This window comes from Pantoea sp. RCC30.1, from assembly GCF_058148845.1.
On sequence record NZ_JBXUHX010000015.1, the window covers coordinates 21,858 to 70,620 of the forward strand.

Genomic DNA, 48,763 nt, shown 5'->3' on the forward strand with positions numbered 1-48,763 from the left:
GGTGGCTACGACGGGAATCGAACCTGTGACCCCAGCATTATGAGTGCTGTGCTCTAACCAGCTGAGCTACGTAGCCAAATTGTACTGCATTTCAATGATGGCTGGGATACCTGGATTCGAACCAGGGAATGCCGGTATCAAAAACCGGTGCCTTACCGCTTGGCGATATCCCATTCGTCCGTTCTCAGCATCAAGAATCATCGAAATTGGCTGGGATACCTGGATTCGAACCAGGGAATGCCGGTATCAAAAACCGGTGCCTTACCGCTTGGCGATATCCCATCCACGCTGCCGAATAATGAAATGGTGCGGGAGGCGAGACTTGAACTCGCACACCTTGCGGCGCCAGAACCTAAATCTGGTGCGTCTACCAATTTCGCCACTCCCGCAAAAAAGATGGTGGCTACGACGGGAATCGAACCTGTGACCCCAGCATTATGAGTGCTGTGCTCTAACCAGCTGAGCTACGTAGCCATCTTTTTTTCGCGTTACCTTCATCGGCGTTGCGGGGCGCATTATGCGGAGTTGACCAGACAGCGTCAACTAGTTTTTTACCGTTTTTTGCCAGATAATTGCTGTTTGACTGGCTTATAACCAGCCTGGCGGTTTATTCGGCAATTTTTCAGTGAATACAACGCTAATCGTAAAAAAATGGGCCACAGCGGGCCCATTCTGGCGGCTCTCTGTCTGCTTATTTGTAAGCTGACTGATGCACACCCACGGCACGTCCTGATGGATCGTCCATATTTTTAAACGCTTCATCCCACTCAATTGCTTTGGCAGAAGAACAGGCGACCGATGGACCACCAGGGACACACTCTGCCGCGCTCGCTAACGGGAACAGCTCTTCGAAGATCTCACGATAGAGATAAGCTTCTTTTGAACCCGGCGTGTTGAACGGGAAGCGGAAGTGGGCGGTTGCCAGTTGCTGATCGCTGATTTGCTTCGCAGCGACTTCTTTCAGTGAGTCGATCCAGCTGTAACCCACGCCATCCGAGAACTGCTCTTTCTGACGCCATGCCACGCTCTCCGGCAGGTAAGAGGAGAAACATTCACGCAGAATGTGCTTCTCCATTTTACCGTTGCTGCCACACATTTTGTCGGCCGGGTTGATACGCATCGCTACATCCAGGAATTTTTTGTCCAGGAAGGGTACGCGGGCTTCAACGCCCCAGGCAGACATCGCTTTGTTGGCACGGGCGCAGTCGAACATATGCAGCGCCTGAAGTTTACGCACGTTTTCTTCGTGGAACTCTTTGGCGTTTGGCGCTTTATGGAAATAGAGGTAGCCGCCAAACACTTCGTCTGCGCCTTCGCCCGACAGCACCATCTTAATGCCCATCGCTTTGATTTTACGCGACATTAAGTACATCGGCGTAGAGGCGCGAATGGTAGTGACGTCATAGGTTTCAATGTGATAAATCACATCGCGAATCGCATCCAGTCCTTCCTGCACGGTGAAATGAATTTCGTGGTGCACGGTGCCCAAATGTTCTGCCACGGTTTTCGCCGCTTTTAAATCGGGTGAACCTTCCAGTCCTACCGCGAAGGAGTGCAGTTGCGGCCACCAGGCATCACTTTTATCCTGATCTTCAACCCGCTTCGCCGCGAAACGCTTGGTCACGGCGGAAATGATGGAGGAGTCCAGGCCGCCTGAGAGCAGCACTCCGTAAGGCACATCTGACATCAGATGGCTTTTCACGGACTCTTCCAGCGCATGTTTCAGGCCAGCGGCGTCAGTGGTGTTGTGCTCAACGTTTTTATATTCCATCCAGTCACGCTGCCAGTAACGACGGATCTCGCCATCGGTGCTGGAGAGGTAGCTTCCCGGCGGGAACTCTTTGATCGAACGGCAGGCTGGCACCAGCGCTTTCATTTCTGATGCAACAAACAGGTTGCCGTGCTCATCGTTACCCATATAGAGCGGGATGATGCCGATGTGGTCGCGACCAATCAGCCAGGTTTTTTTAACGGTGTCATAGAGGATAAAGGCGAACATGCCTTCCAGCTCGTCGAGGAAATCGACACCTTTCTCCTGATAGAGCGCCAGAATGACTTCACAGTCAGAACCGGTCTGAAATTCGTAGCGATCGCTGAGTTCAGCGCGCAGTGCCTGATGGTTGTAAATCTCGCCGTTAACCGCCAGTACGTGGGTGTGATCGGCGTTGTACAGCGGCTGTGCGCCATTGTTGACGTCGACAATTGAGAGGCGTTCATGCGCCAGAATAGCATGATCATCCGCGTAGACGCCTGACCAGTCCGGGCCGCGATGACGCATTAAGCGTGAACATTCCAGCGCTTTTTTGCGCAGCTCAACAGGATCGGTTTTCAGATCCAGCACACCAAAAATTGAACACATAACTGACTCCTGAGCTCACCTTACGGCGATGTTATCTTTTACGTTTGTCCGGCAGCCTGACGCTGCGTGATACATAAGAAAATGCGCTATTTAGTGCATTCAATGCAAGAGGAATCGTGATTTACTGATAAAAATATTGCTCACATGGCAATAAAATTGAATAAACGATAATTTAAATGTTGTTTTGTTGTTGGATCAGCAATGGAATGTGTTTTTTGAGCAAGAAATAGACAGAAAAAGCACAGGGGGATAGGCATAAAAGGGGTGACGCATCACAGATTAGCCGGATGCGTCATAAGAGAAATGAATCAGAACAGGTCAATGTCGGCCACAGAAGGGTAGATCCAGTCCGGACGGAACGGCATGGCATCGATATCAGTCAGCGTCGAGACGCCGGACAGCACCAGCACCGTCTCCAGACCCGCCTGAAATCCAGCCAGAATATCGGTGCGCAGGTTGTCACCGACAATCACCGTCTCTTCCGAGTGGGCCTGCATCTTGTTCAGCGCGGCGCGCATGATGTAGGGGCTGGGTTTGCCAACCACAAACGGGCGACGGCCAGAGATCTTCTCAATACCCGCACAGAGCGCGCCACAGGCGGGAATAAAACCGCGCGCATGCGTATCCGGATTAGTGGCAATAAAGCGGGCGCCGTTAGCCACGAAGAAGGCCGCTTTATGCATCATGTCCCAGTTAAACGAGCGCGTCTCTCCGACGATGACAAAATCGGGATTCACATCGGTAATGGTAAAGCCCGCTTTGTAGAGTTCATGAATCAGTGCACCTTCGCCAATCACATAGGCCTTTTTGCCTTCCTGACGGCGCAGGAAGTCGGCTGTGGCCATCGCGGAGGTATAGAAAACGGATTCAGGAACTTCTACGCCAGCCGAAGCAAAACGGTTAGCCAGATCCTGCTCGGTCTGCGAGGGATAGTTCGTCAGCACCACCAGCGGCATCTCTTTGGCCAGAATGCGCTGTAAAAACTCCTGCGCGCCGGGAACGGCCGTATTGTCGTGCATCAGCACGCCATCGATATCACAAATTACGCTTTTAATGGTCATAGTCAGATCCGATATGGCCCGCCACAGCAGCGGGTTAGCTTAGAGCCTATCCCATTAGGCTATTTTATTTGTCATTCTGAACCTGGGCAGTGCTCACAATCCTCACGTACTACGTGTACGCTCCGGTTGTTCCGCGCTGTCCGTGTCCAGACTGCCTGCACCAATTACGCCTACTGGGATAGGCTCTTAGTCTTCCAGAAGATGTTGCAGCAGAATGCCGTTAAGCATGGCACGTTTAGCGAGCGCAAACGCGCCAATCGCAGAACGATGATCCAGGGTGGAACGCACCACCGGCAGATTTTTACGGAAGGCCTCTAAGGCCTGGGTATTGATGCAGCCCTCAATCGCGGGCAGCAGCACTTTTTCTGCCTCTGTGATCTCACCCGCCAGCACCACTTTTTGTGGATTAAACAGGTTGATCGCAATCGCGATAGCTTTGCCGAGATAACGGCCCACGTGCTCGACCACTTCACAGGCCAGTGCATCACCGTGATTGGCCGCCTTGCAGATGTGAGAGATCTGGCAGGCCTCCAGCGTCAGCGTGCTGGGATGGCCCTGACTCAGCAGATGTCGCACGCGATTCTCAATGGCGCCGTTGGCGGCAATGGTTTCCAGGCAGCCAAAGTTGCCGCAGTGACAGCGCTCGCCAAGCGGGTCGACCTGAATATGGCCGATTTCACCAACGTTGCCGTTGCTGCCGAGAAAAATATGGCCGTTGGCAATAATGCCGGCGCCGGTGCCACGGTGTAAACGCACCAGAATCGAATCAGCACAGTCGCGGCTTGCACCGAAGTAGTGCTCGGCCAGCGCCAGGCTGCGAATATCGTGGCCGACAAAACTGGTGACGTTGAAACGTTTTTTCAGGCTGGCGACCAGCGGCCAGTGGCTGACAGAGATGTGCGGCATATACCGGATCACGCCGTTAATCGGATCGACCAGCCCTGGCAGAATCACGGAAATCGCGATCAGCTCACGTATCTTGCGCTGGTGCTGCTCAATGAAGCCGCTGATGGCGTTAAACAGCGCATGTTCCAGCGTCTCCTGAGTGCGTTCCGGCAGCGCATAATCTTCCTGCGCCAGCGATTTACCGCTGAGGTCGAACAGGGTCAGGGTGGCATCGTTGCGGCCGAGGCGAACCCCGATGGTATGGAAATGGCGGGTTTCAGTGATAATCGAGATAGCGCGGCGACCACCGGTAGACGCCTGCTGGTCTACCTCTTTGATCAGGCCGCGCTCAATCAACTGGCGGGTAATTTTGGTGACGCTGGCGGGGGCGAGCTGGCTAAGTTCGGCAATCTGAATGCGCGATATCGGCCCCTGTTGATCAATCAGCCGGTAAACCGCTGCGCTATTGAGTTGCTTAACAAGATCGACATTTCCTATTTGTGACTGGCCGCCAGTGGTCATTCAGTGCTTACTCGCTCAGGACGTCGTCTCCGTTGACAAACGTCTTAATGATTTTAAAGTCGCGCGTAAACACAGTCAGGTTCGCGATTTTTCCTGCTTCGATCGAGCCCAACTGTTTTTCCACGCCCATCGCCCGTGCCGGGTAGAGTGATGCCATGCGTAACGCTTCATCCAGTGCGATACCCACATGCTCGACGCTGTTTTGTACCGCTTCGATCATCGTCAGGGCAGAACCACTTAATGTGCCGTTTTCATCGACACAGAGCCCATCGCGATAATAGATTGTTTTCCCTGCAAAAATAAACTCGCTGATGTCAGCGCCAGCCGGTGCGGTGGCATCCGTTACCAGTATCAGTTTGTCGCCTTTGATGCGTTTTGCATTCCGTACGTTAGCGTAATGTACATGTAAACCATCCGCAATAATGCCGCAGTATACATCAGGCGAATCAAACAGCGCACCGATAAGGCCCGGTTCACGTCCGGCAAACACCGGCATGGCGTTATAGAGGTGGGTCGCGAAACTCACGCCCGCAGAAAAGCCCGCTTTCGCCTCTTCATAGGTCGCATTCGAGTGTCCAGCTGAGACAATGATTCCGGCGTCAGTCAACTGACGAATCACCTCACTGCCGGCGTTTTCGGGTGCCAGGGTGACTTTGGTGATGACGTCTGCGTGATCACAAAGATACTGCACCATTGCGGCATCCGGCAGGCGAATCAGCGCCGGATCGTGGGTGCCTTTTTTCGCCTTGCTCAGCCAGGGGCCTTCCAGATGCAGACCCAGCGCCTGATGCTGATGCTTCTGCAGATAAGCGCGCATGGTTTCAATCGCCCGCTTCATCAGGACGTCGCTGCTGGTGATCAGCGTCGGTAAAAAGCTGGTGCAGCCAGACTTTTCATTGGCGCACTGCATCGTTTCCAGTGTCTCAATGCTGAGTGCATCCAGGCTGTCATTGAACTGCACACCACCGCAGCCATTGAGCTGGAGATCAATAAAGCCTGGCGCAATAATCGCACCTGCCATATCCCGCTGCTCAATATCGGTCGGCAGCGATTCACGTGGGCAGACGCGCGCAATGTGCCCGTCAGCCACCACGACGGCGTGATTGTCCAGAATCTCATGGCCGCTGTAGATTCGACCGTTTACTAATGCGTACATCTCTCTTCTCCCATCCTGGCCTGCTGTCACTTAGCGTAACAGCAGGGCAGGACAATGTTCTGTTACACGCCTTTCATATTTTCCGCTTCCATTTCGCGGAAATATTTCACGGTTTTCACTTTCAGTTCCATGGTGGCTGGCTCATCACAGACCACGACCGATTTCGCATGCAGCTGCAGGCAGCTGATGGTCCACATATGATTCACGTTGCCTTCAACCGCCGCCTGCAATGCCTGCGCTTTGACATGGCCGGTAACCAGAATCATCACTTCCTCTGCATCCAGCAGCGTGCCGACGCCGACCGTCAGCGCATATTTAGGTACCTGATCAACGTCACCGTTAAAGAAGCGAGAGTTCGCAACACGGGTGTCATGGGTCAGGGTTTTAATACGGGTACGCGAAGCCAGTGAAGAAGCCGGTTCGTTAAATGCAATATGACCGTCGTTGCCAACACCGCCCATGAACAGGTGAATTTTACCCAGTGCGCGAATTTTCTCTTCGTACTGACGACATTCTGCGTCAATATCGGGCGCATTACCATTCAGCAGGTTGATATTTTCCGGTTGAATATCAACGTGATCGAAGAAGTTGCGATACATGAAACTGTGATAGCTTTCCGGATGCTCTTTTGGCAGGCCAACATATTCGTCCATATTGAAGGTCACAACATGTCTGAAACTGACCTGGCCCGCTTTGTGCATATCAATCAGGTGTTTGTACGCCTCCAGTGGCGTGCCGCCGGTAGGCAGACCCAGAACAAAAGGTCTGTCCGCCGTCGGGTTAAACGCATTGATGCGGTTAACAATATGCCGGGCGGCCCATTTACCTACCTGGGTTGGCGTCGCTAAAGGAATCAGTCTCATGTTTCACCTCATTTGAAAATGGAAAGGGGATCGCTAAACCGTTGCGTTAGTCATCAGCCTGAGCAGATAACCTATTCTCGCTACGGGCGGAGCGTAATTCAATATTTCGGATCATAAAATAAGTTTAGGGTCATAGCCAGATGTTGCCGTATGAAACGATGTTTTTTAGTGATAAAAATCACAGTTACACTGGTTTTAATTTGCGAGGCGAATTAATTTATCATTACACTTCGCTGCGTGATATGAAGTGTATTAACGATCTTTGCAGCTGACATAACAACATTAAGCGGCGCAAAGCGACAAGTCAGGCTCATAGGGGGAAGGGGATATGTTAGGTTACTTACAAAAGGTGGGGCGCGCACTGATGGTGCCGGTAGCAACCCTGCCAGCAGCAGCAATATTGATGGGGGTAGGCTACTGGATCGATCCAGACAGCTGGGGTGCCGGTAATGCGCTGGCTGCGTTACTGATCAAGTCCGGTTCTGCCATCATCGAAAACATGTCGGTGCTGTTTGCGATTGGTGTCGCGTATGGCATGTCGAAAGATAAAGATGGTGCCGCAGCCCTGACCGGCTTTGTCGGATTCCTGGTGGTTACCACGCTCTGTTCACCGGCCGCGGTGGCGATGATTCAGAAAATTCCATTGGCTCAGGTGCCTGTGGCGTTTGGCAAAATTAATAACCAGTTTGTCGGTATTCTGGTCGGTATCCTGTCGGCGGAGGTCTATAACCGCTTCAGTCATGTCGAACTGCCGAAAGCCCTCTCCTTCTTCAGCGGACGGCGGCTGGTACCAATTCTCGTTTCGTTCCTGATGATCCTGGTCGCCTTTATCCTGATGTATATCTGGCCGGTTATCTTTAACGGGCTGGTCAATTTCGGTGAACATATCCAGAAACTCGGCTCTGCCGGTGCCGGTATCTACGCCTTCTTCAACCGTCTGCTGATTCCGGTCGGTCTGCATCACGCCCTGAACTCGGTGTTCTGGTTTGACGTTGCGGGCATTAATGACATTCCTAAATTCCTGGGCGGTGCGCAGTCACTGGCTGATGGAACCGCAACTGTGGGCATTACCGGCCGTTACCAGGCGGGCTTCTTCCCGATTATGATGTTTGGTCTGCCGGGTGCGGCGCTGGCCATTTACCACTGTGCGCGTCCTGAGAACCGCGTCAAAGTCGGTAGTATTATGCTGGCTGCTGCGTTTGCTGCCTTCTTTACGGGTATCACCGAACCACTGGAGTTCTCCTTCATGTTCGTTGCGCCAGTACTCTATCTGATCCACGCCGTGCTGACTGGACTCTCTGTCTTCATCGCGGCCAGCATGCACTGGATTGCCGGATTTGGTTTCAGCGCCGGGCTGGTGGATATGGTGCTGTCGACCCGTAACCCGCTGGCAACACACTGGTACATGCTGATTCCGCAGGGTCTGGTCTTCTTCGTTATCTACTACGTGGTGTTCCGCTTCACTATCAATAAATTCAATCTGATGACGCCGGGCCGCGAGCTGGCGGTTGCCGGTGATGAAAGTGATGGCTATGACGTCAACGTGGATAAAACGGATAATAGTGAAACAGCCACTGAATCGCTGGCGCGCCGTTACATTGGTGCAGTGGGAGGTTCAGCGAACTTAACCAGTATCGATGCCTGTATCACCCGTCTGCGTCTTAATGTGAATGATTCCGCTCAGGTTAATGAAGGTGTGGCGAAGCGTCTTGGTGCGTCCGGCGTGATTCGTCTTAACAAACAGAGCGTGCAGATCATCGTGGGCACCCAGGCAGAAAGCATCGCCTCGGCCATGAAAAAAGTGCTGACCAAAGGTCCGGTTGCTGCAGCGGCTACCAGCAGCGCACCGGCTGAGCCGGATGTAAAACCGCAGGCAGTACTGAACAGTGAGAAGCGTGTCATAGCAACCCTGCTGGCACCGGTAACGGGCGAAGTGGTTGCGCTGGAAGATGTGCCGGATGAAGCCTTCGCCAGCAAAGCGGTGGGTGACGGTCTGGCGATCAAACCCAGCGACAAATGGGTAGTGGCACCGATAGCGGGTACGCTGGTTAAAATCTTCAACACCAATCACGCCTTCTGTCTGGAAACGGACAATGGTGTAGAGATTGTGGTGCATATGGGACTGGATACCGTGGCGCTGGAAGGTAAAGGCTTTACCCGTCTGGTTGAAGAGGGGGCCACCGTGGTCGCCGGTCAGCCTGTGCTGGAGATGGACCTTGAATTCCTGAACGCGAACGCCCGCTCAATGGTGAGTCCGGTCGTGGTCAGTAACAGCGATGATTTCGCAGGGCTGACGTTGCTGGCGCGCGGCCAGGTGGTAGCAGGTGAAACCCCGCTGTACGAAGTGAAAGGCTAATCCCCGCAACAGAACCCCAAAGGCAGGAAGCGATTCCTGCCTTTTTTGTTTTAAAGGCTTAACAAACGGTTGTTTCCCTCAGACGCTTTGTGGATCATACTCCGTTACTTCGTGGTACAAATCACCCGTTATTCGTATTGAGGATTTTTGAGATGAGTGAGGCTGAAGCCCGCCCAACTAACTTTATTCGTCAGATCATTGACGAAGATTTGGCGAGCGGTAAGCACAGCAGCGTGCATACCCGTTTCCCGCCAGAGCCCAATGGCTATCTGCATATTGGTCATGCGAAATCGATCTGTCTGAATTTTGGCATTGCCCAGGATTATCAGGGGCAATGCAACCTGCGTTTCGACGATACCAACCCGGTTAAAGAGGATGTGGAATTCGTTGAATCCATCAAGCGTGATGTCCAGTGGCTGGGTTTTGAGTGGAGCGGTGAGGTCTGTTACTCATCAAACTATTTTGATCAGCTTTATAACTATGCCATCGAGCTGATTTCCAAAGGGCTGGCTTACGTTGATGAGCTGAGTCCGGATCAGATTCGCGAATATCGCGGCACCCTGAAAGAGCCGGGCAAGAACAGCCCTTATCGCGATCGCAGCGTGGAAGAGAACCTGGCGCTGTTTGAGAAGATGCGTAACGGTGAGTTTGCTGAAGGCACTGCCTGTCTGCGTGCTAAAATCGACATGGCCTCTAATTTCATCGTGATGCGCGATCCGGTGCTTTACCGCATCAAGTTCGCGGAACACCATCAGACGGGCAACAAGTGGTGCATCTATCCGATGTATGACTTCACCCACTGCATCTCCGATGCGCTGGAAGGCATTACGCACTCGCTGTGTACGCTGGAGTTCCAGGACAACCGCCGTCTTTATGACTGGGTGCTGGATAACATCACTATTCCGGTTCATCCGCGCCAGTATGAGTTCTCGCGCCTGAATCTTGAGTATGCGGTGATGTCGAAACGCAAACTCACTCAGCTGGTGACCGAGAAGCACGTAGAAGGTTGGGACGATCCGCGCATGCTGACCGTTTCAGGTCTGCGTCGTCGTGGATACACCGCAGCTTCAATCCGTGAGTTTTGCCGTCGTATTGGCGTGACCAGGCAGGACAACATTGTGGAGATGGCCTCGCTGGAATCCTGTATCCGTGATGACCTGAATGAGAATGCGCCACGCGCCATGGCAGTGCTGGATCCGCTTAAAGTAGTGATCGAAAACCTGCCAGCCGGTCATAGCGAAATCGTCACCATGCCAAATCATCCTGGCAAGCCAGAGATGGGCACGCGTGAAGTGCCGTTCAGCCGTGAGATCTGGATCGATCGTGCAGATTTCCGCGAAGAGGCGAACAAGCAATATAAGCGTCTGGTGCTGGGCAAAGAAGTTCGCCTGCGCAACGCCTATGTGATTCGTGCTGAGCGTGTCGCTAAAGATGAAGAGGGCAACATTACCTGCATCTATTGCACCAGCGATGTTGATACGCTGAGCAAAGATCCAGCGGATGGCCGCAAGGTGAAAGGGGTAATTCACTGGGTGTCTGCCGATCACGCGCAGCCTGCTGAGTTCCGTCTGTATGATCGTCTGTTCAGCGTGCCAAATCCGGGCGCGGCAGAGGACTTCCTGGCGGTGATCAACCCTGAGTCACTGGCGATCAAACAGGGCTTTGTTGAACCGGGGCTGCGTGATGCAGAACCGACCACACCGTTCCAGTTCGAACGTGAAGGTTATTTCTGTGCCGACAGCGTCTACTCTAAGCCGTCGCAACTGGTGTTTAACCGCACTGTGGGTCTTCGTGATACCTGGACGAAAACTGGCGAATAATTCTTTTGCTGCTGACCTCATAAAATGACAAAAGGGCGATTTATCGCCCTTTTTTATTGCCCTGATTTTTATCATTACCGACATTTGTTCTGCACTAACTGCAACCTGTTAAATCCCGCATTGTGAGAGTAATCTGAGTTTAAAAAAATTAATCAATTTACAGATGTGAATTATGAGCTTTCAGGTAGGCTATGCGCTCTCAGAGGTTGCACAGCGGGTTACAGAAGGAAAAAAAATGACAGTTCTCGCCCAGGAAGCCAGAAACAGTGTTGTCGTTTTACATCAGCTCATTGAACGTATTTTTAATCAGCCTGCCGGATCTGATGACAGTTTTGAGCTGCTGATGTCCTATTTTCATCCTGACTTCCGCATGGTGACCCCGAAGGGCAAAGAGTACAATCTGAACGAAGTTGAAGATCTTTTCCGACAGTTGCAGGGGCAACGGGAAGGGATGCGCATTGCCACCTGCGAACATGTGATCCTCTCTCATCATGATAAAGAGATCACCGTGCAGTATCGTGAAATGCAGATGATGAATGGCAACAACCATAGCCGTATCTCGCTGGCGATACTGGATTGCAGCAGTTCCATTCCGCGCTGGCGTTATCTGCAGGAGACGCTGGTTGCCTGACGCGTAACAGCAGAAAACAGACGAAAAAAAACCGGTGAATTCACCGGTTTTTTCATTTCAGGGCACGTTACTGGTCGTGCAGGGTTTCGTTTTCCCGGCAATCGCCCAATGTGCAATGTCCATAAAGATAGAGGCTGTGGTTGGTCAGCTTGATACCATGGCGGGTCGCGATTTCACGCTGACGCGTTTCGATCGACTCATCGCTGAACTCAATAACCTTGCCGCAATCCAGGCAGATTAGGTGATCGTGGTGATGCTGCTGCGTCAGTTCGAAGACAGATTTGCCACCTTCAAAGTTGTGACGTGTGACAATACCGGCATCATCGAACTGGTTCAGAACACGGTAAACGGTAGCCAGGCCAATCTCTTCGCCGATATCAATCAGGCGTTTGTACAAATCTTCCGCACTGACGTGATGGCACTCAGGTTCCTGAAGCACTTCCAGAATTTTCAGTCTGGGCAGTGTCACTTTCAGGCCAGCCTTCTTTAATGCGGTATTGTTGTCAGTCATGCGGATTTTGTCCTGTTACTAATATTCACTTTTGTGGCTTGTCGCCTTGAATGTCGATCTTCACTCATTCTCATTTGCGTCTCATTATAGAACCAGAGCGATGAAATGAAAACCAGAGGGCGTACCTGAATCATCATGGGCTATTGGGGATAGGTCACCGGGCCGGGGAGGATTCTGGCAGATGTCTGTTTGTACATCGCTTAGTCTTGCCGCTGAGAAAATAAGCGGAAGATCGATGCGGGTATTCTACAGATTAAACGGAGAAAGTTAAAAAAATGTGGCTATTATTTCTATAGGAATTTCCATTGCCTCAATGTGAGCTGGCGCTCACATTGAGTCGGACAGGATCAGGCTTCGATGATCTCTTTCAGCTGCAGTTCATCAAAGATCTGCTTAACCCACTGTTCTACACGCTGGTTAGTCAGTTCAGGCTGACGATCTTCGTCAATGGCCAGACCCAGGAAGTGGGTATCATCGGCCAGGCCTTTTGACGCTTCGAAGTGGTAACCTTCAGTCGGCCAGTGTCCGACAATCACAGCGCCGTGCGGTTCAATGATGTCGCGGATCGTGCCCATCGCATCACAGAAGTACTCTGCGTAATCTTCCTGATCGCCACAGCCAAAAAGCGCAACCAGCTTGCCGTTAAAATCGATCTCTTCCAGCGTCGGGAAAAAGTCATCCCAGTCGCACTGCGCTTCGCCGTAGTACCAGGTCGGAATACCCAGCAGCAGGATATCGAACGCTTCCAGATCTTCTTTTGTGCTTTTCGCGATGTCATGCACTTCTGCAACGTCAGTACCCAGCTGTTTCTGGATCATTTTTGCAATGTTTTCGGTATTGCCGGTATCGCTGCCAAAGAAGATGCCTACGAGTGCCATGAGTAAAATAACCTCTTAAATCCTGATGATGAGATGTGTGCCGCAGCACATTTCAGCGAATAATAGCAGACGGGGGAAAACCGGTGAACGGTTAAAGCCCCGACATTTGCTCCTGCGTGCGATTTGCCCGCATCAATCCAGTTTGAGCTGTGCCAGCAGCATCTGTTCTATCAGTTCGCTGCGGCTGAGATTACGCTGTTCTGCCAGCGTATTGAGTGCATCGACTGCTTCACTGTTCATTTTCAGTTCGACACGACGAAGTCCGCGTCCTTTGTCACGTTTAAGCTGATTGCGCTTGTTGATGCGCAGCTGTTCATCACGCGAAAGCGGACTGGTTTTGGGTCGACCAGGGCGGCGCTCATCAGCAAAGAGATCGAGCGTCGTGCGGTCAGTCTGTTCTTTTGCCATGGCTTAATAAAACTGAATGAGGGCGGGCGCCAGACTCTCACCGCGCAGATTATAAATTATTCGCTATTGCCGCAGCAAAACTGACCCGCGGCAAAATTTTAGCGCGCCATCATACTTCACGCGTACTTCCGACGCCAATCCTAAACCTTTGCTGCCATCTGATTGCTTTTAAAGCGCAAAAAAGCGGCGAACACTGCGCAAAACGGCATCGGGTTTCTCTGCATGAACCCAGTGTCCCGCGCCGCCGATCACATGGGCCTGAGCGGCCGGAAACTGCAGCAGGAGTGCATCGCGGTAGCGGTTATCCAGATAGCTGGAGTCGCCGCCGCGAATAAACAGCGCCGGATGATCCCAGGCAGGCACTGGCTGCCAGCCAGAAATCGTGGTGTAGTTATCCCACAGCACCGGCACGTTGAAGCGCCACTCGCCCTCCTGAAACGACTTCAGCAGAAACTGGATTACCCCATCTTCATCAATCACCGTGCGCATAATGCGGGCTGCCTCGCTGCGGGATGAAACGCCCGCATCGGTGACGGCACGAATACCGGCAAAAATCTCGTCGTGGCGGCGGGTCTGGTAGTCCACCGGCGCGATATCGATCATCACCAGCCTTTCAATGCGATCCGGCACCAGCGCGCTCATGGTCATGGCGATCTTACCGCCCATCGAGTGCCCGATGACCGCGACGCGATCGATGCCGTGTGCATCCAGCGTATCGACCATATCCTGCGCCATTACAGCGTAGTTCATCTCGTCAGATCGTGGAGAGAGTCCGTGGTTGCGAACATCAACCTGCAGCAGGGGACCGGCATCTTTCAGGCCGCGAGCCAGCACGCCAAGGTTATCCAGGCTGCCAAACAGGCCGTGGATTAACAGGATAGGCAGGGAACCAGCGGGGGATTGTTCAGTTTGCAGACGGGCATTCAAAATCATGGCAAAGTTCTTAAGTTTGAGACCTGTGCTTAGGTTATCATGGTTTCACCTTTTCAGGCGCGCCGGTTCCGGCGGCATTAGGACATATTCTGACTTTTGCCCGTAAACCGTTTGATTGCTAACAACCCGCCTGAATTTAACTTTATAATCCTGATGTTAGAACCCACACACCCTTTGAATTGCCTGACTATACTCAAAGCTTTTCAGGAAACAGGTGGTTCTGTCATGAGAAAGAACCGTACGGAATAAGATGAAAACGATCGAAGTTGACGAAGAGCTCTACCGTTATATTGCCAGCCACACGCAACACATTGGTGAAAGCGCATCCGACATTCTGCGTCGTATGCTGAAGTTCACGGCCGGTCAGACTGCACCCGCTTCGCCTGCACAGCCAGCGTCAAAAGAGGCAGCGAAAGAGTCCCAGGCCTCTGTGGGTTCGCGCCCGCAGGATCGTGTCCGCGCGGTGCGTGAGCTGCTGCTCTCCGATGAATATGCGGAGCAGAAGCGGGCGGTGAATCGCTTTATGCTTATCTTGTCAACGCTCTATCGTCTTGATACCGCAGCCTTTGCTGAGGCTACTGCATCGCTGCAGGGCCGCACCCGCGTCTATTTTGCAGGTGATGAGCATACGCTGTTGCAGAATGGCACCCATACTAAGCCGAAGCATGTGCCCGGCACGCCGTACTGGGTGATCACCAACACCAATACTGGCCGTAAATGCAGCATGGTCGAACACATCATGCTCTCGATGCAGTTCCCTGCGGAACTGACCGAGAAAGTTTGCGGCACCATTTAAAACTTAAGCGTCAGGGAGCAGCGCCAATGGCCAATCACCCACGTGCCGGGCAACCCGCCCAGCAGAGCGATTTGATTAACGTTGCACAATTAACGTCACAATATTATGTCCTGCAGCCCGATGTGGCGAACCCGGAACATGCGGTGAAATTTGGCACCTCTGGTCATCGCGGCAGTGCAGGGCGTCAGAGCTTCAACGAGATGCACATTCTGGCGATCGCTCAGGCGATTGCCGAAGAGCGTAAAAAGAACGGCATCACCGGGCCTTGCTACGTCGGTAAAGACACCCATGCGCTGTCAGAGCCGGCTATCCTGTCGGTACTGGAAGTGCTGGCGGCGAACGGCGTTGATGTGATTGTGCAGCAGGACAATGGCTATACGCCGACGCCTGCAATCTCGAACGCTATTCTTGAGCACAACAAAGCGGGTGGCCCGCTGGCTGACGGCATCGTTATCACGCCATCGCACAACCCACCAGAAGATGGCGGCATCAAGTACAACCCACCTAACGGCGGACCGGCTGATACCAATGTCACCAAAGTGGTGGAAGATCGCGCCAACCAGCTGATCAAAGATGGGCTGAAAGAAGTTAAGCGTTTGCCACTGGAACAGGCGATGGCCAGCGGTCACGTGGTCGAGAAAGATTTGATCCAGCCCTATGTTGAAGGTCTGGCCGAGATTATTGACTTCCCGGCGATTCAGAAAGCGGGTCTGAAGCTGGGTGTTGATCCACTGGGCGGTTCTGGTATTGCTTACTGGCAGCGTATTGCTGAGCATTACAAGCTGGATCTGACGCTGGTCAATGACGCGGTTGATCAGACCTTCCGCTTTATGCATCTGGATAAAGATGGCGTCGTGCGCATGGACTGCTCGTCTGAAAGCGCAATGGCAGGCCTGCTGGCCTACCGTGACAAGTTCGATCTGGCGTTCGGCAACGATCCCGATTATGACCGTCACGGCATTGTGACTCCGGCAGGTCTGATGAATCCGAACCACTATCTGGCAGTCGCGATCAACTATCTGTTCCAGCATCGTCCACAGTGGGGCCAGGATGTTGCCGTGGGTAAAACCCTGGTGTCCAGCGCCATGATTGACCGTGTGGTCAACGACATTGGTCGCAAGCTGGTGGAAGTGCCGGTTGGTTTCAAATGGTTTGTTGATGGTCTGTATGACGGCAGCTTCGGTTTCGGCGGCGAAGAGAGCGCGGGCGCTTCATTCCTGCGTTTCGACGGCACGCCGTGGTCAACGGACAAAGATGGCATCATCATGTGTCTGCTGGCAGCTGAAATTACAGCTGTGACCGGTAAAAACCCGCAGCAGCACTATGATGAGCTGGCTGCACGTTTTGGCGCACCAAGCTACAACCGTCTGCAGGCATCAGCCACTTCAGCGCAGAAAGCCGCGCTGTCGAAACTGTCACCAGAGATGGTGAGCGCGGATACGCTGGCGGGTGATCCAATCACCGCTCGTCTGACTGCGGCACCAGGTAACGGCGCTTCGATTGGCGGTCTGAAAGTGATGACGGAGAATGGCTGGTTTGCTGCCCGTCCTTCAGGCACCGAAGACGCCTACAAAATCTACTGTGAAAGCTTCCTGGGCGCAGAACATCGCGAGCAGATTGAGAAAGAAGCCGTAGAGATTGTCAGCGAAGTGCTGAAAAACGCCTGATAAGTCAGGATTATAAAGAGGCGCATCGCGCGCCTCATAATGCTGATAAAGCGCGGCCTTCATCGCTGTGAGGCCGTGCAGCTCAGGAAACGCGGCCAGATCGGAAAGACGCAAAAGCCGTCATCCATGACACGCTCGGCCCACGCCATCCCTGGCGTGGGACGCTTTCCTCTTCTGGCCGTGTTCCCTGCGCTTTGAATTTATTCATTGCGGTGAAATCCATAGGATTTGGCTTTATCAACACTCTGAAGGCGCCTCTGGCGCCTTTTTCTATGGCATAAAGCGATAGCCGATCCCGGTTTCGGTCAGCAGGTGGGTCGGCTGGGTCGGATTCGCTTCCAGCTTCTGGCGCAGATGACCCATATAGATGCGCAGATAGTGGCTGTGCTCTACCGCATTGGGTCCCCAGACCTGGCTCAGCAACTGTCGCTGCGTCAGTACCTTTCCGGCATTGTTAAGCAAAATACTCAACAGACGAAACTCAATTGGGGTGAGGTGAATCTCGCTACCGCCGCGCTGCACCCGCCGTGCGGCGAAATCGACGCTGACATCGGCAAAATTAATTCTGGCGTCAGGCTGCTGACCACTATGACGGCGCAGCGCCACGCGCACGCGCGCCAGCAGTTCGCCAATACCAAAGGGTTTAGTCAGATAGTCATCGGCCCCTGCATCCAGTGCGGCGATCTTATCCTGCTCATCGCTGCGCGCCGACAGCACAATCACCGGGATGGCGCTCCACTGGCGCAGGTCACGGATAAAATCGGTGCCATCCCCATCAGGCAGGCCAAGATCGAGGATCACTAAGTCGGGCTTGCGGGTCGCCGCTTCAATGAGTCCGCGCTGTAGCGTATCGGCATCAAACACCTTCAACTCTTCATTTTCCAGCGCCAGCCGGACAAAGCGGCGGATCTCTTTTTCATCTTCAACGATCAAAACCGTGGTCACGCAATACCTGCCTTGAGAGGGGGCCGAAATGCCATTTTATCAATATTACAGGCTGCCGTCCGTGGGCTTCACCTTTTGAGTGTTTAAACCCTTGCGTAACCAGACGATAACTTATCTGTAACTTAATTACAGACGAATTCTTAAACAGTGTAAATAGCGGCAAATAAGTGGTCAGATGAGTAGTAAAGTTACATAACCTGGCGTAAAGTCAGACACAGATCACATTCGCACACTTTAACTTACCGGGAGGAGAAACCATGTATCAGGCTTATCCACGTTACAAAATTATCGCACGCCGTACGCTGGTGGTTCTTCTCGGCGTTCTGGCACTGCCTGTCATGTTGTTCCGACAGGATCGGGCTCGTTTCTATAGTTATCTGCACCGTGTCTGGTGTAAGACCAGCGCGAAGCCCGTCTGGCTGGCGCAGTCTGAAGCCGGTGGCGGTGCGTTCTGGTAATTTGCCCTGCTGCAAAACAAGCCTGGTCAACCGATCGGGCTTTTTTTTGCGGTTTTTCTGATAATAAGCGGATCGGAACCACGTTTTAACTCTTTCTTCCTGACCATTTTGCGCTACACTTAAACCTCTACAAGATTTCGGAGGTTGTACAAGTATGAGCAAAAAAATCCCCGTTGGAATCAGTGCATGCCTGCTCGGCGACCGCGTCAGATTTGATGGTGGGCATAAGCGTCTTACTTTTGCGACCGACGATCTCACCCCATTTGTCCACTTTGAACCTATCTGCCCGGAAATGGCGATTGGTCTGCCCACACCACGCCCGGCACTAAGGCTCGTAAAACAGGGCGATGATGAGCTGCATCTCTGCTTCAGTAAAGATGGCGGAGAAGAGGTCACCACACAGATGCGTGACTGGTCAGCCGGGCGGGTAAAATCGCTGCATCACCTCTGTGGCTATATCCTTTGTGCCAAATCTCCCAGCTGCGGCATGGAGCGTGTGCGGGTCTACGAGCCTGACAATAATAACAACCGCAAAGTGGGTACCGGCATTTTTGCTGAATTCCTGCAGCGTGAAATGCCCTGGCTACCGCTTGAAGAAGATGGTCGTCTGCACGATCCCGCGTTGCGTGAGAATTTTATCGGCCGCATTTGTGCACTGCATGAGTTTAATCAGATGTGGGAAAACGGCCTGACCCGTCAGGGGCTGATCGCCTTCCACAGCCGCTACAAACTGATGATGCTGGCGCACTCGCAGGAGAAATACCGTGAGCTGGGGCCGTTTGTCGCTTCGATGAGCGAGTGGGAGTCGCTGGATGCCTTTGCCTTTGAGTATCGCAATCGCATGATGGAACTGATGTCACGTCCCGCCTCACGTCGCAATCACACCAATGTGCTCATGCATGTGCAGGGCTACTTCCGTTCGCATCTGAGTTCACCGCAGCGCCAGGAGCTGGCAACCCTGATTGACCGTTATCGTCAGGGCACACAACCGCTGCTGGTGCCGATCACCATCCTCAAGCACTACATGGCGGAATACCCGCATCCGTGGCTGGCACAACAACGCTATTTCGATCCCTATCCCGAAGCCTTGTGCTTACGCTACGGACAGTAATTCAGGAGGCGTATGACCACCCATCTGGTCTGGCTGCGTAACGATTTACGCATCAACGACAACCTGGCGCTGCACGCCGCCTGCCGCGACAGTGAGGCAAAAGTGATCGCTCTTTTCCTTGCCACGCCGGAACAGTGGCAGCGGCATGACATGGCACCCAGGCAGGCGGCGTTTATCCATGCCAGTCTGTTGCAGGTGCAGAGGGCGCTGGCCGAGCGGGGCATTGAGCTTCACTATCAGGCCTGTCACGCCTTCAGTGACAGTATTGATGCATTGGTGCAGTTTTGCGCAGAGCAGCAGGTTGATCAGCTCTTCTACAATTACCAGTATGAAGTTAACGAGCGCCAGCGCGATGCCGAAGCTGAAAAGCGTCTCGATGAAGCGGGCGTAATGTGCCAGGGTTTTGATGACAGCCTGTTGCTGCCGCCCGGCAGCGTGCAGAGCGGCGATCGCTCGATGTACAAGGTCTTTACCCCATTCAGCAAAGCTTTTGTCCGCCGCTTACAGCAGGGACTGCCGGAGTGCGTGCCAGCGCCGAAACCCCGTGAAGGTGCGCCGCTGAAAACCACCCCAATTCCTGCTTTTGACTATCCGACCGAAGACTTTGATCAGGATCTTTTCCTGGCTGGCGAAGCGGCCGCGCTGAAGCGGTTACGCCATTTCGCCACTAAACCGGTTCTCGACTATCCCGCAAAGCGCGACCTTCCGGCGCTGGATGCCACCAGCCGTCTGTCGGTTTATCTGGCGACCGGCGTGCTGTCGCCCCGTCAGTGCCTGCATCGCGTGCTGCATGAACATCCCGATGCACTGGATAACAGTCGTGCATTCACCTGGCTGAACGAGCTGATCTGGCGCGAGTTCTACCGGCATCTGCTGGTGGCTTATCCGGCGTTGTGTCGGCATCAGCCGTTTATCGACTGGACGCGTAACGTGGAATGGCAGCGTAACGACGCGCATTTCGACGCCTGGAAAGCCGGTAAAACCGGCTATCCGATTGTCGATGCCGCGATGCGCCAGATGAAAGCGCTGGGCTGGATGCACAACCGTCTGCGTATGATCACCGCCAGTTTCCTGGTGAAGGATTTGCTGATTGACTGGCGTGAAGGCGAGCGCTACTTCATGCAGCAGCTGATTGATGGTGACCTGGCTGCGAACAACGGCGGCTGGCAGTGGGCGGCATCGACCGGCACAGACGCGGCTCCCTATTTCCGTATCTTCAACCCGACGACCCAGGGCGAGCGTTTCGATGAGAAGGGCGATTTTATCCGTCACTATCTGCCGGAACTGGCCGACGTCCCTGACAGTGATATTCATCAGCCTCACGTCTGGGCGGCAAAGCATCACAAGAAACTCGATTATCCGGCACCAATCGTGGATCATAAGGCAGCCCGTAAAAAGACATTAGACGCCTTTGAGCGCGCCAAAAGCGCCGCCTGAGGCCTCGAAGGAGCCTGAATGAACCATTACGAATTAGAAACGCTGATCAACCAGCAACTCGACAGCCATAGTTTCAGCGATTACGCCCCCAATGGTTTGCAGGTTGAGGGACGCAGCGAAGTCAAAAAGATTATCACCGGCGTGACGGCCTGCCAGGCACTGCTGGATGAGGCGGTAGCACGTCAGGCCGATGCGATTATCGTTCATCATGGCTATTTCTGGAAAAGTGAACCGGCCGCAATTAAAGGCATGAAGCGCCGCCGTCTGCGAGCGCTTCTGGCCAACGACATTAATCTCTATGGCTGGCATCTGCCGCTCGATGCGCATCCTGAACTGGGCAACAACGCCCAACTGGCAAAACTACTGGATATCCAGGTGCGTGGCGAAGTGATGCCGCTGGTGTTCTGGGGTGAGCTGGCTGAGCCGATCTCTGGCGAACAGCTGGCCCGCCGAATTGGTGAGCGACTGGGACGTGAACCGCTGCATTGTGGTGACGACGCGCCAGCATTGATTCGTCGCATCGCCTGGTGCAGCGGCGGCGGACAGGGCTTTATCGATCAGGCCGCCGCTGCAGGCGTCGATGCCTACATCACCGGTGAAGTCTCTGAACAGACCATTCACAGCGCACGCGAGCAGGGGCTGCATTTCTTTGCCGCAGGCCATCATGCGACCGAGCGCGGCGGCGTAAAAGCGCTGGGCGAGTGGCTGGCGCAGCACCACGATCTTGATGTGACCTTCATCGATATTCCCAATCCTGCCTGATCCCCTTCTCGGGTCCTGCGCGCCTGCGCAGGACCTAAATCTGTTGACACATCCCCGTCACTTTCGCATAACTATTTACTTTATGTAGATAATCTATCGGCTGAACCGGGCATCCGGTCAGACGCGATCTTAACCAGGCGGGAGGTAGCTGTTGCAACGAGCACGGTGTTATTTATTGGGTGAACGCGCTGTCGTGCTGGAGCTGGAACCGCCAGTCTCACTGGAGAGTCAGCAACGTATCTGGGGACTGAACCAGCGGCTGCAGTCCTATGCGGGCGTGCTGGAAGTAATTCCCGGCATGAATAACATCACGCTGATCCTTCAGGATCCCCAGCAGAGTGCGCTGGACGCGATAGAGCGGCTTCAGCGCTGGTGGGAAGAGAGTGAGGCGCAGTTGCCGGAGTCGCGTCTGGTAGAGATCCCGGTGATCTACGGCGGCGAGTCAGGCCCCGATCTGACCGTGGTGGCGGAACATGCCGCGCTGACGCCCCGTCAGGTGGTTGAGCTGCACAGCAACAGCGACTATGTGGTGTTTTTTATCGGCTTTCAGCCGGGCTTCCCCTATCTGGGCGGACTGGATCCGCGCCTTCACATTCCTCGTCGGGGTGAGCCGAGGGTCGCGGTGCCCGCCGGATCGGTCGGCATCGGCGGTAGCCAGACCGGCGTCTATCCGCTGGCCTCGCCCGGCGGCTGGCAGTTAATCGGGCAGACGCGCACCGCGCTATTCGATCCGCTGCAACAACCGCCCACGCTGCTCCGTCCCGGTGACAGGGTCCGCTTTGTGCCGCAACAGGAGGGCGTATGTTAAACATTATGCGAGCCGGACTGGCCGCAACCATTCAGGATGCGGGCCGCTACGGCTGGCGTCAGTATGGCATCAGCCCCGGCGGCGTGCTGGATCATCCCGCGATGATCACTGCCAACGTGCTGGTGGGCAATGACCCTGACACCGCGGTGCTGGAGATGGTGCTCGGCCAGTTCAAAGCGGAGTTCACCCGCGATGGCTGGTTTGCGCTGACCGGCGCAGGCTGTCATGCGGAGCTGGACGGTCAGCCCGTCTGGACGGGCTGGCGCACGCCGGTGAAACGCGGGCAGGTCCTGTCGCTGGCGATGCCGCAGCGCGGCATGCGCAGCTATCTGGCGGTGCAGGGCGGTTTTGACATCCCTGCCGTGCTCGGTTCTGCCAGCACCGACCTTAAAGCAAAATTTGGCGGATTTCAGGGGCGCGCCTTGCAGGATGGCGATCAGATCCCGCTGGGTAAACCGACCCGTCAGTTCGACCGCAAAGTCGGGGTGCGGCAACTGCTGTGGGGCAACCGCATTCGCGCATTGCCTGGCCCGGAGTATCACGAGTTCAGCCCCGAAGCGCAGCAGGCGTTCTGGCGAACGTCATGGAAACTCAGCCCACAAAGTAACCGGATGGGATACCGGCTGGAGGGACGTGAGCTTAAGCGTGAGAGCCCGCGCGAGCTGCTGTCACACGGCGTGATGCCGGGTGTGATTCAGGTGCCGCCAAACGGACAGCCCATTGTGCTGATGGCGGATGCACAGATTACCGGTGGTTATCCGCGCATCGCCTCGGTTATCGAAGCCGATCTCTATCACCTGGCACAAATCCGTCTGGGTGAGCCGATTCACTTTATTCACTGCACCTTGCCGGAAGCGATGCTCGCCCGTCAGCATCAGCAACGTGCTCTGGACCAGATGAAGTGGGGACTCAATGAACATTGATTTAAACGCAGACCTGGGTGAGGGCTGCGCCAGCGATCAGGCGTTGCTCCAACTGGTGAGTTCCGCCAACATCGCCTGTGGCTTCCACGCCGGTGATGCGCAGACCATGCTGCAGTCGGTGCGCTGGGCGCAGGCATCCGGCGTCGCCATCGGTGCGCATCCCGCCTTTCCCGATCGCGAGAACTTTGGTCGCAGCGCCATGCAGCTGCCGCCGGAAACGGTCTATGCTCAGATGATCTACCAGATTGGTGCGCTGAAAAGCCTGGCGGAAAGCGAAGGTGCGCGGCTGGTTCACGTTAAACCACACGGCATGCTCTATAACCAGGCTGCGGCTGACCCGGTGCTGGCAGACGCCATCGCCCGCGCCATCAGGGTGGTCGATAGCCAGCTGATTGTAGTAGGACTGGCTAGCAGCGAATCGATCCGTGCTGCGGCGCATTATGGCTTACGCACGCGGGAAGAGGTGTTTGCCGACCGTGGCTATCTCAGCAGCGGTGCGCTGGTGCCGCGCAGCCAGCCGGGCGCGCTGATTGAGGATGAACAGCAGGCTATTGACCAGACGCTGACGATGGTGCAGCAGGGCAAAGTTAAAAGTATCAGCGGAGAATGGGTGAAAGTGAATGCACAGACCGTCTGCTTACATGGCGACGGTGCGCACGCCCTGCAGTTTGCACAGCGGTTGCGTGATGCGTTTGCCGCTCAGCAGATTCGTGTCACCAGCGTCTGAATAACCATACTTAGCCCGGCCTATGCCGGGTTTTTCTACTCTGGGGGAATCCATGGAAAGTGCAGTGAATCTCTGGCCATTACTTGGCATTGCCGCGATTGTCGTCGGCTTCGTATTACGTTTTAATCCGGTGCTGGTGGTGATTGTCGCCGGATTTGTGACCGGTCTGGCCGCGATGATGCCGCTGGCTGACATTCTGGAAAAGCTCGGCGCAGGGTTTCTTAACACACGTAACCTGCCGCTGATTCTGCTGCTGCCGCTGGCGGTCATTGGCCTGCTGGAACGTCACGGGCTGAAGGAAAGGGCGCAGGCGTGGATTGCTCAGATTAAAACCGCCACCGCCGGACGTCTGCTCATCGTCTACCTGTTTGTGCGTGAAATCACTGCGGCGCTGGGGTTAACCAGTCTCGGCGGACATCCGCAGATGGTGCGTCCGTTGCTGGCACCGATGGCGGAAGGCGCAACGGAAAACCGCTACGGCGAGATCTCGCCTGAACTGCGCCATAAGCTGCGCGCCATGTCAGCGGCGACCGATAACGTCGGCCTGTTCTTTGGTGAGGATATCTTCGTGGCGTTTGGCGCGATTATCTTTATGCACAACTTTATGCAGGAGTCGGCCGGGATTCAGACCGAACCGCTGCACATCGCCTTATGGGGCATTCCGACCGCCGTTGCCGCATTCCTGATTCATTCCGCGCGTCTGGTACGTCTGGATCGTCAGCTGGCGCGTGAGCTGCAGCAGCTCAACAGCCAGGCGCTGAAAGCCAAAGGAGGTCAGTAATGTTCCAGCAACAATATCTGATGTGGCTTGCGGGCATTATCCTGCTGGTGGTGGCTATCCTCTCGTGGCGTGACAGCGCCAATCCGCGTCGCTTTACCACCGGGCTCTTCTGGGCCTTGTATGGCCTGGTTTTTCTGGTTGGTGACTGGACGACGCAGATGATGAGTAGCCTGATGGGTTCGGACGCTGCGGGCACCCGAATGCTGCACATCACCATCGGTGTCATTGTGGTGGTCATGGCGCTGATTGCCGGTTTAGGTGGTGTCCGGCTGGGTCGTTATCATCAGCGCAGTAATGAAGAGAAACAAGCCAGCGCACAGCGTCTGCGCAATAAGCTATTTCTGCCTGCGCTGGCGATTCCGGTCGTGACCGTGGTCGGTGTGCTGACGTTCAACAATATTCCCGGGTTGCAGGATGCGGTGTTCGGTTCCGGTAATCACGCCACGCTGGTGACACTGTTTTCAATGATGGTCGGCTGTGTGATTGGCTGGCTGGTGGCGTTAAAACTGACCCACGAAAAACCGGTACAGTCGATGCAGGAGACCCGTCGTCTGCTGGATTCGATTGGCTGGGCTTTTATCCTGCCGCAGATCCTCGCCACCCTGGGATTGCTGTTTACCACCGCGGGCGTAGGCAGCGCCATTTCGCATCTGACCGAAACCTGGCTGGCGGTGGATAACCGCTTTATTGCGGTTACCGTCTATGCCGTTGGGATGGCGTTGTTGACCATGATCATGGGTAACGCGTTTGCGGCATTTCCGATTATCACCGCAGGCGTCGGCATCCCGATTCTGGTGCTGCAGCACGGCGGAAATCCGGCGGTGATGGCGGCGATTGGTATGTTCTCCGGCTACTGCGGTACGCTGATGACGCCGATGGCGGCTAATTTCAATATTGTCCCGGCGGCGCTGCTGGAACTGCCCGATCGTAACGCGGTGATCAAGGCTCAGATTCCAACCGGTGTGCTACTGTTAATCGTTAACATTTTCCTGCTCTATTTCCTGATGTTCCTGTGAGGCTGCATGAAAACTGTCCTGATGACCGCCTTTGAACCCTTTGGCGGTGAAACGATTAACCCCTCCTGGGAAGCGGTGCGTGCGCTGGAAGGCAAGCAGATTGGTGGGGCGACGATAGTGATCCGCCAGTTGCCGGTAGTCTTCAGCGAGGTACTCCACGTGCTGAATCAGGCGCTGGAAGAGATCAAACCGGATGCGATTCTGTCGGTGGGGCAGGCGGGCGGCCGCAGCGACATCACCGTTGAACGTATCGGTATCAATGTCGATGACGCGCGCATCCCGGATAACGCCGGTCTTCAGCCGGTGGATGAACCGATTGTGGCTGGCGGTCCGGCAGCCTATTTTTCCCGTCTTCCCATCAAAGCGATTGTGGCGGCAATGCGTGAAGCGGCGATCCCCGCATCGGTCTCACAAACCGCCGGTACCTTCACCTGTAACCGGGTAATGTATGGCCTGCTGCACTGGCTTGAGCAGCAGAAGAGTCCGGCGCGCGGTGGCTTTATTCATATTCCTTACCTGCCTGAACAGGCGGCGCTGCATCCTGGTGCGCCGAGCATGGCGGTTGCGACCATTATTCAGGCGCTGGAGATTGCGGTGAAGGTGACGCTGGAGACCGGCGAAGATATTAAACAGGCTGGCGGCGCCACCCATTAAGAGGAAGAACGATGCCTGAAGGACCGGAAATTCGCCGCGTGGCGGATAAGCTTGAAGCCGCCATTGTGGGTCAGCCGTTAACGGAGGCGTGGTTCGCGTTTCCTCAGCTCAAGACTTATGAACCTTCGCTGATTGGTGAGCAGGTGCAGGCGATTGAGACGCGGGGTAAAGCGCTGCTGACTCATTTCAGCAATGGCCTGACGCTCTACAGTCATAACCAGCTTTATGGTGTCTGGCGCATTGTGAAACCCGATACCGAACTGAATACCACGCGTCAGTTGCGGGTGCGGCTGGCGACAGCGGGCAACGCGATTCTGCTTTACAGCGCCTCAGATATTGAACTGCTCAACGCAGATACACTGGCGGCGCATCCGTTTCTGACCCGTATCGGACCGGATGTTCTGAACAGCCAGCTTAACGTGGATGAAGTCAAAGAACGGCTGCTGTCACCCCGTTTCCGGCGGCGACAATTCAGTGGTCTGCTGCTGGATCAGGCTTTTCTGGCCGGGTTGGGAAACTACCTGCGCGCCGAAATTCTCTGGCTGGCGCAGCTGCTGCCGCAGCATCGGGTGCAGGATCTCAGTGAAGATCAGCTGACTGCTTTCAGCGAGGCGCTGCTGTCGGTACCGCGCCATGCTTATCGGATGCGTGGAACCATGAAAAAATATCATGAGGAAGCGGCGTTTCAGTTTGAGGTGTTTCATCGGCAGGGCAAAGAATGCCGGCGCTGTGGCACGGTGATTGAGAAGGGCACGCTTTCATCACGGCCGTTTTACTGGTGTCCGGGGTGTCAGAGATAAACAGTGAAGTCAAAAGGGTAAAATGCTCTTACGGCTGACAGAGTCAAACCCGTGTGAATCTTACAGCAATAAAATAGCTTAACGCGCAGGGAACATGGTCAGAGGAGGAAAGCGTCCCGCGCCAGGGACGGCGCGGGCCGAGCGTGTCATGGATGACGGCTTTTGCGTCTTTCCGATCTGACCATGTTCTCTGCGCAGGCGCGGTATCACAGCCAACCGCCCCCGGCTTTAAAGCAACATCAAGCGGAGAGCCGTCTCCGCTATCCACTGAACCTTACTTTTTCAGCTGTGAGCTGAATTCGCGCTCGGTATAACCGGTGTAGAGCTGACGCGGACGGGCAATCTTCATGCCTTCGTCGTGCATCTCTTTCCAGTGTGCAATCCAGCCAACAGTACGGGCCATCGCGAAGATCACCGTAAACATGGAGGATGGAATACCCATCGCTTTCAGAATAATACCGGAATAGAAGTCCACGTTTGGATAGAGTTTACGCTCGATGAAGTACGGGTCGTTCAGCGCAATGTGTTCCAGCTCCATCGCCACTTCCAGCAGATCATCCTTCATACCCAGTTCATTCAGCACTTCATGGCAGGTATCGCGCATCACGGTCGCGCGTGGATCGTAGTTTTTGTAAACGCGGTGACCAAAGCCCATCAGACGGAATGAATCATTCTTGTCTTTGGCGCGTTTAACAAATTCCGGGATGTGCTCAACGGTGCTGATCTCTTCCAGCATACGCAGAGTCGCTTCGTTGGCACCGCCGTGCGCCGGTCCCCACAGGGAGGCGATCCCGGCGGCGATACAGGCAAACGGGTTCGCGCCGCTTGAACCCGCGGTACGTACGGTAGAGGTTGAGGCGTTCTGCTCATGGTCAGCATGGAGAATCAGGATGCGGTCCATAGCGCGTTCCAGCACCGGGTTCACTTTGTACTCTTCGCACGGCGTAGCAAACATCATGTGCAGGAAGTTACCGGCATAGGAGAGGTCGTTGCGTGGATAGACAAACGGCTGTCCGATTGAATATTTGTAACACATTGCTGCCATCGTCGGCATTTTGGAAAGCAGACGGAATGCCGCGATTTCGCGGTGGCGCTCAATGTTTACATCCAGCGAATCGTGGTAAAACGCTGCCAGTGCGCCAGTAACACCGCACATTACCGCCATCGGATGAGAATCACGACGGAAACCATGGAACAAGCGGGTAATCTGCTCATGAATCATGGTGTGGCGGGTAACCGTGGTACAGAACTCATCAAACTGTTTCTGGTTTGGCGCTTCGCCATTCAGCAGGATATAGCAGACTTCCAGATAGTTAGAGTGGGTCGCCAGCTGAGAAATAGGGAAACCACGGTGCAGCAGGATACCTTCATCACCATCAATAAAGGTGATGGCAGATTCGCAGGACGCTGTAGACGTAAAACCGGGATCGAAGGTGAACAGGCCACTTGAACCCAGAGAGCGGACATCAACCACATCCTGGCCCAGCGTACCTTTCAGCACGTCCAGTTCAATAGATGTTCCATCTTGCAGGGTTAGCGTTACTTTTTTATCTGTCATTTTCGTCTCCATAGCGCCTTATGTAGGTAAGGATCTTTAGACACCTGAAACGCGTTCATGTTGCGGTTGGCAAAACTACACAGTATCACTCTGCGGGGGTAAAGCGGTGCAGGGTACAGAGTGAGCGGCGCGTTCCCAGCGGGAACCGGTGAGCCATGGACATGCTGCATATCGCGGTTGTTAAAGATCCGGTCAGGACATAACTTCTTGGTAACCAATAACCTGATGCTTTTTAAAGCTCATTATCGCAATGTTACATAACTTGCGCTTAGGGGAAAGTGTATCCCCATAACTTTTGTGCATCATAGGCATTTATAGGCTTAGTTTGTAACTGAATTGTTGAACTATTGTCAAATCAGATAATTAAAATTGTATCAATTGTGAAAATCGTGAGTAGGATCACTGTTCCACCTAAAATATACCAAAGAGTTTGTAGGGGAATTGTAATCAGAATGTGATCCTCCTATACTCCAGGCAGGTCTCCGGAACACCCTGACACCAGGAGCCACCCAGCGTTTACTACCGCGTCAATTAACACTGGATGTTGCTTTATTGGTGACGGTTAAAGTCTGCCACGCGTTGTGATTAGACTCCGCCTCAGGTCCGGAGGAAGCAAAATAAAAAAGAGCTGTGTGGGCAAAACCGTGAAAAAACAAAGACCTGTCAACTTGGATCTCTCGACGATCCGGTTTCCCGTTACTGCAATATCGTCCATTCTTCACCGCGTCTCCGGCGTAATCACATTGGTTGCCATTGGCATCCTGCTGTGGCTACTCGGTCTCTCTCTCTCTTCTCCTGAAGGTTTCCAGCATGCTGCGTCCATCATGGATGGCTTCTTCGCGAAGTTCATTATGTGGGGCATTTTAACGGCGCTGGCCTATCACGCGGTGAGCGGGATTCGTCATATGTTGATGGATTTTGGTTATCTGGCCGAAACGCTGGAAGTTGGTAAGCGTTCCGCTCATATGACTTTTGTGATCACTGTCGTGCTGGCAATTCTGGCGGGAGTCCTCGTATGGTAAGCAATGCATCCGCGTTGGGTCGCAACGGCATTCAGGACTGGCTGCTGCTGCGTGCAACGGCAATCCTCATTACGCTTTACATCGTCTACATCCTCGGTTTCGTAGTGATGACAGACACGCTGACCTATGACCTGTGGCGTGGCTTTTTCGCGTCCGCATTCACCAAAGTATTCACACTGCTGACGCTGTTCTCCATTCTGGTCCACGGCTGGATCGGTATGTGGCAGGTGTTAACAGACTACGTCAAATCGCTGCCGGTTCGCTTGCTGTTGCAGTTTGTGATTGTCGTGGCGCTGTTGTGGTATGCGATTTATGGCTTTGTTGTGGTGTGGGGTGTGTAAATGAGTTTGCCAATCAGAGAGTTCGATGCCGTGGTAATCGGCGCAGGTGGCGCAGGAATGCGGGCCGCACTGCAAATCTCCCAGGGCGGCCAGACCTGCGCGCTGTTATCTAAAGTTTTCCCGACCCGTTCCCACACAGTATCTGCGCAGGGCGGTATTACCGTTGCGCTGGGTAATACCCATGAAGATAACTGGGAATGGCATATGTACGACACCGTCAAAGGTTCCGATTACATCGGTGACCAGGACGCGATTGAATATATGTGCAAAACCGGTCCCGAAGCGATTCTGGAGCTGGAGCACATGGGCCTGCCTTTCTCGCGTCTGGAAGATGGTCGGGTTTATCAGCGTCCGTTTGGTGGCCAGTCGAAGAATTTCGGTGGCGAGCAGGCGGCACGTACTGCAGCTGCAGCTGACCGTACCGGTCATGCGTTGCTGCACACGCTTTATCAGCAGAACCTGAAAAACAAAACCACCATCTTCTCTGAGTGGTATGCACTGGATCTGGTGAAAAACGCCGATGGCGCAGTGGTGGGTTGTACCGCTATCTGCATCGAAACCGGCGAAACCGTTTATTTCAAAGCGAAAGCGACCATTCTGGCTACCGGCGGCGCGGGCCGCATCTACCAGTCCACCACCAATGCGCATATCAACACCGGCGACGGCGTAGGTATGGCACTGCGTGCGGGCGTGCCGGTGCAGGATATGGAGATGTGGCAGTTCCACCCAACCGGTATCGCCGGTGCGGGCGTGCTGGTCACCGAGGGCTGCCGTGGTGAAGGCGGCTATCTGCTGAACAAACATGGCGAACGCTTCATGGAGCGTTATGCGCCGAACGCCAAAGATCTGGCGGGCCGCGACGTGGTTGCGCGCTCAATGATGATTGAAATCCGTGAAGGTCGCGGCTGTGACGGCCCGTGGGGTCCACATCTGAAGCTGAAACTGGATCACCTGGGTAAAGAGGTGCTTGAATCACGTCTGCCAGGCATTCTTGAGCTGTCTCGCACCTTTGCTCACGCCGATCCAATTAAAGAGCCCATCCCGGTCATCCCGACCTGTCACTATATGATGGGCGGTATTCCGACCAAAGTGACCGGTCAGGCACTGCGCGTCAATGAGCAGGGCGAAGATGTGGTGATTCCTGGCCTGTTCGCCGTCGGCGAAATTGCCTGTGTATCGGTCCATGGTGCCAACCGTCTGGGCGGTAACTCACTGCTCGATCTGGTGGTCTTTGGCCGTGCAGCCGGTCTGCATCTGCTGGAAAGCATTAAGGAGCAGGGCGACCTGCGCGATGCTTCTGAAGATGAGATCGCTGTGGCGATGGCGCGCTTCAACCGCTGGGAAAACAACACTACCGGTGAAGATCCGGTTGAGATTCGTAAAGCGCTGCAACGCTGCATGCAGAACAACTTCTCTGTATTCCGCGAAGGCGAAGCGATGGCACAGGGTCTGGAAGAGCTGAAAGAGATTCGCCAGCGCCTGAAGTCAGCGCGTCTGGATGACCGCTCACCGGATTTCAATACCCAGCGTATTGAGTGCCTGGAGCTGGATAACCTGATGGAGACGGCCTTTGCCACGGCGGTAGCGGCTAACTATCGCACCGAGAGCCGCGGTGCGCACAGTCGCTTCGACTTCCCGGATCGTGATGATGAAAACTGGCTGTGCCATAGTCTTTATGTCCCGGAAACCGAAAGCATGACTCGCCGTGAGGTGAACATGCAGCCGAAACTGCGCGCGGCCTTCCCGCCGAAAGTGCGTACCTACTAATTTCGGAGACGATCATGAGACTCGAGTTTTCAATTTATCGCTACAATCCGGACGTCGATGACAAACCGCGCATGCAGGATTACACCCTGGAGTCGGAAGACGGTCGCGACATGATGCTGCTGGACGCGCTGATTCGCCTGAAAGAGAAAGATCCCACTCTGGCGTTTCGTCGCTCCTGCCGTGAAGGCGTGTGTGGCTCTGATGGCCTCAACATGAACGGTAAAAACGGACTGGCCTGCATTACGCCAGTCTCGGCACTGGGCAACGGCAAACAGAAAATCGTTATCCGTCCATTGCCTGGTTTACCGGTGGTGCGTGACCTGGTAGTAGACATGAGCCAGTTTTATGCACAATATGAGAAAATTAAGCCTTTCCTGTTGAATAATGGGGAAAATCCGCCAGCGCGTGAACATCTGCAGATGCCGGAAGAACGTGAACACCTGGATGGCCTGTACGAGTGTATTCTCTGTGCCTGCTGTTCAACCTCATGCCCATCATTCTGGTGGAACCCTGAGAAGTTCATCGGTCCTGCTGGCCTGCTGGCGGCATACCGCTTCCTGATTGACAGCCGCGACACCGAAACCGAAGCGCGTCTCGACAATCTGAATGATGCTTTCAGCGTATTCCGCTGCCATAGCATCATGAACTGTGTGAGCGTCTGTCCGAAAGGGCTGAATCCGACGCGCGCCATCGGCCATATCAAGTCGATGCTGCTGCAACGCGGCGCATAAGCAGTCTCCGCCGGGAACCTCAGGTTCCCGGTGTTTTACGGAAGCCTTTGTAAGCGCGGTGATGACCACGTTTACAAAGGTTCCCTTACGGGCCACGCGCGCTGCGCAAAGTGCTCGTATCGCTGAACTCACTACGGCAAACCGCGAAAGCGGCAACAAATGAAACCTCAAAAAAGCATAGCAATGCTTAAGGGATCACAATGCAGAACAGCGCGATGAAGCCCTGGCTGGACTCTTCCTGGCTGGCCGGCGCGAATCAGTCTTACATAGAGCAGCTCTATGAGGATTTCCTGACCGATCCTGACTCTGTCGATGCAGTGTGGCGCTCGATGTTCCAGCAGTTACCGGGCACCGGAATGAAACCTGAGCAGTTTCACTCCACCACACGTGAGTACTTCCGTCGCCTGGCGAAAGATGCATCTCGTTACACCTCATCTGTCTCCGATCCGGAAACCAACTCCAAGCAAGTAAAAGTGTTGCAGCTGATTAACGCGTTTCGCTTCCGCGGCCATCAGCATGCCAATCTTGATCCGCTCGGCCTGTGGAAACAGGACCGCGTTACCGATCTCGACCCGGCTTTTCACGATCTGACCGAGGCCGATTTTCAGGAAAGCTTTAACGTAGGTTCCTTTGCCATTGGTAAAGAGACCATGAAGCTGGCCGAACTGTTCGAGGCGCTGACTCAGACTTACTGCGGCTCGATTGGCGCAGAATATATGCACATCAACAACACCGATGAAAAACGCTGGATTCAGCAGCGTCTTGAGTCGGTCGCGGGCCGTGCAGCGTTCAGCAACGAAGAGAAAAAAGGTTTCCTGAAAGAGCTGACTGCGGCAGAAGGGCTGGAAAAATATCTCGGAGCGAAATTCCCGGGAGCCAAACGCTTCTCGCTGGAAGGCGGTGATGCGCTGGTGCCAATGCTGCGCGAAATGATCCGTCACGCCGGTAAGAGCGGTACCCGTGAAGTCGTTCTGGGTATGGCGCACCGTGGTCGTCTCAACGTGCTGATCAACGTGCTGGGTAAAAAGCCACAGGATCTGTTCGACGAGTTCGCCGGTAAGCACAAAGAGCATCTGGGCACCGGTGACGTGAAGTACCACATGGGCTTCTCCTCTGACGTGGAAACCGAAGGCGGCCTGGTTCATCTGGCGCTGGCGTTTAACCCGTCACACCTGGAGATCGTCAGCCCGGTGGTCATGGGTTCTGTGCGTGCCCGTCTGGATCGTCTGGATGAGCCAGCCAGCAATAAAGTCTTACCGATCACCATTCATGGTGATGCGGCCGTGATTGGCCAGGGCGTGGTTCAGGAAACCCTGAACATGTCTCAGGCGCGCGGTTATGAAGTGGGCGGTACCGTTCGCATCGTCATCAACAACCAGGTTGGCTTTACGACTTCCAACCCGAAAGATGCGCGTTCTACTCCTTACTGCACCGACATCGGCAAAATGGTGCTGGCACCGATTTTCCACGTCAATGCAGATGACCCGGAAGCGGTTGCCTTTGTGACCCGTCTGGCGCTCGATTATCGCAACACCTTTAAACGTGATGTGTTTATCGATCTGGTCTGCTATCGCCGTCATGGTCACAACGAGGCGGATGAGCCAAGTGCGACCCAGCCGCTGATGTACCAGAAAATCAAAAAACACCCGACACCGCGTAAAATCTACGCTGACCGTCTGGAAGGTGAAGCCGTTGCCACGCAGGAAGATGCGACCGAAATGGTCAATCTCTATCGTGACGCGCTGGATGCGGGTGAGTGTGTGGTGCCGGAATGGCGTCCAATGAGTCTGCACTCCTTTACCTGGTCCCCTTACCTGAATCATGAGTGGGACGAGCCTTACCCGGCTCAGGTCGACATGAAACGTCTGAAGGAACTGGCACTGCGTATCAGCCAGATACCTGAAGAGGTCGAAGTGCAGTCGCGTGTTGCCAAGATTTATAACGACCGTCGCCTGATGGCTGAAGGTGAGAAAGCCTTTGACTGGGGCGGCGCGGAAAACCTGGCGTACGCTACGCTGGTTGATGAAGGTATTCCGGTTCGCCTGTCGGGTGAAGATACCGGTCGCGGTACCTTCTTCCACCGCCACGCGGTCGTGCATAACCAGGCGAACGGCTCAACCTATACCCCTCTGCATCATGTGCACAGCGGTCAGGGCCAGTTCAAAGTCTGGGACTCCGTGCTGTCAGAAGAGGCGGTACTGGCCTTTGAATATGGCTACGCCACTGCGGAGCCGCGCATCCTGACTATCTGGGAAGCGCAGTTTGGTGACTTCGCCAACGGTGCACAGGTTGTTATCGACCAGTTCATCAGCTCCGGCGAGCAGAAGTGGGGCCGTATGTGTGGTCTGGTCATGCTGCTGCCGCACGGTTATGAAGGTCAGGGCCCAGAGCACTCCTCTGCGCGTCTGGAGCGTTATCTGCAACTCTGCGCTGAGCAGAACATGCAGGTCTGCGTACCGTCTACACCTGCACAGGTTTACCATATGCTGCGTCGTCAGGCGCTGCGCGGTATGCGCCGTCCGCTGATTGTGATGTCGCCGAAATCACTGTTGCGTCATCCGCTGGCGATCTCCACGCTGGATGAACTGGCTAACGGCAGCTTCCAGCCTGCCATTGGCGAAGTTGACGATCTGGATCCGCAGGGCGTGAAACGCGTCGTGCTGTGTTCCGGTAAAGTTTATTACGACCTGCTTGAGCAGCGTCGTAAAAATGAGCAGACCGATGTGGCTATCGTGCGCATCGAGCAGCTCTATCCGTTCCCGCATCAAGCGGTTCAGGAAGCATTAAAAGCGTATTCTCACGTACAGGATTTTGTCTGGTGTCAGGAAGAGCCGCTGAATCAGGGCGCCTGGTACTGCAGCCAGCATCATTTCCGTGAAGTTGTGCCGTTTGGTGCAACCTTGCGTTATGCAGGCCGCCCGGCCTCCGCCTCTCCGGCCGTGGGTTACATGTCCGTACACCAACAACAGCAGCAAGACCTGGTTAATGACGCGCTGAACGTTAATTAATTAAAAGGAAAGATAATGAGTAGCGTAGATATTCTCGTTCCCGACCTGCCTGAATCGGTTGCCGATGCCTCTGTGGCAACCTGGCACAAAAAACCAGGCGATGCCGTCACTCGCGATGAAGTGCTGGTCGAAATCGAAACCGACAAAGTCGTGCTGGAAGTGCCAGCCTCTGCGGACGGTATCCTGGAAGCGGTTCTGGAAGAAGAGGGCGCCACCGTCACTTCCCGCCAGATCCTGGGTCGTCTGAAAGAAGGCAACAGCGCGGGTAAAGAGAGCAGCGCGAAGTCTGAAAGCAAAGAGTCTACCCCGGCTCAGCGTCAGACTGCGTCACTGGAAGAAGAGAGCAACGATGCGCTCAGCCCGGCTATCCGCCGCCTGATTGCAGAGCACAATCTCGATGCCTCGCAGATCAAAGGCAGCGGTGTTGGCGGACGTCTGACCCGTGAAGATGTTGAAAAACATCTGGCCAATAAGCCGCAGGCTGCCAAAGCTGCCGCGCCAGCTGCTGCTGCACCACAGCAACCAGTTGCTAACCGCAGCGAAAAACGCGTGCCGATGACGCGTCTGCGTAAGCGTGTTGCCGAGCGTCTGCTGGAAGCGAAGAACAGCACTGCAATGCTGACCACCTTCAACGAAATCAACATGAAGCCCATCATGGATCTGCGTAAGCAGTATGGTGAGGCGTTCGAGAAGCGTCACGGTGTACGTCTGGGCTTTATGTCCTTCTACATCAAAGCGGTTGTTGAAGCGCTGAAACGCTATCCGGAAGTGAATGCGTCAATCGATGGGGAAGATGTGGTTTACCACAACTACTTCGACGTCAGCATCGCGGTCTCTACGCCACGTGGTCTGGTTACGCCGGTCCTGCGTGACGTTGATGCGCTGAGCATGGCGGACATCGAGAAGAAAATCAAAGAGCTGGCAGTGAAAGGCCGTGACGGCAAGCTGACAGTGGAAGATCTGACCGGCGGTAACTTCACCATTACCAACGGCGGCGTCTTTGGTTCACTGATGTCCACCCCGATCATCAACCCACCGCAGAGCGCCATCCTGGGCATGCACGCCATCAAGGATCGCCCGATGGCGGTCAATGGTCAGGTTGTGGTGCTGCCAATGATGTATCTGGCGCTCTCCTACGACCACCGTCTGATCGATGGACGTGAATCAGTGGGTTATCTGGTTGCAGTGAAAGAGATGCTGGAAGATCCGGCGCGTCTGCTGCTGGATGTCTGATTTTCACCGGGCGCGCTTCGCGCGCCCAACCTCAATACTCTTTTCAGACCTGAATGGATAGAACATCATGAACTTACACGAATACCAGGCGAAACAACTGTTTGCACGGTATGGCATGCCGGCACCAACGGGTTACGCCTGTACTACACCACGTGAAGCGGAAGAAGCAGCCTCTAAAATTGGCGCAGGCCCGTGGGTAGTTAAATGTCAGGTTCATGCCGGTGGCCGCGGTAAAGCGGGCGGTGTGAAAGTGGTTAACAGCAAAGAAGAGATTCGCGCATTTGCTGAAAACTGGCTGGGTAAACGCCTGGTGACCTATCAGACAGATGCAAACGGCCAGCCGGTAAACCAGATTCTGGTTGAAGCGGCGACCGATATCGATCAGGAGCTCTATCTGGGCGCCGTGGTCGATCGCGCAACGCGTCGCGTGATTTTCATGGCCTCAACTGAAGGCGGCGTGGAAATTGAAAAAGTTGCGGAAGAGACCCCGCATCTGATCCACAAAATGGCGTTGGATCCCCTGACGGGCCCACAGCCTTATCAGGGCCGTGAGCTGGCGTTCAAACTTGGCCTGACCGGCAAGCTGGTAGGACAGTTCACCAAGATCTTCATGGGTCTGGCGACCCTGTTCCTGGAGCGTGATTTGGCGATGGTTGAGATCAACCCGCTGGTGATCACTAAGCAGGGCGATCTGATCTGCCTGGATGGCAAACTGGGTGCCGATGGCAATGCCCTGTTCCGTCAGCCAGAGCTGCGCGAAATGCGCGATCCAAGCCAGGAAGATCCACGTGAAGCGCATGCGACACAGTGGGAACTGAACTATGTTGCACTGGAAGGCAACATCGGTTGTATGGTTAACGGCGCAGGTCTGGCGATGGGCACCATGGACATCGTTAAGCACCACGGCGGTCAGCCAGCCAACTTCCTTGATGTCGGCGGCGGCGCAACCAAAGAGCGCGTGACCGAAGCCTTCAAAATCATCCTGTCTGACGATGCGGTTAAGGCCGTTTTCGTTAACATCTTCGGCGGTATCGTACGCTGTGACCTGATTGCCGACGGCATCATCGGCGCAGTTGCTGAAGTGGGTGTGAACGTGCCAGTGGTGGTACGTCTGGAAGGTAACAACGCCGAGCTGGGCGCCCAGAAACTGGCGGACAGCGGTCTGAACATCATTGCAGCAACCAGCCTGACAGACGCCGCACAGCGTGTTGTTGCTGCCGCGGAGGGTAAATAATGTCCATTCTGATCGACAAAAACACCAAAGTCATTTGCCAGGGTTTCACCGGTGGCCAGGGGACTTTCCATTCTGAGCAGGCGCTGGCCTACGGCACCCAACTGGTTGGCGGCGTGACGCCAGGCAAAGGTGGCACGACTCACCTCGGCCTGCCGGTGTTTAACACCGTACGTGAAGCGGTAGAAGCGACTGGCGCAACCGCCACCGTGATCTACGTACCGGCACCCTTCTGTAAAGATGGCATCCTGGAAGCGATCGAAGCGGGCATCAAACTCATCATCACCATCACCGAAGGTATTCCGACACTGGATATGCTGACCGTGAAAGTGAAGCTGGATGAAGCAGGCGTGCGGATGATCGGTCCAAACTGCCCGGGTGTTATCACCCCAGGCGAATGTAAGATCGGCATCATGCCGGGCCACATTCACCAGCCGGGCCGTGTCGGTATCGTGTCACGTTCAGGCACCCTGACTTATGAAGCGGTCAAGCAGACCACTGACATCGGCTACGGCCAGTCAACCTGCGTCGGCATCGGCGGTGACCCGATCCCAGGCTCTAACTTCATCGACATCCTGAAAATGTTCCAGGATGATCCACAGACTGAAGTTATCGTGATGATCGGTGAGATCGGCGGTAGCGCAGAAGAAGAAGCGGCAGCCTTCATTAAAGAGCACGTGACCAAACCGGTTGTAGGCTACATCGCTGGTGTGACCGCGCCAAAAGGCAAGCGTATGGGCCATGCGGGCGCTATCATTGCCGGTGGTAAAGGCACAGCAGATGAGAAATTTGCTGCGCTGGAAGCGGCCGGCGTGAAAACCGTTCGCAGCCTGGCGGACATCGGTGACGCGGTTAAAGCCGTATTACCCATTAAATAAGTCAGCGTCATCTGAAACTAAGCCACCTCTGGGTGGCTTTTTTTTGCTGATTACTCATGGGCATTACGCAGGCAGTTAAAGAGAAGAGGGCGCTGTTAAATAACCTGCTCGCTGTTCATCACGTTAAGAAAAAGTGGCAAAGGTAAACTATTTCTTCACGCCTTATTTCATTAGTGACATCTCATTAACAAGAAACCCGCCTGACTCTATCTGGAAACTTATTACGTTAATCCAGATCAATAAATCACGTTTTATATCCAACTATATCTCTGGCAAAGCGCGACGCTAAAGGCGTAAATTGCGCTGCATCAATCCAGCCTTTTACACAAATTTTCAAACGTCTGCTCAACCCGGGATGACACCCACTTTCCTCCTGTTAAAGCACGCGTTAATGAAAACGCGGATTGACAATTTTCAGAGCTGCTTCATTCGCTACTCGCCTTTTCGGGCAGCTCACAGACCTGTTCTGCTGGTAATAAAAAACTGGAATCAATAAACAGTCGTTCCTGACTCTGATTACGTTCGATCTGATCGCGCGCGTGATGGAGACAAAGCGAGGAGCAAGGAGTCCTTATGTTAGATATCGTCGAGCTGTCGCGGTTACAGTTTGCCTTAACGGCGATGTACCATTTTCTGTTTGTCCCTTTAACGCTGGGTATGGCGTTCTTGCTGGCGATCATGGAAACGGTATATGTCCTGAGCGGCAAACAAATTTATAAAGATATGACGAAGTTCTGGGGCAAGTTATTTGGTATTAACTTCGCGCTGGGTGTCGCTACCGGCCTGACCATGGAATTTCAGTTCGGGACGAACTGGTCATATTACTCTCATTACGTCGGCGATATCTTCGGTGCGCCGCTCGCCATTGAAGGTCTGATGGCGTTCTTTCTGGAATCGACCTTTGTCGGCCTGTTCTTCTTTGGCTGGGATCGGCTGGGCAAAGTGCAGCACCTCGCAGCCACCTGGCTGGTGGCGCTGGGCTCAAACATGTCGGCGCTGTGGATTCTGGTCGCTAACGGCTGGATGCAGAACCCTATCGCCTCGGAGTTCAACTTCGAAACTATGCGCATGGAGATGGTCAGCTTCTCTGAGCTGGTGTTGAACCCGGTAGCACAGGTGAAATTCGTTCACACCGTCGCGGCCGGTTACACCACGGGCGCGATGTTTATTATGGGCATCAGCGCCTGGTACATGCTGAAAGGCCGCGACTTCGCCTTTGCTAAACGCTCGTTCGCCATCGCGGCCAGCTTTGGCATGGCGGCGGTGCTGTCCGTGATCGTGCTGGGTGATGAGTCCGGTTACGAAATGGGTGACGTGCAGAAAACCAAGCTGGCGGCTATCGAAGCCGAGTGGGAAACCCAGCCGGCTCCGGCGTCATTTACCCTGTTTGGCCTGCCCGATCAGGCAACTCAGGAGAACCGATACGCCATTCAGATCCCCTGGCTGCTGGGCCTGATCGCTACCCGATCGACCGATACGCCGGTGACCGGCCTGAAGGAACTGATGGCGCAGCATGAAGTGCGCATCCGCAACGGCATGAAAGCCTATGCCCTGCTGAATGAACTGCGCGGTGGCAGCCAGGATCAGGCGGTACGTGACGCGTTCAACAGTCACAAGCAGGATCTCGGTTACGGTCTGCTGCTGAAACGCTATACCGATAACGTGGCGGATGCGACTGAAGCACAGATCAAGCAGGCGACGCAGGACTCAATCCCGCGTGTCGCGCCGCTTTATTTCGCCTTCCGCATCATGGTGCTGTGTGGCGTCCTGCTGCTGGGCATTATCGCACTGGCGTTCTGGAGCGTGTTGCGTAACCGCATCGGCAAAAATCGCTGGTTACTGAAAGCGGCGCTGTTTGGTATCCCGCTGCCGTGGATCGCGATCGAATCAGGCTGGTTCGTGGCTGAATATGGTCGTCAGCCCTGGGCTATCGGTGAAGTTCTGCCAACCGCCGTGGCGAACTCTTCTCTGACCGTTGGCGATCTGCTGTTCTCGATGATCCTGATCTGCGGACTCTACACGCTCTTCCTGGTGGCTGAGATGTACCTGATGTTTAAATTCGCCCGCCTTGGGCCGAGCAGCCTGAAAACCGGGCGTTATCATCATGAGCAGATTACAGCAATCACTCAGCCGGTTCAGGGATAAGGAGAACGACGATGTTTGATTATGAAGTTCTGCGCTTTGTCTGGTGGCTGTTGATTGGCGTGCTGCTGATCGGCTTTGCCGTCGCAGATGGTTTTGATATGGGCGTCGGCATGCTGACGCGCATTCTGGGCCGCACCGATACTGAACGTCGCATTATGATTAACAGTATCGCCCCGCACTGGGATGGCAACCAGGTCTGGCTGATCACGGCCGGTGGCGCACTGTTTGCTGCCTGGCCGATGGTCTACGCGGCGGCCTTCTCAGGCTTCTATGTGGCGATGATTCTGGTGCTTGCATCGCTATTCTTCCGTCCGGTCGGCTTTGATTACCGCTCGAAGATTGAAGACAACCGCTGGCGCGGTGCCTGGGACTGGGGCATTTTCATTGGCAGTTTCGTGCCACCGCTGGTGATTGGCGTGGCATTTGGCAACCTGTTACAGGGCGTGCCGTTCCATGCCGATGAGTATCTGCGTCTGTTCTATACTGGCAACTTCTTCCAGCTGCTGAATCCGTTTGGTCTGCTGGCCGGCGTGGTCAGCGTGGCGATGATTCTGGCACAGGGCGCAACCTATCTGCAGATGCGAACTACCGGCGAACTGCATCTGCGTTCTCGCATTGCAGCTCAACTTGCTGCCCTGGTGATGATGATCTGCTTCATCCTGGCGGGTGTCTGGGTGAAATATGGTATCGATGGCTATGTGGTGACCAGCACGATGGATCACTTCGCCGCCTCAAACCCACTGGGTAAAACCGTGGTGCGTGAAGCGGGTGCCTGGTTGGTTAACTTCCAGAACCATCCTGTGCTGTGGCTGTTCCCGCTGCTGGGCGTGGTGCTGCCGCTGCTGACCATACTCTGCTCGCGGGTTGAGAAGGGCGCCTGGGCGTTCCTGTTCTCCTCACTGACGCTGGCCTGCGTCATCATGACCGCCGGCATTGCGATGTTCCCGTTCATCATGCCATCCAGCACCGTGCCGGGTACCAGCCTGACGATGTGGGATGCAACGTCCAGCCTGCTGACGCTGCAAACGATGACTGTTGCCGCCGCTATCTTTGTCCCAATCATTCTGATTTACACCACCTGGTGCTACTGGAAGATGTTTGGACGTATTACCAAAGAGCATATTGAAAGCAACAGTCACTCACTCTATTAATCAAGGAGATGTCGCATGTGGTATTTTGCCTGGATTCTCGGCACGTTGCTGGCCTGTGCCTTTGGTATCGTGACCGCGCTGGCGATTGAACACGTTGAAGCGCAGGATGAGCCTCACTGATGCGTACGCCAATTCGGATGCTGTATGATCTGATGGATAAGGGCCCGTTACGGGCCCTTTCACTGCTGCTGGCGCTGCTGACGGCAGGCGGCGTGATGTGGGATCCGACCCGCTTTGCTAACCACGCGGGACAGCTGCCCGCGCTGCAGGGGCTGGTTCTGATCTGGGCGGTCTGCAGTGGCGTGATCCACGGTGTGGGGTTCCGGCCACAGCAAACACGATGGCAGGCGCTGTTTAGCCCGTTACCCGCCATGCTGGTTCTCTTTGTTGCGCTTTACCGTTTTTACCTTTAACACCCCACCTCACCGGCGTTGTCAGTGAATATTTGTCAGCGTCTGGTCAATAAATCTCCCTGAAATCGTTCCATTTGTTACGGAGCGATAATTATTTTCACCTGGCTCTGACGAGCCATTCCCAACCCCAATTCTCTTGCGTATAGTAGCAACGTTTAAAACGAGGCCGGGATGTAGAGTGAGTACAACGCTGTTTCGCTGGCCGGTTCGGGTCTACTACGAAGATACTGATGCCGGTGGTGTGGTTTATCACGCCAGCTATATCGCTTTTTATGAACGAGCACGTACCGAAATGTTGCGACAGCACCATTTCAATCAGCAGACGCTGTTAGAACAGCAGATCGCTTTTGTGGTGCGGCGCATAACAGTGGACTATCTTGCGGCTGCGCGTCTTGATGACCTTCTGGAGATCCAGAGCGAGGTCACCTCAATGACTCGGGCTACCATGACGTTCACTCAGCGTATCGTGAATACCGAAGGCAAAGTGCTCAATGAGGCAGAAGTCCTGATTGCCTGCATTAACCCTCATCTAATGAAGCCGATTGCGCTTCCCAAGTCTATTGTCGCGGAGTTCAAGCAGTGACTGACATGAACATTCTTGATTTGTTCCTGAAGGCGAGCCTTCTGGTCAAACTTATCATGTTGATTTTGATCGGCTTTTCTATTGCCTCCTGGGCCATCATTATTCAGCGCACACGTATTCTGAATGCGGCGGGAAGAGAAGCTGAGGCATTTGAAGACAAATTCTGGTCCGGCATCGAACTCTCGCGCCTCTATCAGGAGAGCCAGGAGCGCCGGGAAGAGCTGGGCGGTTCGGAGCAGATTTTCTACTCCGGCTTCAAAGAGTTCGCCCGCCTGCATCGCGCCAACAGCCATGCGCCGGAAGCGGTCATTGATGGTGCCAGTCGTGCGATGCGCATCTCTATGAATCGTGAGCTGGAAGCGCTGGAAAACCACATCCCGTTCCTCGGCACCGTCGGTTCAATCAGTCCTTATATCGGGCTGTTCGGTACCGTCTGGGGGATCATGCACGCCTTTATCGCGCTGGGTGCGGTGAAGCAGGCGACGCTGCAGATGGTCGCACCGGGTATCGCTGAAGCACTGATTGCGACCGCAATCGGTCTGTTTGCCGCGATTCCGGCGGTGATGGCGTACAACCGTCTGAACCAGCGCGTGAACAAACTGGAGCAGGGCTACGACAACTTCATGGAAGAGTTCACTGCCATTCTGCATCGCCAGGCTTTCTCCAGCGATAGCGCTAAGTAAATAGAGGTTAATGATGGCCAGAGTACGTGGTCGCAAACGCCGCGACCTGAAGTCGGAAATCAACATCGTTCCGCTACTGGACGTCCTGTTGGTGCTGCTGCTGATCTTCATGGCAACGGCGCCCATTATTACCCAGAGCGTGGAAGTGGATCTGCCTGATGCGACCGACTCTAAAACCGTTTCCAGCGATGATAATCCGCCGGTGATTGTTGAAGTGGCGGGTGTGGGGCAGTACAGCCTGGTGGTGGATCACGATCGTATGGATCAGCTCCCGCCAGAGCAGGTGATCAGCGAAGCGCAGCGTCGACTGGAAGCGAATCCTAAGACGGTCTTTTTGATCGGGGGCGCGAAAGAAGTGCCTTACGATGAAATTATTAAAGCGCTCAACCTGCTGCACCAGGCGGGTGTTAAATCTGTCGGTTTGATGACGCAGCCGATTTAAAATCGAACCGTTTTTTGGGAACCGAGTGTGTCAAAGGCAACCGAGCAAAACGAGAAGTTAAAGCGCGCGATAATCATTTCGGTGATTCTGCATATCGTGCTGATCGCGCTGCTGATTTGGAGCTCGTTTAATGAGCACGTTGACCCCAGCAGTGCGGGTGGCGGAGGCAGCGATATTGATGCAGTGATGGTCGATCCCGGTGCCGTCGTGAGTCAATACAATCGTCAGCAGAACCAGCAGAGCGACAGCCAGCGGGCTGAGCAGCAGCGTACAAAGCAGGCGCAGCAGCAGGCTGAAGAGCTACAACAGAAACAGGCTGCTGAACAGCAGCGACTGAAAGCGCTGGAAAAAGAGCGTTTAGCCGCGCAGGAAACCGCGAAAGAAGAAGCTAAACAGCAGGCTGAGCAGCAGAAAGCGGCAATTGATGCCGCTAAACAGGCTCAGGAACAGCAGAAAACCGCCGAAGCGGCAGCAGCTAAAGCTAAAGCGGATGCGAAAGCACAGGCGGACGCTCAGGCTAAAGCGACTGCTGAGCAGGCGAAGCAGGCCGCAGCCGAAGCAAAGAAGCAGGCTGATCAGCAGGCGAAAGCCGCTGCTGCTGCGGCGGCAAAAGAGAAAGCCGTTGCGGAAGCGAAGGCAAAATCTGAAGCGGATGCTAAAGCGGCGGCTGAGGCCAAAGTGAAAGCAGCTGCGGATGCCAAAGCCAAAGCGGCCGAAGAAGCGAAACAGAAAGCTGCAGAAGCCAAAGAAAAAGCAGCAGAGGCGGCGAAAGAGAAAGCCGCTGAAGCCGCGAAAGAGAAAGCTGAAGCCGCTAAAGAGGCTGCCAAAGAGAAAGCTGAGGCTGCTAAAGAGAAGGCCGAAGCGGCTGCTAAGGCGAAAGCCGATGCGGCGGCCAAAGCGAAGGCAGAGGCTGCCGCTAAAGCCAAAGCAGATGCCAAGGCGAAAGCTGCCGCCGATGCGGCCAATGACAGCGATGTCGATGATTTGCTGGGTGGACTCACTTCCGGTAAAAATGCACCGAAAAGCGGCACCTCAGGTGGCGCAGCAGGGCAGGGAAACCAGAAGAAAGCGGGTGCATCGGGAGCGGAAATTAACTCTTACATGGGTCAGGTTGTGAGTGCGATTCAGAGCCGATTCTATGATGCAGATCTGTATCGCGGAAAAACCTGTGATTTGCGGATTAAACTTGCGCCTGATGGCTTGTTGATTGATGTTAAGTCAGAGGGTGGCGATCCCGCGCTCTGTCAGGCCGCGATTGCTGCCGCAAAACAGGCACGTATTCCGAAGCCGCCTTCGCAGGCGGTCTACGAAGTGTTTAAAAACGCCCCAATGCGTTTTAAACCGCAATAATGCAGTAACGGGCGGCAAGTTGATCTATGTTTAGCGTGCCGTACTTAAGTTGTACTCGTGGTTTCCAGGAACAGTGCCAATTATCGTGGACTGAGGTTCAGATAAGGGAGATAAAATGAAGCAAGCTCTTCGCGTTACGTTAGGCTTTTTTATCCTGCTGTGGGCAGCCATGCTGCATGCAGAAGTTCGAATTGAGATCACCCAGGGTGTCAACACTGCGCGCCCGATTGGCGTGGTGCCGTTTAAATGGGCCGGTGCTGGCGCAGCGCCGGAAGATATCGGCGGCATCGTTGCAGCTGACCTGCGCAACAGTGGCAAATTTAATCCACTGGATCGCTCGCGTCTGCCACAGCAGCCTGCCAGCGCACAGGAAGTTCAGCCTGCCGCCTGGAGCGCACTCGGCATCGACGCCGTTGTCGTCGGGCAGGTTGCTTCTAACCCGGATGGCAGCTATCAGGTCTCTTACCAGCTGGTCGATACCGGCGGTGCGCCGGGTACTGTGCTGGCACAGAACTCTTATAAAGTGACTAAGCAGTGGCTGCGTTATGCCGCTCACACTGCCAGTGACGAAACGTTCCTGAAGCTGACTGGTATCAAGGGCGCTTTCCGTACCCGTATCGCCTATGTCGTGCAGACTAACGGCGGCCAGTTCCCGTATGAGCTGCGTGTTGCTGACTACGATGGTTACAACCAGTTTGTCGTGCATCGTTCACCACAGCCACTGATGTCGCCAGCCTGGTCTCCGGATGGCAGCAAAGTTGCCTACGTGACCTTTGAAAGCGGCAAATCTGCGCTGGTGGTACAGACGCTCTCTAACGGTGCAATCCGTCAGGTCGCCTCTTATCCGCGTCACAATGGTGCCCCGGCATTCTCGCCAGATGGCTCTAAGCTCGCTTTCGCGCTCTCTAAAACCGGTAGCCTGAACCTCTATGTGATGGATCTGGCTTCAGGTCAGACGCGTCAGGTGACGGATGGTCGTTATAACAGTACTGAACCGACCTGGTTCCCGGACAGCCAGACACTGGCTTATACCTCCGATCAGGCGGGTGCCCCTCAGATTTATAAAGTCGGTCTGAATGGCGGCACGCCACAGCGTATTACCTGGGAAGGTGGTCAGAACCAGGATGCGGATGTCGCAACAGATGGTAAATCTATGGTGATGATTAGCACCAACGGTGGTGCTCAACACGTCGCCAAACAGGATCTGGAAACGGGAGCCGTTCAAACGTTAACGGACACGTTCCTGGATGAAACGCCGAGCCTGGCACCAAACGGTACAATGGTAATCTACAGCTCTACTCAGGGTATGGGTTCCGTGTTGCAGTTGGTTTCAACCGACGGCCGTTTCAAAGCGCGTCTTCCGGCAACTGATGGACAGGTAAAATTTCCTGCCTGGTCGCCGTATCTGTAATGTCTGACAATTCAGGCATCGCAAACAATAAACAATAATGGGATTTTTGAAATGCAACTGAACAAAGTGCTGAAGGGTTTGATGCTGGCTCTGCCGGTTCTGGCAGTAGCGGCTTGTAGCTCACACAAAAACAACAACAATGACCAGACTGGCTCAGGCGCTGATGGCGCTTACGGTGCAAATTCTGGCATGAACGGCAACGGCGGCAACATGTCTTCTGACGAGCAGGCTCGTCTGCAGATGCAGCAGCTGCAGCAGAACAACATCGTGTACTTCGGCCTGGACAAGTATGACGTTCAGTCTGATTACGCACAGATGCTGGATCAGCACGCGACCTTCCTGCGCAGCAACCCATCATACAAAGTGACCATCGAAGGTCATGCGGATGAGCGCGGTACGCCGGAATACAACATCGCCCTGGGCGAACGTCGTGCTAGCGCCGTTAAAATGTACCTGCAGGGCAAAGGCGTGTCGGCTGATCAGATGTCTATCGTTTCTTATGGTAAAGAGAAGCCAGCCGTTCTGGGTCATGACGAAGCAGCATATTCTAAAAACCGTCGTGCCGTTCTGGTCTACTAAGAGAATCACATGGTTAGTAACTTCAGACGTCATCTGTTGAGTCTGTCGTTACTGATTGGCGTAGCGGCCCCCTGGGCCGCTAATGCCCAAGCGTCAATCAGTAGCGTTGGCTCCGGCTCGGTCGAAGACCGTGTCACCACTCTTGAACGAATCTCTAATGCCCAGGCACAGCTGATGCAGCAATTGCAGCAGCAGATGAGCGATAACCAGCGTGATATTGATGCGCTGCGTGGGCAAATCCAGCAAAACACGTATCAGTTGAATCAGGTGGTTGAGCGGCAGAAGCAGCTTTACCAGCAGATTGACACGCTGAGCAGCGCCAGCAGCGGCGGGCAACAGGCAGCCGGCAGCGATGCCGCAGCGGATACAGGCGCAGCAGCAACCGCAGGCGCGGCAGCATCATCGGAGAGCGCTCCAGCGCAGACCGGTGACGCTAACAGCGATTACAATGCGGCTGTGGCGCTGATTCTGGAGAAGAAACAGTATGACCAGGCGATCAGCGCGCTTCAGGCGTGGGTTAAACGTTACCCTGATTCAACCTATCAGCCAAATGCGAATTACTGGCTGGGTCAGCTGAATTACAACAAAGGCAAAAAGGACGACGCGGCTTATTATTACGCCACGGTAGTGAAAAACTATCCGAAGTCGCCGAAAGCTGCAGAAGCGTTGTTGAAAGTAGGTGTGATCATGCAGGAGAAAAAAGACACGGCGAAAGCCAAAGCGGTCTTCCAGCAGGTGATTAAACTTTATCCAGACACCGAATCTGCTAAACAAGCTCAGAAACGTCTGAGTGGCCTGTAATTTGTCCGGTTCAGACCAGATATCGTGTGATTTCTGGTCTTGCCGTATGAAAGGTAAGCAACTGAAGCATTTAGCAGAAATAAGAGTTGCGCTACCCCGCTAAATCAGTAATATATGCCGCCGTTGCCGGGACACATTGAAAAGTGTCTGGTAAGCCTGAAGATGGGT

The 48,763-nt window shown here is 54.5% G+C and carries 46 protein-coding genes and 5 tRNA genes; 35 read left to right on the plus strand and 16 right to left on the minus strand.

Annotated elements, in window-relative coordinates; all coding sequences use genetic code 11:
* Window positions 1-2 precede the first annotated feature (2 nt).
* From AC2LB6_RS14310 to nagB, 10 genes are all read right to left on the minus strand, one after another.
* Window positions 3-76 (minus strand) — tRNA-Met (locus tag AC2LB6_RS14310).
* 22 nt (window positions 77-98) lie between these two features.
* Window positions 99-173 (minus strand) — tRNA-Gln (locus AC2LB6_RS14315).
* 34 nt (window positions 174-207) lie between these two features.
* Window positions 208-282: transfer RNA gene (locus AC2LB6_RS14320), tRNA-Gln, on the minus strand.
* 22 nt (window positions 283-304) lie between these two features.
* A tRNA-Leu gene (locus tag AC2LB6_RS14325) sits at window positions 305-389 on the minus strand.
* Between the two features lie 8 nt (window positions 390-397).
* Window positions 398-474: transfer RNA gene (locus AC2LB6_RS14330), tRNA-Met, on the minus strand.
* 217 nt (window positions 475-691) lie between these two features.
* Complete coding sequence (gene asnB, locus AC2LB6_RS14335; RefSeq protein WP_490094023.1) at window positions 692-2,359, minus strand: asparagine synthase B; 1,668 nt, start codon at window positions 2,357-2,359, stop codon at window positions 692-694.
* Between the two features lie 308 nt (window positions 2,360-2,667).
* Window positions 2,668-3,420 (minus strand): HAD-IIA family hydrolase, encoded by a 753-nt coding sequence (locus AC2LB6_RS14340; protein ID WP_003852790.1) that lies wholly within the window; start codon window positions 3,418-3,420, stop codon window positions 2,668-2,670.
* Window positions 3,421-3,606: 186 nt separating this feature from the next.
* A complete protein-coding gene (gene nagC / locus AC2LB6_RS14345; protein ID WP_490094024.1) occupies window positions 3,607-4,827 on the minus strand; it encodes a DNA-binding transcriptional regulator NagC in 1,221 nt (406 codons plus the stop codon).
* A gap of 7 nt (window positions 4,828-4,834) precedes the next feature.
* The gene (nagA, locus tag AC2LB6_RS14350) at window positions 4,835-5,983 is read right to left on the minus strand and encodes an N-acetylglucosamine-6-phosphate deacetylase (RefSeq protein ID WP_490094025.1); all 1,149 of its coding nucleotides are present in this window, start codon (window positions 5,981-5,983) and stop codon (window positions 4,835-4,837) included.
* A 62-nt stretch (window positions 5,984-6,045) separates the two neighbouring features.
* On the minus strand, window positions 6,046-6,846 hold the full coding sequence (nagB, locus tag AC2LB6_RS14355) for a glucosamine-6-phosphate deaminase (RefSeq protein WP_279769674.1): 801 nt from the start codon (window positions 6,844-6,846) through the stop codon (window positions 6,046-6,048).
* A 328-nt stretch (window positions 6,847-7,174) separates the two neighbouring features.
* Between nagB and nagE the strand changes: the two genes are divergently transcribed.
* The 3 genes from nagE (at window position 7,175) to AC2LB6_RS14370 (ending at window position 11,653) form a co-directional block, all read left to right on the plus strand.
* Entirely contained in the window at window positions 7,175-9,202 is a 2,028-nt protein-coding gene (gene nagE / locus AC2LB6_RS14360) for an N-acetylglucosamine-specific PTS transporter subunit IIBC (RefSeq protein ID WP_490094026.1), read from the plus strand.
* Between the two features lie 152 nt (window positions 9,203-9,354).
* Window positions 9,355-11,022, plus strand: coding sequence for a glutamine--tRNA ligase (gene glnS / locus AC2LB6_RS14365; protein ID WP_490094027.1), 1,668 nt, complete (start codon window positions 9,355-9,357; stop codon window positions 11,020-11,022).
* Window positions 11,023-11,257: 235 nt separating this feature from the next.
* The gene (locus tag AC2LB6_RS14370) at window positions 11,258-11,653 is read left to right on the plus strand and encodes a hypothetical protein (RefSeq protein WP_090963002.1); all 396 of its coding nucleotides are present in this window, start codon (window positions 11,258-11,260) and stop codon (window positions 11,651-11,653) included.
* A gap of 67 nt (window positions 11,654-11,720) precedes the next feature.
* Here the strand turns inward: AC2LB6_RS14370 and fur are convergent, their stop codons facing one another.
* The 4 genes from fur to ybfF form a co-directional block, all read right to left on the minus strand.
* Entirely contained in the window at window positions 11,721-12,164 is a 444-nt protein-coding gene (gene fur / locus AC2LB6_RS14375; RefSeq protein ID WP_003852805.1) for a ferric iron uptake transcriptional regulator, read from the minus strand.
* Between the two features lie 347 nt (window positions 12,165-12,511).
* Entirely contained in the window at window positions 12,512-13,042 is a 531-nt protein-coding gene (fldA, locus tag AC2LB6_RS14380) for a flavodoxin FldA (protein ID WP_090962998.1), read from the minus strand.
* A 132-nt stretch (window positions 13,043-13,174) separates the two neighbouring features.
* On the minus strand, window positions 13,175-13,450 hold the full coding sequence (gene ybfE / locus AC2LB6_RS14385; protein ID WP_003852811.1) for a LexA regulated protein: 276 nt from the start codon (window positions 13,448-13,450) through the stop codon (window positions 13,175-13,177).
* A 168-nt stretch (window positions 13,451-13,618) separates the two neighbouring features.
* Window positions 13,619-14,383 (minus strand): esterase, encoded by a 765-nt coding sequence (ybfF, locus tag AC2LB6_RS14390; protein ID WP_490094028.1) that lies wholly within the window; start codon window positions 14,381-14,383, stop codon window positions 13,619-13,621.
* Between the two features lie 250 nt (window positions 14,384-14,633).
* On the opposite strand from ybfF, the gene seqA reads away from it, so the two are divergent.
* Window positions 14,634-15,179: a replication initiation negative regulator SeqA gene (gene seqA / locus AC2LB6_RS14395; protein WP_008925010.1), complete on the plus strand. Its 546-nt coding sequence runs from the start codon at window positions 14,634-14,636 to the stop codon at window positions 15,177-15,179.
* 26 nt (window positions 15,180-15,205) lie between these two features.
* A complete protein-coding gene (gene pgm / locus AC2LB6_RS14400) occupies window positions 15,206-16,846 on the plus strand; it encodes a phosphoglucomutase (alpha-D-glucose-1,6-bisphosphate-dependent) (RefSeq protein WP_008925011.1) in 1,641 nt (546 codons plus the stop codon).
* A gap of 270 nt (window positions 16,847-17,116) precedes the next feature.
* On the opposite strand, the gene kdpE is transcribed toward pgm, so the two are convergent.
* Window positions 17,117-17,791 (minus strand): two-component system response regulator KdpE, encoded by a 675-nt coding sequence (kdpE, locus tag AC2LB6_RS14405; protein ID WP_090962988.1) that lies wholly within the window; start codon window positions 17,789-17,791, stop codon window positions 17,117-17,119.
* Window positions 17,792-18,048: 257 nt separating this feature from the next.
* Between kdpE and AC2LB6_RS14410 the strand changes: the two genes are divergently transcribed.
* The 11 genes from AC2LB6_RS14410 (at window position 18,049) to nei (ending at window position 27,268) form a co-directional block, all read left to right on the plus strand.
* Entirely contained in the window at window positions 18,049-18,249 is a 201-nt protein-coding gene (locus tag AC2LB6_RS14410; protein ID WP_090962986.1) for a DUF2517 family protein, read from the plus strand.
* Between the two features lie 154 nt (window positions 18,250-18,403).
* Window positions 18,404-19,360, plus strand: coding sequence for a YbgA family protein (locus tag AC2LB6_RS14415; RefSeq protein WP_490094029.1), 957 nt, complete (start codon window positions 18,404-18,406; stop codon window positions 19,358-19,360).
* 12 nt (window positions 19,361-19,372) lie between these two features.
* Window positions 19,373-20,797: a deoxyribodipyrimidine photo-lyase gene (gene phrB, locus AC2LB6_RS14420; RefSeq protein WP_490094030.1), complete on the plus strand. Its 1,425-nt coding sequence runs from the start codon at window positions 19,373-19,375 to the stop codon at window positions 20,795-20,797.
* An 18-nt stretch (window positions 20,798-20,815) separates the two neighbouring features.
* Window positions 20,816-21,559, plus strand: coding sequence for a type 2 GTP cyclohydrolase I (locus tag AC2LB6_RS14425; protein ID WP_490094031.1), 744 nt, complete (start codon window positions 20,816-20,818; stop codon window positions 21,557-21,559).
* Window positions 21,560-21,710: 151 nt separating this feature from the next.
* On the plus strand, window positions 21,711-22,367 hold the full coding sequence (gene pxpB, locus AC2LB6_RS14430) for a 5-oxoprolinase subunit PxpB (protein ID WP_490094032.1): 657 nt from the start codon (window positions 21,711-21,713) through the stop codon (window positions 22,365-22,367).
* A complete protein-coding gene (pxpC, locus tag AC2LB6_RS14435; protein ID WP_490094033.1) occupies window positions 22,361-23,290 on the plus strand; it encodes a 5-oxoprolinase subunit PxpC in 930 nt (309 codons plus the stop codon). The genes pxpB and pxpC overlap by 7 nt, the downstream gene beginning before the upstream one ends.
* Window positions 23,280-24,017 (plus strand): 5-oxoprolinase subunit PxpA, encoded by a 738-nt coding sequence (pxpA, locus tag AC2LB6_RS14440; protein WP_490094034.1) that lies wholly within the window; start codon window positions 23,280-23,282, stop codon window positions 24,015-24,017. The genes pxpC and pxpA overlap by 11 nt, the downstream gene beginning before the upstream one ends.
* Before the next feature lie 52 nt (window positions 24,018-24,069).
* Window positions 24,070-24,798: a DUF969 domain-containing protein gene (locus AC2LB6_RS14445; RefSeq protein WP_090962971.1), complete on the plus strand. Its 729-nt coding sequence runs from the start codon at window positions 24,070-24,072 to the stop codon at window positions 24,796-24,798.
* Entirely contained in the window at window positions 24,798-25,814 is a 1,017-nt protein-coding gene (locus tag AC2LB6_RS14450) for a DUF979 domain-containing protein (protein WP_490094035.1), read from the plus strand. The genes AC2LB6_RS14445 and AC2LB6_RS14450 overlap by 1 nt, the downstream gene beginning before the upstream one ends.
* A gap of 6 nt (window positions 25,815-25,820) precedes the next feature.
* Window positions 25,821-26,468 carry a pyroglutamyl-peptidase I gene (gene pcp / locus AC2LB6_RS14455; RefSeq protein ID WP_490094036.1) on the plus strand — a complete coding sequence of 216 codons (648 nt, stop codon included), beginning with the start codon at window positions 25,821-25,823 and terminating at the stop codon, window positions 26,466-26,468.
* An 11-nt stretch (window positions 26,469-26,479) separates the two neighbouring features.
* Window positions 26,480-27,268 (plus strand): endonuclease VIII, encoded by a 789-nt coding sequence (nei, locus tag AC2LB6_RS14460; protein WP_490094037.1) that lies wholly within the window; start codon window positions 26,480-26,482, stop codon window positions 27,266-27,268.
* 274 nt (window positions 27,269-27,542) lie between these two features.
* Here the strand turns inward: nei and AC2LB6_RS14465 are convergent, their stop codons facing one another.
* Entirely contained in the window at window positions 27,543-28,826 is a 1,284-nt protein-coding gene (locus AC2LB6_RS14465) for a citrate synthase (RefSeq protein ID WP_490094038.1), read from the minus strand.
* A 632-nt stretch (window positions 28,827-29,458) separates the two neighbouring features.
* Between AC2LB6_RS14465 and sdhC the strand changes: the two genes are divergently transcribed.
* The 19 genes from sdhC (at window position 29,459) to cpoB (ending at window position 48,595) form a co-directional block, all read left to right on the plus strand.
* Entirely contained in the window at window positions 29,459-29,848 is a 390-nt protein-coding gene (gene sdhC / locus AC2LB6_RS14470) for a succinate dehydrogenase cytochrome b556 subunit (protein ID WP_033782341.1), read from the plus strand.
* On the plus strand, window positions 29,842-30,189 hold the full coding sequence (gene sdhD, locus AC2LB6_RS14475) for a succinate dehydrogenase membrane anchor subunit (RefSeq protein WP_008925023.1): 348 nt from the start codon (window positions 29,842-29,844) through the stop codon (window positions 30,187-30,189). The genes sdhC and sdhD overlap by 7 nt, the downstream gene beginning before the upstream one ends.
* Entirely contained in the window at window positions 30,190-31,956 is a 1,767-nt protein-coding gene (sdhA, locus tag AC2LB6_RS14480; RefSeq protein WP_090962960.1) for a succinate dehydrogenase flavoprotein subunit, read from the plus strand. It abuts the gene before it with no gap.
* Between the two features lie 14 nt (window positions 31,957-31,970).
* A complete protein-coding gene (locus AC2LB6_RS14485; protein ID WP_179896495.1) occupies window positions 31,971-32,687 on the plus strand; it encodes a succinate dehydrogenase iron-sulfur subunit in 717 nt (238 codons plus the stop codon).
* A 200-nt stretch (window positions 32,688-32,887) separates the two neighbouring features.
* Window positions 32,888-35,695 carry a 2-oxoglutarate dehydrogenase E1 component gene (sucA, locus tag AC2LB6_RS14490; RefSeq protein WP_490094039.1) on the plus strand — a complete coding sequence of 936 codons (2,808 nt, stop codon included), beginning with the start codon at window positions 32,888-32,890 and terminating at the stop codon, window positions 35,693-35,695.
* A gap of 15 nt (window positions 35,696-35,710) precedes the next feature.
* Window positions 35,711-36,928, plus strand: coding sequence for a 2-oxoglutarate dehydrogenase complex dihydrolipoyllysine-residue succinyltransferase (gene odhB / locus AC2LB6_RS14495; RefSeq protein ID WP_490094040.1), 1,218 nt, complete (start codon window positions 35,711-35,713; stop codon window positions 36,926-36,928).
* A gap of 67 nt (window positions 36,929-36,995) precedes the next feature.
* Window positions 36,996-38,162: an ADP-forming succinate--CoA ligase subunit beta gene (gene sucC / locus AC2LB6_RS14500; RefSeq protein ID WP_003853151.1), complete on the plus strand. Its 1,167-nt coding sequence runs from the start codon at window positions 36,996-36,998 to the stop codon at window positions 38,160-38,162.
* A complete protein-coding gene (gene sucD, locus AC2LB6_RS14505) occupies window positions 38,162-39,037 on the plus strand; it encodes a succinate--CoA ligase subunit alpha (protein WP_090962952.1) in 876 nt (291 codons plus the stop codon). The genes sucC and sucD overlap by 1 nt, the downstream gene beginning before the upstream one ends.
* 573 nt (window positions 39,038-39,610) lie before the next feature.
* Window positions 39,611-41,182 carry a cytochrome ubiquinol oxidase subunit I gene (cydA, locus tag AC2LB6_RS14510; protein WP_490094041.1) on the plus strand — a complete coding sequence of 524 codons (1,572 nt, stop codon included), beginning with the start codon at window positions 39,611-39,613 and terminating at the stop codon, window positions 41,180-41,182.
* Between the two features lie 11 nt (window positions 41,183-41,193).
* Entirely contained in the window at window positions 41,194-42,333 is a 1,140-nt protein-coding gene (gene cydB / locus AC2LB6_RS14515; RefSeq protein WP_490094042.1) for a cytochrome d ubiquinol oxidase subunit II, read from the plus strand.
* Between the two features lie 15 nt (window positions 42,334-42,348).
* On the plus strand, window positions 42,349-42,453 hold the full coding sequence (gene cydX / locus AC2LB6_RS14520) for a cytochrome bd-I oxidase subunit CydX (protein WP_072040350.1): 105 nt from the start codon (window positions 42,349-42,351) through the stop codon (window positions 42,451-42,453).
* The gene (ybgE, locus tag AC2LB6_RS14525; RefSeq protein WP_490094043.1) at window positions 42,453-42,746 is read left to right on the plus strand and encodes a cyd operon protein YbgE; all 294 of its coding nucleotides are present in this window, start codon (window positions 42,453-42,455) and stop codon (window positions 42,744-42,746) included. Before cydX ends, ybgE begins: the two co-directional genes overlap by 1 nt.
* A gap of 178 nt (window positions 42,747-42,924) precedes the next feature.
* Window positions 42,925-43,329, plus strand: a complete 405-nt coding sequence (gene ybgC, locus AC2LB6_RS14530; protein ID WP_003853144.1) for a tol-pal system-associated acyl-CoA thioesterase — start codon at window positions 42,925-42,927, stop codon at window positions 43,327-43,329.
* On the plus strand, window positions 43,326-44,012 hold the full coding sequence (tolQ, locus tag AC2LB6_RS14535; protein WP_010260762.1) for a Tol-Pal system protein TolQ: 687 nt from the start codon (window positions 43,326-43,328) through the stop codon (window positions 44,010-44,012). The genes ybgC and tolQ overlap by 4 nt, the downstream gene beginning before the upstream one ends.
* 13 nt (window positions 44,013-44,025) lie before the next feature.
* Window positions 44,026-44,454: a colicin uptake protein TolR gene (tolR, locus tag AC2LB6_RS14540; RefSeq protein WP_003853140.1), complete on the plus strand. Its 429-nt coding sequence runs from the start codon at window positions 44,026-44,028 to the stop codon at window positions 44,452-44,454.
* Window positions 44,455-44,481: 27 nt separating this feature from the next.
* Window positions 44,482-45,804 carry a cell envelope integrity protein TolA gene (gene tolA, locus AC2LB6_RS14545; protein ID WP_490094044.1) on the plus strand — a complete coding sequence of 441 codons (1,323 nt, stop codon included), beginning with the start codon at window positions 44,482-44,484 and terminating at the stop codon, window positions 45,802-45,804.
* Window positions 45,805-45,919: 115 nt separating this feature from the next.
* A complete protein-coding gene (tolB, locus tag AC2LB6_RS14550) occupies window positions 45,920-47,215 on the plus strand; it encodes a Tol-Pal system beta propeller repeat protein TolB (protein WP_490094045.1) in 1,296 nt (431 codons plus the stop codon).
* A 51-nt stretch (window positions 47,216-47,266) separates the two neighbouring features.
* On the plus strand, window positions 47,267-47,794 hold the full coding sequence (pal, locus tag AC2LB6_RS14555; protein ID WP_090962904.1) for a peptidoglycan-associated lipoprotein Pal: 528 nt from the start codon (window positions 47,267-47,269) through the stop codon (window positions 47,792-47,794).
* 9 nt (window positions 47,795-47,803) lie between these two features.
* The gene (gene cpoB, locus AC2LB6_RS14560) at window positions 47,804-48,595 is read left to right on the plus strand and encodes a cell division protein CpoB (RefSeq protein ID WP_490094046.1); all 792 of its coding nucleotides are present in this window, start codon (window positions 47,804-47,806) and stop codon (window positions 48,593-48,595) included.
* Window positions 48,596-48,763 lie beyond the last annotated feature (168 nt).

Coding starts and splice junctions, on each gene's coding strand:
- asnB (WP_490094023.1), bottom strand. CDS start 2,359: ATGTGTTCAATTTTTGGTGTGCTGGATCTGAAAACCGATCCTGTTGAG.
- AC2LB6_RS14415 (WP_490094029.1), top strand. CDS start 18,404: ATGAGCAAAAAAATCCCCGTTGGAATCAGTGCATGCCTGCTCGGCGAC.
- AC2LB6_RS14450 (WP_490094035.1), top strand. CDS start 24,798: ATGTTCCAGCAACAATATCTGATGTGGCTTGCGGGCATTATCCTGCTG.
- ybgE (WP_490094043.1), top strand. CDS start 42,453: ATGCGTACGCCAATTCGGATGCTGTATGATCTGATGGATAAGGGCCCG.
- nagE (WP_490094026.1), top strand. CDS start 7,175: ATGTTAGGTTACTTACAAAAGGTGGGGCGCGCACTGATGGTGCCGGTA.
- sdhA (WP_090962960.1), top strand. CDS start 30,190: ATGAGTTTGCCAATCAGAGAGTTCGATGCCGTGGTAATCGGCGCAGGT.
- pxpA (WP_490094034.1), top strand. CDS start 23,280: ATGAACATTGATTTAAACGCAGACCTGGGTGAGGGCTGCGCCAGCGAT.
- tolR (WP_003853140.1), top strand. CDS start 44,026: ATGGCCAGAGTACGTGGTCGCAAACGCCGCGACCTGAAGTCGGAAATC.
- pal (WP_090962904.1), top strand. CDS start 47,267: ATGCAACTGAACAAAGTGCTGAAGGGTTTGATGCTGGCTCTGCCGGTT.
- ybfF (WP_490094028.1), bottom strand. CDS start 14,383: ATGATTTTGAATGCCCGTCTGCAAACTGAACAATCCCCCGCTGGTTCC.
- phrB (WP_490094030.1), top strand. CDS start 19,373: ATGACCACCCATCTGGTCTGGCTGCGTAACGATTTACGCATCAACGAC.
- odhB (WP_490094040.1), top strand. CDS start 35,711: ATGAGTAGCGTAGATATTCTCGTTCCCGACCTGCCTGAATCGGTTGCC.
- sucD (WP_090962952.1), top strand. CDS start 38,162: ATGTCCATTCTGATCGACAAAAACACCAAAGTCATTTGCCAGGGTTTC.
- AC2LB6_RS14465 (WP_490094038.1), bottom strand. CDS start 28,826: ATGACAGATAAAAAAGTAACGCTAACCCTGCAAGATGGAACATCTATT.
- nagC (WP_490094024.1), bottom strand. CDS start 4,827: ATGACCACTGGCGGCCAGTCACAAATAGGAAATGTCGATCTTGTTAAG.
- nagA (WP_490094025.1), bottom strand. CDS start 5,983: ATGTACGCATTAGTAAACGGTCGAATCTACAGCGGCCATGAGATTCTG.
- cydB (WP_490094042.1), top strand. CDS start 41,194: ATGTTTGATTATGAAGTTCTGCGCTTTGTCTGGTGGCTGTTGATTGGC.
- cydA (WP_490094041.1), top strand. CDS start 39,611: ATGTTAGATATCGTCGAGCTGTCGCGGTTACAGTTTGCCTTAACGGCG.
- pxpC (WP_490094033.1), top strand. CDS start 22,361: ATGTTAAACATTATGCGAGCCGGACTGGCCGCAACCATTCAGGATGCG.
- ybfE (WP_003852811.1), bottom strand. CDS start 13,450: ATGGCAAAAGAACAGACTGACCGCACGACGCTCGATCTCTTTGCTGAT.
- AC2LB6_RS14410 (WP_090962986.1), top strand. CDS start 18,049: ATGTATCAGGCTTATCCACGTTACAAAATTATCGCACGCCGTACGCTG.
- AC2LB6_RS14485 (WP_179896495.1), top strand. CDS start 31,971: ATGAGACTCGAGTTTTCAATTTATCGCTACAATCCGGACGTCGATGAC.
- glnS (WP_490094027.1), top strand. CDS start 9,355: ATGAGTGAGGCTGAAGCCCGCCCAACTAACTTTATTCGTCAGATCATT.
- pcp (WP_490094036.1), top strand. CDS start 25,821: ATGAAAACTGTCCTGATGACCGCCTTTGAACCCTTTGGCGGTGAAACG.
- nei (WP_490094037.1), top strand. CDS start 26,480: ATGCCTGAAGGACCGGAAATTCGCCGCGTGGCGGATAAGCTTGAAGCC.
- sucA (WP_490094039.1), top strand. CDS start 32,888: ATGCAGAACAGCGCGATGAAGCCCTGGCTGGACTCTTCCTGGCTGGCC.
- pgm (WP_008925011.1), top strand. CDS start 15,206: ATGGCCAATCACCCACGTGCCGGGCAACCCGCCCAGCAGAGCGATTTG.
- sdhD (WP_008925023.1), top strand. CDS start 29,842: ATGGTAAGCAATGCATCCGCGTTGGGTCGCAACGGCATTCAGGACTGG.
- AC2LB6_RS14425 (WP_490094031.1), top strand. CDS start 20,816: ATGAACCATTACGAATTAGAAACGCTGATCAACCAGCAACTCGACAGC.
- fldA (WP_090962998.1), bottom strand. CDS start 13,042: ATGGCACTCGTAGGCATCTTCTTTGGCAGCGATACCGGCAATACCGAA.
- AC2LB6_RS14370 (WP_090963002.1), top strand. CDS start 11,258: ATGACAGTTCTCGCCCAGGAAGCCAGAAACAGTGTTGTCGTTTTACAT.
- AC2LB6_RS14445 (WP_090962971.1), top strand. CDS start 24,070: ATGGAAAGTGCAGTGAATCTCTGGCCATTACTTGGCATTGCCGCGATT.
- nagB (WP_279769674.1), bottom strand. CDS start 6,846: ATGAGACTGATTCCTTTAGCGACGCCAACCCAGGTAGGTAAATGGGCC.
- AC2LB6_RS14340 (WP_003852790.1), bottom strand. CDS start 3,420: ATGACCATTAAAAGCGTAATTTGTGATATCGATGGCGTGCTGATGCAC.
- sucC (WP_003853151.1), top strand. CDS start 36,996: ATGAACTTACACGAATACCAGGCGAAACAACTGTTTGCACGGTATGGC.
- seqA (WP_008925010.1), top strand. CDS start 14,634: ATGAAAACGATCGAAGTTGACGAAGAGCTCTACCGTTATATTGCCAGC.
- tolB (WP_490094045.1), top strand. CDS start 45,920: ATGAAGCAAGCTCTTCGCGTTACGTTAGGCTTTTTTATCCTGCTGTGG.
- fur (WP_003852805.1), bottom strand. CDS start 12,164: ATGACTGACAACAATACCGCATTAAAGAAGGCTGGCCTGAAAGTGACA.
- cpoB (WP_490094046.1), top strand. CDS start 47,804: ATGGTTAGTAACTTCAGACGTCATCTGTTGAGTCTGTCGTTACTGATT.
- cydX (WP_072040350.1), top strand. CDS start 42,349: ATGTGGTATTTTGCCTGGATTCTCGGCACGTTGCTGGCCTGTGCCTTT.